This window comes from Gluconobacter sp. Dm-44 (assembly GCF_018256175.1).
Taxonomy (GTDB): domain Bacteria; phylum Pseudomonadota; class Alphaproteobacteria; order Acetobacterales; family Acetobacteraceae; genus Gluconobacter; species Gluconobacter cadivus.
On sequence record NZ_JAERLZ010000006.1, the window covers coordinates 1 to 57,671 of the forward strand.

General features: G+C 57.0%; 55 protein-coding genes (1 of these 55 running past the window's edge). 46 read left to right on the forward strand and 9 right to left on the reverse strand.

Features of this window, described 5'->3' with window-relative positions; genetic code table 11:
• The 4 genes from JK213_RS08570 to JK213_RS08585 all read left to right on the forward strand — a co-directional run.
• Positions 1-423, forward strand: a 423-nt coding sequence (locus tag JK213_RS08570; RefSeq protein ID WP_211571359.1) for a hypothetical protein, incomplete at its 5' end; no start/stop codon positions are given.
• Positions 407-730 (forward strand): flagellar motor switch protein FliN, encoded by a 324-nt coding sequence (gene fliN / locus JK213_RS08575; protein WP_194262279.1) that lies wholly within the window; start codon positions 407-409, stop codon positions 728-730. The genes JK213_RS08570 and fliN, both read left to right, overlap by 17 nt.
• An 81-nt stretch (positions 731-811) precedes the next feature.
• Positions 812-2,905, forward strand: coding sequence for a flagellar biosynthesis protein FlhA (gene flhA, locus JK213_RS08580; protein WP_228125484.1), 2,094 nt, complete (start codon positions 812-814; stop codon positions 2,903-2,905).
• Between the two features lie 1,053 nt (positions 2,906-3,958).
• Complete coding sequence (locus JK213_RS08585; protein WP_194262406.1) at positions 3,959-4,717, forward strand: NAD kinase; 759 nt, start codon at positions 3,959-3,961, stop codon at positions 4,715-4,717.
• 2 nt (positions 4,718-4,719) lie between these two features.
• Here JK213_RS08585 and JK213_RS08590 read toward each other — a convergent pair whose 3' ends face one another.
• Genes JK213_RS08590 through JK213_RS08600 form a run of 3 tightly spaced genes read right to left on the reverse strand, consistent with a single transcriptional unit; the run spans position 4,720 to position 7,133 of the window.
• Positions 4,720-5,652: a 2-hydroxyacid dehydrogenase gene (locus JK213_RS08590; RefSeq protein WP_194262281.1), complete on the reverse strand. Its 933-nt coding sequence runs from the start codon at positions 5,650-5,652 to the stop codon at positions 4,720-4,722.
• 30 nt (positions 5,653-5,682) lie between these two features.
• Positions 5,683-6,156: a low molecular weight protein-tyrosine-phosphatase gene (locus JK213_RS08595; RefSeq protein ID WP_194262282.1), complete on the reverse strand. Its 474-nt coding sequence runs from the start codon at positions 6,154-6,156 to the stop codon at positions 5,683-5,685.
• Positions 6,153-7,133: an AEC family transporter gene (locus JK213_RS08600; protein ID WP_194262283.1), complete on the reverse strand. Its 981-nt coding sequence runs from the start codon at positions 7,131-7,133 to the stop codon at positions 6,153-6,155. Before JK213_RS08600 ends, JK213_RS08595 begins: the two co-directional genes overlap by 4 nt.
• 162 nt (positions 7,134-7,295) lie before the next feature.
• On the opposite strand from JK213_RS08600, the gene JK213_RS08605 reads away from it, so the two are divergent.
• Positions 7,296-7,607 carry a hypothetical protein gene (locus JK213_RS08605; RefSeq protein ID WP_194262407.1) on the forward strand — a complete coding sequence of 104 codons (312 nt, stop codon included), beginning with the start codon at positions 7,296-7,298 and terminating at the stop codon, positions 7,605-7,607.
• Positions 7,608-7,628: 21 nt separating this feature from the next.
• Here the strand turns inward: JK213_RS08605 and acs are convergent, their stop codons facing one another.
• On the reverse strand, positions 7,629-9,536 hold the full coding sequence (gene acs / locus JK213_RS08610; RefSeq protein ID WP_194262284.1) for an acetate--CoA ligase: 1,908 nt from the start codon (positions 9,534-9,536) through the stop codon (positions 7,629-7,631).
• 895 nt (positions 9,537-10,431) lie between these two features.
• On the opposite strand from acs, the gene JK213_RS08615 reads away from it, so the two are divergent.
• The 5 genes from JK213_RS08615 (at position 10,432) to holA (ending at position 17,472) form a co-directional block, all read left to right on the forward strand.
• Positions 10,432-12,540 (forward strand): hypothetical protein, encoded by a 2,109-nt coding sequence (locus tag JK213_RS08615; RefSeq protein ID WP_228125465.1) that lies wholly within the window; start codon positions 10,432-10,434, stop codon positions 12,538-12,540.
• A gap of 132 nt (positions 12,541-12,672) precedes the next feature.
• The gene (locus tag JK213_RS08620) at positions 12,673-13,191 is read left to right on the forward strand and encodes a DUF3576 domain-containing protein (protein ID WP_228125466.1); all 519 of its coding nucleotides are present in this window, start codon (positions 12,673-12,675) and stop codon (positions 13,189-13,191) included.
• A 7-nt stretch (positions 13,192-13,198) separates the two neighbouring features.
• Complete coding sequence (gene leuS, locus JK213_RS08625) at positions 13,199-15,796, forward strand: leucine--tRNA ligase (RefSeq protein ID WP_194262286.1); 2,598 nt, start codon at positions 13,199-13,201, stop codon at positions 15,794-15,796.
• Complete coding sequence (locus tag JK213_RS08630) at positions 15,796-16,467, forward strand: hypothetical protein (RefSeq protein WP_194262287.1); 672 nt, start codon at positions 15,796-15,798, stop codon at positions 16,465-16,467. Before leuS ends, JK213_RS08630 begins: the two co-directional genes overlap by 1 nt.
• A 3-nt stretch (positions 16,468-16,470) precedes the next feature.
• Complete coding sequence (gene holA / locus JK213_RS08635) at positions 16,471-17,472, forward strand: DNA polymerase III subunit delta (protein WP_194262409.1); 1,002 nt, start codon at positions 16,471-16,473, stop codon at positions 17,470-17,472.
• A gap of 52 nt (positions 17,473-17,524) precedes the next feature.
• Here the strand turns inward: holA and JK213_RS08640 are convergent, their stop codons facing one another.
• Positions 17,525-19,963, reverse strand: a complete 2,439-nt coding sequence (locus JK213_RS08640) for a TonB-dependent receptor plug domain-containing protein (RefSeq protein ID WP_408869893.1) — start codon at positions 19,961-19,963, stop codon at positions 17,525-17,527.
• Between the two features lie 257 nt (positions 19,964-20,220).
• Here JK213_RS08640 and JK213_RS08645 point away from each other — a divergent pair, with 257 nt between their 5' ends.
• Positions 20,221-21,417 carry an SMP-30/gluconolactonase/LRE family protein gene (locus JK213_RS08645; protein ID WP_194262288.1) on the forward strand — a complete coding sequence of 399 codons (1,197 nt, stop codon included), beginning with the start codon at positions 20,221-20,223 and terminating at the stop codon, positions 21,415-21,417.
• Between the two features lie 71 nt (positions 21,418-21,488).
• Here JK213_RS08645 and JK213_RS08650 read toward each other — a convergent pair whose 3' ends face one another.
• The 4 genes from JK213_RS08650 to minC all read right to left on the reverse strand — a co-directional run bounded on the left by JK213_RS08650 (position 21,489) and on the right by minC (position 23,874).
• Positions 21,489-21,848: a YidB family protein gene (locus JK213_RS08650; protein WP_194262289.1), complete on the reverse strand. Its 360-nt coding sequence runs from the start codon at positions 21,846-21,848 to the stop codon at positions 21,489-21,491.
• A 49-nt stretch (positions 21,849-21,897) separates the two neighbouring features.
• The gene (gene minE / locus JK213_RS08655; protein WP_099286930.1) at positions 21,898-22,179 is read right to left on the reverse strand and encodes a cell division topological specificity factor MinE; all 282 of its coding nucleotides are present in this window, start codon (positions 22,177-22,179) and stop codon (positions 21,898-21,900) included.
• Between the two features lie 4 nt (positions 22,180-22,183).
• Positions 22,184-22,996: a septum site-determining protein MinD gene (gene minD / locus JK213_RS08660; protein ID WP_062027254.1), complete on the reverse strand. Its 813-nt coding sequence runs from the start codon at positions 22,994-22,996 to the stop codon at positions 22,184-22,186.
• A gap of 149 nt (positions 22,997-23,145) precedes the next feature.
• Positions 23,146-23,874, reverse strand: coding sequence for a septum site-determining protein MinC (gene minC / locus JK213_RS08665; protein ID WP_194262290.1), 729 nt, complete (start codon positions 23,872-23,874; stop codon positions 23,146-23,148).
• 77 nt (positions 23,875-23,951) lie between these two features.
• Here minC and JK213_RS08670 point away from each other — a divergent pair, with 77 nt between their 5' ends.
• The 35 genes from JK213_RS08670 to rplF form a co-directional block, all read left to right on the forward strand.
• Positions 23,952-24,620, forward strand: coding sequence for a glutathione S-transferase family protein (locus JK213_RS08670; RefSeq protein WP_194262291.1), 669 nt, complete (start codon positions 23,952-23,954; stop codon positions 24,618-24,620).
• A gap of 11 nt (positions 24,621-24,631) precedes the next feature.
• Complete coding sequence (locus tag JK213_RS08675; protein ID WP_194262411.1) at positions 24,632-25,810, forward strand: aminoacetone oxidase family FAD-binding enzyme; 1,179 nt, start codon at positions 24,632-24,634, stop codon at positions 25,808-25,810.
• A 123-nt stretch (positions 25,811-25,933) separates the two neighbouring features.
• Positions 25,934-26,179 (forward strand): hypothetical protein, encoded by a 246-nt coding sequence (locus JK213_RS08680; protein WP_099286928.1) that lies wholly within the window; start codon positions 25,934-25,936, stop codon positions 26,177-26,179.
• A 43-nt stretch (positions 26,180-26,222) separates the two neighbouring features.
• Positions 26,223-27,455: a DNA recombination protein RmuC gene (locus JK213_RS08685; protein ID WP_194262292.1), complete on the forward strand. Its 1,233-nt coding sequence runs from the start codon at positions 26,223-26,225 to the stop codon at positions 27,453-27,455.
• Between the two features lie 61 nt (positions 27,456-27,516).
• Positions 27,517-28,248 (forward strand): response regulator transcription factor, encoded by a 732-nt coding sequence (locus JK213_RS08690; protein ID WP_407925765.1) that lies wholly within the window; start codon positions 27,517-27,519, stop codon positions 28,246-28,248.
• A gap of 16 nt (positions 28,249-28,264) precedes the next feature.
• Positions 28,265-29,665: a HAMP domain-containing sensor histidine kinase gene (locus JK213_RS08695; RefSeq protein WP_194262412.1), complete on the forward strand. Its 1,401-nt coding sequence runs from the start codon at positions 28,265-28,267 to the stop codon at positions 29,663-29,665.
• 170 nt (positions 29,666-29,835) lie between these two features.
• Positions 29,836-33,003 (forward strand): efflux RND transporter permease subunit, encoded by a 3,168-nt coding sequence (locus JK213_RS08700; protein WP_194262413.1) that lies wholly within the window; start codon positions 29,836-29,838, stop codon positions 33,001-33,003.
• Entirely contained in the window at positions 33,000-34,292 is a 1,293-nt protein-coding gene (locus tag JK213_RS08705; RefSeq protein WP_194262294.1) for an efflux RND transporter periplasmic adaptor subunit, read from the forward strand. Before JK213_RS08700 ends, JK213_RS08705 begins: the two co-directional genes overlap by 4 nt.
• Positions 34,292-35,947, forward strand: a complete 1,656-nt coding sequence (locus tag JK213_RS08710) for an efflux transporter outer membrane subunit (RefSeq protein WP_228125467.1) — start codon at positions 34,292-34,294, stop codon at positions 35,945-35,947. Before JK213_RS08705 ends, JK213_RS08710 begins: the two co-directional genes overlap by 1 nt.
• Positions 35,948-36,046: 99 nt before the next feature.
• Positions 36,047-36,481, forward strand: a complete 435-nt coding sequence (gene rplK / locus JK213_RS08715) for a 50S ribosomal protein L11 (protein WP_099286923.1) — start codon at positions 36,047-36,049, stop codon at positions 36,479-36,481.
• A gap of 4 nt (positions 36,482-36,485) precedes the next feature.
• Positions 36,486-37,178: a 50S ribosomal protein L1 gene (rplA, locus tag JK213_RS08720; RefSeq protein ID WP_062110027.1), complete on the forward strand. Its 693-nt coding sequence runs from the start codon at positions 36,486-36,488 to the stop codon at positions 37,176-37,178.
• 306 nt (positions 37,179-37,484) lie between these two features.
• The gene (rplJ, locus tag JK213_RS08725; protein WP_099286922.1) at positions 37,485-38,009 is read left to right on the forward strand and encodes a 50S ribosomal protein L10; all 525 of its coding nucleotides are present in this window, start codon (positions 37,485-37,487) and stop codon (positions 38,007-38,009) included.
• A gap of 67 nt (positions 38,010-38,076) precedes the next feature.
• Complete coding sequence (gene rplL / locus JK213_RS08730; protein WP_099286921.1) at positions 38,077-38,451, forward strand: 50S ribosomal protein L7/L12; 375 nt, start codon at positions 38,077-38,079, stop codon at positions 38,449-38,451.
• A 240-nt stretch (positions 38,452-38,691) separates the two neighbouring features.
• Positions 38,692-42,864 carry a DNA-directed RNA polymerase subunit beta gene (gene rpoB / locus JK213_RS08735; RefSeq protein WP_194262415.1) on the forward strand — a complete coding sequence of 1,391 codons (4,173 nt, stop codon included), beginning with the start codon at positions 38,692-38,694 and terminating at the stop codon, positions 42,862-42,864.
• 80 nt (positions 42,865-42,944) lie between these two features.
• A complete protein-coding gene (gene rpoC, locus JK213_RS08740; protein ID WP_194262295.1) occupies positions 42,945-47,264 on the forward strand; it encodes a DNA-directed RNA polymerase subunit beta' in 4,320 nt (1,439 codons plus the stop codon).
• Between the two features lie 377 nt (positions 47,265-47,641).
• Entirely contained in the window at positions 47,642-48,013 is a 372-nt protein-coding gene (gene rpsL, locus JK213_RS08745) for a 30S ribosomal protein S12 (RefSeq protein WP_011251969.1), read from the forward strand.
• Positions 48,014-48,025: 12 nt separating this feature from the next.
• Positions 48,026-48,502, forward strand: coding sequence for a 30S ribosomal protein S7 (gene rpsG / locus JK213_RS08750; RefSeq protein WP_011251968.1), 477 nt, complete (start codon positions 48,026-48,028; stop codon positions 48,500-48,502).
• A gap of 115 nt (positions 48,503-48,617) precedes the next feature.
• Positions 48,618-49,808 (forward strand): elongation factor Tu, encoded by a 1,191-nt coding sequence (gene tuf / locus JK213_RS08755; RefSeq protein ID WP_099286920.1) that lies wholly within the window; start codon positions 48,618-48,620, stop codon positions 49,806-49,808.
• A gap of 120 nt (positions 49,809-49,928) precedes the next feature.
• Entirely contained in the window at positions 49,929-50,237 is a 309-nt protein-coding gene (gene rpsJ, locus JK213_RS08760; RefSeq protein WP_007282720.1) for a 30S ribosomal protein S10, read from the forward strand.
• A gap of 10 nt (positions 50,238-50,247) precedes the next feature.
• A complete protein-coding gene (rplC, locus tag JK213_RS08765; protein WP_041110841.1) occupies positions 50,248-50,931 on the forward strand; it encodes a 50S ribosomal protein L3 in 684 nt (227 codons plus the stop codon).
• 11 nt (positions 50,932-50,942) lie between these two features.
• Entirely contained in the window at positions 50,943-51,557 is a 615-nt protein-coding gene (rplD, locus tag JK213_RS08770) for a 50S ribosomal protein L4 (RefSeq protein WP_099286919.1), read from the forward strand.
• A gap of 41 nt (positions 51,558-51,598) precedes the next feature.
• Positions 51,599-51,895 (forward strand): 50S ribosomal protein L23, encoded by a 297-nt coding sequence (locus JK213_RS08775; RefSeq protein WP_194255033.1) that lies wholly within the window; start codon positions 51,599-51,601, stop codon positions 51,893-51,895.
• Between the two features lie 16 nt (positions 51,896-51,911).
• Positions 51,912-52,742: a 50S ribosomal protein L2 gene (gene rplB, locus JK213_RS08780; RefSeq protein ID WP_099286917.1), complete on the forward strand. Its 831-nt coding sequence runs from the start codon at positions 51,912-51,914 to the stop codon at positions 52,740-52,742.
• A gap of 16 nt (positions 52,743-52,758) precedes the next feature.
• Positions 52,759-53,037, forward strand: coding sequence for a 30S ribosomal protein S19 (rpsS, locus tag JK213_RS08785; protein WP_011251962.1), 279 nt, complete (start codon positions 52,759-52,761; stop codon positions 53,035-53,037).
• A 2-nt stretch (positions 53,038-53,039) separates the two neighbouring features.
• Positions 53,040-53,468 carry a 50S ribosomal protein L22 gene (rplV, locus tag JK213_RS08790; RefSeq protein ID WP_062029303.1) on the forward strand — a complete coding sequence of 143 codons (429 nt, stop codon included), beginning with the start codon at positions 53,040-53,042 and terminating at the stop codon, positions 53,466-53,468.
• 3 nt (positions 53,469-53,471) lie between these two features.
• The gene (rpsC, locus tag JK213_RS08795) at positions 53,472-54,149 is read left to right on the forward strand and encodes a 30S ribosomal protein S3 (RefSeq protein ID WP_194262296.1); all 678 of its coding nucleotides are present in this window, start codon (positions 53,472-53,474) and stop codon (positions 54,147-54,149) included.
• Between the two features lie 57 nt (positions 54,150-54,206).
• A complete protein-coding gene (rplP, locus tag JK213_RS08800) occupies positions 54,207-54,623 on the forward strand; it encodes a 50S ribosomal protein L16 (RefSeq protein WP_011251959.1) in 417 nt (138 codons plus the stop codon).
• A complete protein-coding gene (gene rpmC / locus JK213_RS08805; protein WP_062029304.1) occupies positions 54,623-54,856 on the forward strand; it encodes a 50S ribosomal protein L29 in 234 nt (77 codons plus the stop codon). The genes rplP and rpmC overlap by 1 nt, the downstream gene beginning before the upstream one ends.
• A gap of 13 nt (positions 54,857-54,869) precedes the next feature.
• Entirely contained in the window at positions 54,870-55,142 is a 273-nt protein-coding gene (gene rpsQ / locus JK213_RS08810; RefSeq protein ID WP_194262297.1) for a 30S ribosomal protein S17, read from the forward strand.
• Between the two features lie 12 nt (positions 55,143-55,154).
• Complete coding sequence (rplN, locus tag JK213_RS08815) at positions 55,155-55,523, forward strand: 50S ribosomal protein L14 (RefSeq protein WP_011251956.1); 369 nt, start codon at positions 55,155-55,157, stop codon at positions 55,521-55,523.
• Positions 55,523-55,843, forward strand: coding sequence for a 50S ribosomal protein L24 (rplX, locus tag JK213_RS08820; RefSeq protein WP_146859703.1), 321 nt, complete (start codon positions 55,523-55,525; stop codon positions 55,841-55,843). The genes rplN and rplX overlap by 1 nt, the downstream gene beginning before the upstream one ends.
• A gap of 11 nt (positions 55,844-55,854) precedes the next feature.
• The gene (gene rplE / locus JK213_RS08825) at positions 55,855-56,418 is read left to right on the forward strand and encodes a 50S ribosomal protein L5 (protein WP_099286916.1); all 564 of its coding nucleotides are present in this window, start codon (positions 55,855-55,857) and stop codon (positions 56,416-56,418) included.
• A gap of 132 nt (positions 56,419-56,550) precedes the next feature.
• Entirely contained in the window at positions 56,551-56,856 is a 306-nt protein-coding gene (gene rpsN, locus JK213_RS08830; RefSeq protein WP_011251953.1) for a 30S ribosomal protein S14, read from the forward strand.
• 12 nt (positions 56,857-56,868) lie between these two features.
• The gene (gene rpsH, locus JK213_RS08835; protein WP_011251952.1) at positions 56,869-57,267 is read left to right on the forward strand and encodes a 30S ribosomal protein S8; all 399 of its coding nucleotides are present in this window, start codon (positions 56,869-56,871) and stop codon (positions 57,265-57,267) included.
• Positions 57,268-57,277: 10 nt separating this feature from the next.
• On the forward strand, positions 57,278-57,671 hold the 5' portion of the coding sequence (gene rplF / locus JK213_RS08840; RefSeq protein WP_062029308.1) for a 50S ribosomal protein L6. Its footprint extends 143 nt past the window's final position; only the first 394 of its 537 coding nucleotides appear in the window; it begins with the start codon at positions 57,278-57,280; its stop codon lies off the right edge, out of view.

Consider the following 57,671-nt stretch of genomic DNA (forward strand, 5'->3'; position numbering starts at 1 on the left):
TTATTGAACGTTTTCCATTCTATGGAAAAAGAAATTTTAGAACAAAAAAAACAAATTTCTAAAGAAATATCATTCGTGATAATATCTTGTATTGCAAATTTATTTCCTAACTTATATGAAAAATATGGAGAAAAAGATTCTGAAATAATTTTCCAAAAAATATACCCATTTATAAATAAAAATTCTTATGTAAATTTAAGCTGTTCTAAACAATTTTTCTTTAAAATAGAAGAATTGGTACCAGAATCTTTCAAAGAAACAATAAACCTTAACATTGACGAGGCAATGAAAAATGGGGAATTCAGTATTGTTTGGGATACGGGATCATTATCTCGGAATTCCAGTAAATATATAGAAAAAATAATTTCTGAGATATTATGTTTTAATAAGGAGCGAAAGGAAGAAAATGCTAGAGAAAGATAAAGACGATTTCGATCTCGAGAAAGAAGATTTTTTATCTTCCGATAGTTTTGAGGTTAAATTCCCTAATGATTTAGAAGCGATTTACGACGTTCCGGTTGCCGTTAGTGTAGTCTTGGGTAGAGCTGCAATGCCTATAAATAAGCTACTCAGGCTAGGACGTGGGGCTGTTGTTGAGTTGGATCGCAAAATTGGCGATCCCATAGATATACTGGTTAATAATCGTTTGATAGCAAGAGGAGAGGTTGTCATGGTCGATGAAACGCGCCTGGGAGTTACAATGACTGAAATCGTAAAGTCTGAAAAATAGTATTTATATTATTGTATTGTTGGGAGACTAAGAAGAGAAATGAATGGTATTTATAATAGTTTTTCTTCTGCCATGGAAGGAATGCTGAAGTCATTTAATTTTTCTTCGAATGGTTCATCGATCAAGAGGTTTTCCCCTGGATCTGATGTGGGGCTTGCGCTCTTAGTGGCGGCATTGCTTTCAATACTTGTCTTGCCACTTCCTACATTCATTCTGGATATCGGACTATCTCTCTCCGTTACGTTATCTATATTAATTTTGATGGTAGCCTTGTTTCTGAATAGGCCTTTAGATTTTACATCTTTTCCAACTTTATTATTGCTAACAACATTGCTGCGCCTTTCTTTGGAAGTCGCAACAACGCGTTTAATATTGAGTCACGGTTATCTGGGGGCTTATGCTGCAGGTCATGTTGTTGCAGCGTTCGGTGGCTTTCTTATGGGGGGCGATGTAGTTATCGGGGCTATATTATTTTCCATACTTTTAGTTGTTAATTTTATGGTTATTACTAAAGGATCTGGAAGAATTGCTGAAGTTGCGGCTAGGTTTTCTTTGGATTCAATGCCCGGCAAACAAATGGCTATTGACGCAGAATTATCTTCTGGGACAATTAACGATGTTATTGCTAGAAAAAAACGAAAAGAACTTGAAGAAGAAAGTGGATTTTATGGTGCAATGGATGGAGCAGCAAAGTTCGTACGTGGAGATGCGATCGCTAGCTTAATAATAACAGCAATTAATATCATTGGCGGGTTAACAATAGGTATTGTTCGTCATGGGATGTCGATCTCAGATGCGGCGACAGCGTTTACAACACTAACGATAGGTGATGGGCTTGTCTCTCAGATACCAGCCCTTTTAGTCTCTACAGCTTCGGGTATTGTTGTTACAAAAGGAGGAACTGAAGGAGGGGCAGATGTTGCGTTAGTGAGGCAACTGGGAGGAAATCCTAAGCCACTTGCTTTAGCGGCCGGTTGTTCTTTGGTTTTAGGTATGATGCCCGGACTGCCAACTTTCCCGTTTTTTTTTCTAGCTGTTTTATCTGCTGCGGCAGCTTGTTTCAGGCATTATGCACCAATTTCTAATAAAGATGATGAAGGTGATTCAATCGCGGTCCCTGAAAATAATATTCCCACTGATGCGCCGATTTCGGATAGTCTTAAGGTTGACTTGTTGAGACTAGAATTAGGATTTAACTTGTTGGCCGTAGCAAATGGAGATGCTGCTCGTCTGACTGAAAAAATTAAAGTGCTACGCAGAACAATTGCTAGTGATATGGGGTTTGTACTGCCGCCGGTTCGTATTCAAGATAACTTAATTTTGCCGCCTGATTGTTATTCAATTTGTATCAAAGAAATTGAAGTGGGACGAGGGGAAGTTAGGCTTAACAAGCTTCTGGCCATGAATCCTCAGGGGGGGGAGCCTAATATTGAGGGCGAAAAAACTAGAGAACCTGCCTTTGGTCTCCCAGCATTATGGATAGATCAGAATTTGCGTGAAAATGCCATAGTACGTGGATATACCGTTGTAGATCCGGCTAGTGTTATTATTACTCATTTAACTGAGTTAGTTAAAGAAAATATGGCCGAGCTTTTGTCATACGCAGAAACACAGAAATTATTGGATGGTATGCCTAGAGACCAGCAGAAGTTGGTTGTAGATTTGATTCCGTCGCAGGTTTCTGTAGGAATTTTACAAAGAATACTACAGTCCCTTCTTGATGAGAAAGTTTCTATCAGAGATTTAACAGGGATTTTGGAGGCGGTCCAGGAGGGATATAGTTTAGGTTTCAAAACGGTTACCTCATTGGTTGCACATGTTCGCATTAGACTGGCTCGTCAAATTAGTTCTTCGATGATTAATGCTCAGGGGTGTATCCCAATTTTGACTCTTAGTCCCGAATGGGAGCTTTCTGCTTATGAAAGTTTGTCTAATTCGACTGAAGAAAAGCAAATTAATTTTTCTCCTTCTCAAATGCAAAAATTTGTTTCAGCTTTAAAGTATTCTATAGAATCTTCTTCTAGGGAAGGAGTTATTCCAGTTATATTGACTTCTCGTAATCTTCGTCTTCCGCTAAGAAGAATAGTAGAGCGCGTTCAACCTTCTATAAGTGTGTTATCTCAAGACGAGATTTTTCCAAGAATTAAAATAATCAATATTGGATTGATATCGTAATATTTTTTACTCTATTAAATTCGAGATTTTACTGATTGGAATTGGAGGATAATGGTGGTAGGAAGTGCAATAGTTGCGAAAAAGTCTGTTGAGAGCTTGTTGTAGCTGGACGCAACGCGGTGCCAAGTCCTTGATGTGTCTGAACATGATCTCTATACGGTCGAGCCGTTTTTAGTCGCGCTTGTCTTATTTGACGGCTCTGTTATGGGATTTTCGGTCCGGAATGCAGACTTGATCTCGCCCTCCTTTTTCCTTGCAAGGGTCCCTGAACCAGTCGACGTTATAGCTTATAGCTTATAGCTTATAGCTTATAGCTTATAGCTTATAGCTTATAGCTTATAGCTTATAGCTTATAGCCATTGGGCGTGCAGCGAATCATTCAGCCGAACAGTGGCTTCGATATAATCACTAATCTGGCCTGAGGTCATGAATAAGATCAAAGGACGGCCTTTTGCATCGGTAATGGTGTGAAAGTTGCTGTTCATGCTGTCTTTTGTGTTCCCAATCAGGCGGCCTCACCCTTCTCTTTACCCACAGGCTTGAAATCGTGCAGTGCGCTTTCAGATTGGTTGCGTCAATCATCATCGGTCTTTGACTGATTCAAAACCTGGGACGGCAGTCAGACGACCTCCTATCATCCGCAGAAGGATATTTGTATCATCTACCGCTTCTAGCGATTGTTAGGCGTCTTAGGTTGAACGTATCTCCGGCGAACATCACACACCAGAGTGGCCGTTCGGATTAACAAAGATGATCCCGCGTAACACTTACTAATCATCAACGTGCGGTCTGTCGCGACGCTTGAGGGAAAGGGCCGTAGATGGCCCTTCTGGTTCTCCCCTAGCCATTACAGGCCGTTTGTCTTCAGTCTTTTCACCGAGCCTAAATCAGTTTTCTAAAATCAATGCGGCCTTAGCCTGAGCGTTGAATGTTTTTCTCAAGGAAGTGTGCGGTCATCATATCTCTTCCTCTGCTAGAAAGCGGGAATCTGTTAAACTGCTTATTAATACGAAAGTGTTTTTTTGCGGCATTTGGATTGATATGACGTCAATTATGAAAATTCATTTTGTTGCGTCTCCTAGTGATTCTGCCCAGCTAGCTTTAGAGCGCCTTTCACAGAAGTATGGGAATGCCCCGCTTCAGAACGCAGATTTTGTCGTTTGTCTGGGGGGGGATGGATTTATGCTTGAAGCGCTTCACAAGGTTCTGGACAGCCGCACTGCCATTTACGGTATGAACTACGGCACGGTTGGTTTTTTGATGAATGCCGCTAATGAGGTGGATCTTTTGCGTCGTTTAGCAAATGCCCAGCCCTCGGTTCTTCATCCATTGCATATGACGGCGACGACTTCCACGGGGATCGTCAGGAGCGCATTGGCGTTCAATGACGTTTTTCTTTTCAGGCAAACGAGACAAACATCGCGTATAAAAATTGAAATTGACGGTCGGGTGCGTCTTGAAGAACTGATTTGCGATGGAATTATTGTTTCCACTCCGGCGGGGTCTACAGCTTATAATCTTTCAGCTCATGGACCTATTGTTCCTTTGAGCTCCAATATTCTTCCTTTAACGCCAATCTCCGCTTTTCGTCCTCGTCGCTGGAGAGGGGCACTTTTGCCCTCCAGTGCTGTGGTGAAGCTGACGCTTCTGGATACGGAGAAGAGAGCGACAGCAGCCGTGGCGGATTTTACGGAAATTCGTGATGTGGCAGAAGTTGTGGTTCGTGAAGACCGCACCCGCAGAGCCACGATCCTGTTCGATCCGGATCATGGCCTTTCGGAGCGGATTATCGCCGAACAGTTCGTGGCATAAGCTTATACGACGGGAGTGAGGAGTGTTCCGTCGGTGAAATAGGCAATTACATTATTCACAACCAGATTGCCCATGGCTGTTCTGGTTTCGATTGTTGCCGATGCCTGATGAGCTTGCAGAACGGTATTCGTGAGCGCAAAAAAAGCCGGGTTTATGTCAGGTTCATTCTGAAAAACGTCCAATCCTGCGCCAGCAATGCGCTTTTCTTTCAAGGCCTCCAGAAGGACGTTTTCGTCCACGACTGTACCTCGGGCAATATTGATCAGGAAACCGTCTTTTCCCAGCGCCGTCAGGATATCGTTATTGATCATGTTTGCGGAGCGTGCTCCTCCGGACACTGCGAGTATCAGGACATCGCACCATTCTGCCAAGCTTTTCAGGTCAGGCTCGAAGCGGTAGGGCGTGTCAGGCTTTGCATGAGAGTTGAAATAGGCAACCTCCATGTCAAAGGCTGAGATACGCTTGGCAATGGCCTGTCCTATGTGACCGAACCCTGCAATCCCGACCCGTTTTTTTGTCAGGCTGCGGCTTAGCGGGAGGGGAGAATGAGGCCAGCTTCCCGCCCGGACGAAGCGGTCATTATTCACGACATCCCGCATTACGGTCATCATCAGGACGACGGCCATATCGGCCACATCTTCTGTCAGGGTATTCTGGGTCGTCGCAACGCGGATATTCCGGCGTTTTGCTTCCTGCAGGTCAATGCGATCGGTGCCTACGCCATTCACCGAAATGACCTCCAGATTGGGCAGCGCGTTCATGATTTCGGCTGGAACTCCGGAGGCGCCTCCAGTCGTGATGCCGCGGATGCGCGGAGCGAAGCGCTGTAGATCTTCGGGTGTGGTGTAGGGATGGAGTTCAAAAGATTGCTCCAGCCGCTCTCTCATAAATGGAAGAATGGGATCAATCGTCAGAATGCCGGGCTTGGATGACATGAAGTTCTCCATTACTGATTTATGGGGGCGTCACTCTTTGGTGCGTCGTCCGAGAGTTGCGTTTGCGAGCGCGGCACAGGCAGCCTCAACGTCTTCCCATGTTCTGACGAAGCCTTCGTCAGGTCCATAATAGGGATCAATAACGTCCTGTCCCATGCGGGTCGGAATATGATCCAGCATGAGCGAAAGGTGCGATTTTGAAGCGCGGGGCTGCATTTTCTTAAGGGCTGTCAGATGGGAGCGATCCAGAGCGATGATATGATCAAAGCGGCTGAAATCATCTACCGTGACAAGGCGTGAGCGGAGTGTTGAAGCGTCCAGACCTTGTCGGGACGCGATGACGCATGCGCGCGGATCCGGTGCTTCGCCCAGATTCCACCGTCCGGTGGCGGCAGAATCAATATCCAGTTCCAGCCCTCGTTCGCGCGCTTCCCGGCGCATGGCCAGTTCGGCCAGAGGAGATCGACAGATATTGCCTGTGCAGACAAAAAGGAAACTACTCATGCGCCTGTTAGCCAAATGAAAAATGCCATGGTGAAGATGGAGGATAACGTTCCGAAGAACAGAACGGATGCAATTTCACGTTCCAGAACATGATATCGCATGGCGAGGATAACATTGATGGATGCGCTGGGAATGGCCATCGTCAGGACACTCTCCTGAAGCGCAGGTAAGGGCAGATGCCATGCGCGGGCCAAGGCATAGATGATACCGGGAATGACAACGTTCCGGACACTGACAATGACACCGACAAGAGGACTGAACTTCACTTGGCGGGTAAAAAGAACCACACCTGAGGCAAAGAGCGCCGCACCGCCTGTCGCCCGTCCAAGAAGCTGGAGAGAGCCTTTGAGGAACTGCGGCAGGAACGCACCTGCGCTGACCAGAACAAGCGCCATCATGGGCACCCAGACCACAGGTTCGCGGCAGGAATGGATTAGATGTCCAAACAATTCGCGGACGTCACTACGCGACTGGTTGTTATTTCCGACGCGGTGATTTGTGCCACGATCATGCCCCATCAGGATCAATGTGATCGGGAGCTGCACCAGATTCATCGCCAAAGATGCGATCGAAATCGGCACGGAACTCGCGGGCCCAAAAATCTGGCCCAGAACAGGAATACCAATGAAGGGAACGGACGGACCGGTGATGGTCATCGCGATCAGTGCTGCTTCTCCAAGGCGGCGTTTGAGCAGGCCGCGCAGGATGGCAAAGATCAACCCATAGCCACCAATCATGGCCAGCAGGATGAGCGCCGCGACTGGCCCTGCAGCCAGAACCTGACCGCGCGGCGTACTCAGGATGGAAACCAGCAACTCCAGAGGGAGCGCATACAGCATGACCAGACGTGTGAGAACACCTGCCTGCTGGGCGTCAAAATCTTTTCTGTATGCCGCGAAATAGCCAAAGCCCAATGTCACGAGAATCGGGAGAATGGACTGAACGATCGTCAGCAGCAGGGCAGGCGAATTCGTCATAAATGACCCATAAAAACAGAAATCCGGTCAGGAAAAGATCACCTTTCGTAACGGTCACCCTCACATTCGTCTATCCCCACAGCAGATGACAGTTGACCAAAGCCACGGAGAATGGCTTTGTGGAGTGATCTTGTCCTCTTTCTATCGGTGCCAGCTTACGTGATGCAATCCATACTCGATACGTTGTGGGGTCTGATCCTGGGCCTGCTGGGCGTTGTGGTGGCCGGCGTGGCGATCATCGAGGTCATGGCCCGTTCCGTGCTGAGCAGCCTAGGAATACAGGGACAGATCCAGACTGTTCTGCTGTTTCTGCTGCTGGGTGGGCTGATTCTCGGGGCGTTCAGAGTTTTCGGAAAACTGTTTGCCGTTCTGCTGGTCGCTGCGTTTTCCGTCTATTTCGTACATGTCGTCTTCGGCGTTCTGAGCGATGCGCTCATCCCGGTTCAGACATCGAGCGCGACGACCGATATCTGAACGCCGCCAATTGCGGACCAGTCAGTCCGCTGGCGTCTGGATGATGCGGATCAGCGTCTCCACGATTTCGGGATCGGCGAGGGTGGACAGATCGCCAAATCCTTCAGTCTCGCCACAGGCAATCTTGCGCAGCAGACGGCGAACGCTTTTTCCGGAACGGGTCTTGGGCAGATCCGGCACGACATGGATGCGCTCGGGCGCCGCATAGCGACCCACTTTCGAAGTAATCGCTTTTGCAGCCCGGACATGAAGATCGTCGGGAGCGTTGTCGCGCGGGACGACGTAAACGACAATTCCCTGTCCTTTGAGATCATGCGGGATCCCGATTGCTGCACTCTCCGCGATGGTCACTTCAGTCGCCAGTGCATCTTCGATTTCAGCAGAGCCGATCCGGTGTCCCGAGACATTGATGACGTCATCCACCCGCCCGGTAATCCAGTAATATCCATCTTCATCACGACGCGCGCCGTCACCCGTGAAATAATATCCGGCATAGGGCTGAAGATAGGTGCGCTCGAAAAGACCGTCATCGTTCCAGATGGAGAGCGCGCGGCCGGGCCACGATCCCTTGAGGCAAAGTACGCCTTCTGTGGCTCCTTCGCGAGGGACGCCCTGTTCGTTCAGAAGAACCGGATGCACGCCGGGGAGGGGGAGCGTTGCTGAGGCAGGCTTTTCACGAACGGCCCCCGGTACGGGAGAAATCATGATGCCGCCGCTTTCCGTCTGCCACCAGGTGTCAACGAAAGCGCAGCGCCCGCCCCCGACATGATCGTTGAACCAGGACCAGGCTTCCTGACTTATGGGCTCCCCCACAGTTCCCAGAACGCGCAGAGAAGACAGGTCATAACGCTGCACGACCTCATCGCCTTCCCGCATGAGCGCACGAATGGCGGTTGGAGACGTGTAGAAGGTCGTCACCTTGTGATCCTGGATCACATTCCACCAGCGCCCCGGCCCCGGATAGGACGGCATTCCCTCGAATAGCAGAACCGTACCGCCGTTCAGAAGAGGGCCATAAACTCCGTAAGTGTGCCCCGTGATCCAGCCAATATCGGCCGTGCACCAGAAGATGTCTCCGTCCTGATGATCAAACACCAGTTCATGGGTGTAGGACGCCCAGACCAGATATCCACCCGTTCCATGAACGATACCTTTGGGTTTGCCGGTACTGCCCGACGTGTAAAGCAGGAAAAGCGGAGCCGAGGCGGGCATGCTCTGAGGCGCGCAATCTGAGGCGGCCTTGTCCAGAAGGGGTGCAAGCCATCTGTCGCGCTCAGGCTTCATACCTATCTCGTCGTCCGTCACGCCCACGACCAGAACAGTGTTGACGGCAAGGGTGTCCGGCCGGAGGTCAAGCGCCGCATCCAGTGTGGCCTTGAACGGAATTCTTTTAGGGCCCCGCCGCCCAACATTGGCCGTGATCACCAGAACCGCCCCGCTGTCAGCCAGTCTGTCCGCGATCGCCTCTGGAGAAAACCCGCCGAAAAGAACCACATGGATCGCGCCGATCCGTGCACAGGCGAGCATGGCGATCAGGCCTTCGGGAACGGAAGGCAGGTGAATGGCAACCCGATCCCCCGCCTGAATGCCCTGCTGCCGCAGGACGTTCGCTATCCGGCAGACATGTTCATGAAGGGTTTTATACGTAAAGGTCAGGACGCGCCCGGCGTCCTCAGCCTGCCAGATCAGGGCTTTCTGATCGCCGCGGGTTTCGAGGTGGCGGTCCAGGCAATTGACGCTTGCATTGAGCGTTCCACCGGGAAACCAGCCCTGCTGTTCGCTCTGGGCGTGCGTCGGCACGGTGTTCCAAGACAGTCTTTCGCTTTCGCGCATCCAGTAAAGCTCAGGCCCGGCAGTCGCCCGTTCCACCAGAGCGTTATAATCCGTCGGTGTCAGGCGGAATGAATGAGAGTGAGGAGAGGAGGGCATAAACCTGAAACCTTACGCACAAAAAGCAGACGCCACAGAGCAGACTGCTGTTATATATTTGGCTTGCAGGTTCTGAAACAGAGAGAATTTCTGTCTTCTTGCAGAAAAGCTCCGCAAGGGATTGGTGGTGTCCGCGAGAGGATTCGAACCTCCGGCCCCAGGATTCTTACCACTTCGGTTTTCACCGCCATGCTGCGAAGCATGTTCGTGGTCTGGACTGTCTCTTCACCACAACTGCGAAAAACACAGTCAAGGTGTTGCCCGTACAGTCTCTACACCTTCGTTCCAGCGCACCGGAACGCTTGGCTCGGGATTGGCACGATCAAGACGATCAGAGCGTTCCCCGAATTTGAGCAAATCCACCATGCGGTTTCCCCTCATGGCGCCCAATTCAAACCTTAGGAATCCTGTGCTCTATCCTGCTGAGCTACGCGGACAAACCATCTCGCTGATATCGCGGTTATGCTGTCTCTGCAACCATGCCTGTATCATATTCTAAGGAGAGAGAAATCACGGATGCTCTGCATCAGGAGAAGCCGGAGAATCCGAACTGTCACATCCGCGATGCGCAGGTAAGGAGAAAGTGGCAGGGTTTGTTTAGGCTATTTAAACCTTTTGCGGGTATTCTTGGAGGCGGTGCTTCTGCTACGGCACTTGCAGTGCACTTCTTTCCTGCCAAGGGGGAGGAGGGCTGTTTTTCGGGTAGCACCAAATCCTGAGTAGGATAGAGCGTATTCGCCTCTGGCATCCTACATATATATCTCTTGAGTGGGGGTTTTGCGGGTTTGACAGAGTTGAGAATGGCCATGATCTGCGTTGCTTGCGACGATATATTGAAGCGGTTTGATGGTTCTGTGCTTTCGGCAATGGGGCGCTGACCGTGGGGATAATGAAGATGATGGACAGTTCAGCCCGTCATGTCCGCGAAGCTGACCCAACCCTCCTGCGTCTGAAACTGATCGGGCAGATGGAGGCGAAAACTCTTACGGGAGGGAGTGTTCTTCCTGTGGGGGGCAAGACGCGGGCGCTCTTGGCCATTCTTGCTCTTGCTGACCGAAAACCTGTCCTGCGATCCCGGCTGGCGGAACTTCTGTGGAGCCAGCGCCCTGAAGACATGGCCCGTGCTTCTCTCCGGCAGGAAATACATCGTCTTCTCGACGCGTTAAGTCCGCTGGGTGTGGAGGTCATCGACGTTCAGAGGCATTCTCTTGCCCTCAAGCCTGCGTTGACGTCTGTGGACGCTGAAAGGCTTCTAACAGCCAGTCTTCGAACGATCGACAGTGTAGCCCTGCCAAGCGAACCTCTGCTCGGCGAACTGGTAGGTGTGGATCCCGCGCTTGATGAGTGGATCGGCCAGCAAAGGGAGCGCCTTACGACTCATCTTCGGCAGCTTTATGAAAGTGCTGTCCGAGAATTGACGGATCCGGATCAGGTTGAAGAAATAGCCGAACGCCTTCTGAGGTTCGATAGCCTCAACGAAGTTGCCTGGCGCGCGAGAGTACAGACGGCTCTTCATCGTGGGGATCAGGCACGGGCAGCGGCACTTGCCGAGCAGATGATCTGTATTTTTGGAAGTGTCGAGGGGCATAATTTTGCTCCCGCAACACAGACGCTGCTCAATGGTATCGGGGCTGAAAACTCCAGTAGTGAACACCTGAAGATATCGTCCCAGCCGACGCTGCTCCCGTCCGGTTCGGATGCGCTTTTTTCTGTTGCCATGCAGCGGTCAGACCCGATGCTGACATTGCCGCCGCATTACGCTTCCTCCCATTTCCCCGAAGCAGAATTGCGTAAGATCTCGCTGGTTTTTCTGGCTCCCTCCTGTGCCGATGAGAGCCTTGTGCGGCATGGACAGACTTTTCGGGACCAACTGGAACTCATGTTTGTAAGCATGGGAACCTTCGATATTATTTCCCCTCCCGATACTCCTCCTTCTGATTCCATCAATGCCGCGATGGCGTACCAGGCGCTCGGTGCAGACTATATCATCTCCGGCAATCTGCGGGCCGGGGCAGATGGTGCTGACAGCCGCCTCATTCTTCGTGTGCTAGATGTGCGACGGGGTGGTGTCATCATCTGGGGAACGCATTATGACTTTCCGTCATCTGCGCCCGAAAAGGCCCAAAACAGCATCATGGCCCCCGCGCAGGCCATGCAGTGGAGTATTTTCGTTGCGGAAGCCCGACGTATTGCGGGGCGCCCGGACAACGAACTGTCTCCATTAGGAATGGCCCTAAGAGCTTTCACACTGCTTTTAAGGCACGATTTTTCGCTCTTCGACAGGATCGATTCTCTCCTGGAGCGTGCTGTAGATTGTGAAAAGGATGATGGGACGATCGCTCTTATTGACGCGATGTATTGCTATATCCGTTTTCAGAACGAATGGGGTCCGGAAGCTGATTCCATCTTTGCTCGTGGGCTGCGAAGTGTGCGTGCAGCTATTTTGCTGATGCCTGATTTACATGCGGTCGAAGTCCTGTTGGCCGCATATCTCATGTATGATCCTGCCAAGCACGGTATGGCTGTATCGATTGTTCAGGATGCAATCGGGAGCATTGTTCGCAATGACAGCAATCACCAGGACTCTCCAGATGCTCTGATGGCTGGCGTCGTTATGAATCTTTTGCGGGGAGAAACAAAATCCGCCACCCGTAGCGTGAAGATTCTTTTGGAAAACGGATGCCGTTCTCAGTTCCTTGAACTTTTGCGCCCTGTTTTCATGATGATCCTGTTATTGGGCGAAGAGTATCAGGACGTCATCTCCATGGGGCGACTGATGTCTGGCCTGTATCCATCCTATCCGAGCGCTCTGGTGTACTACCTTGTTGCGTTGCTTCAGGTAGGGGGGGCAGCGGAAGAGGTCCATCAGGTCTGTCGTCATCTTCTGCGTCTGGTGCCTGACCTGACGATTTCCAGAGTTGTCAGCCGCTTTGCATTTGCAAAACCTGCACAGCAGGCGAGGCTGACTGAGGTGCTGGGGCAGACAGGTATGGCCGCAGAATAGCAACATCTTCCTTCAGGCGCTTGGCCTTGCGACGTCGGCGCGATATGAACACTCAAGAAGTTGCCGGCTACAGGCCTCGCCAGTCTGTATCCTTGCTTGTGACCGGCCCTGGCGCGGCCCGCAGGACCACCCATGATGTCTCGCATCCAGTTGACCGTTCTTCGATCCTTCCCCCGACCAGCGGCCCGCTTCGCCCTTGGATGTCTGGCTCTTACCGCGCTTTCCGCATGCGGTGGTGGACGTGATCCCAGTACCCTGACTGCTCCGCGCAACCATCTTCTGGGCGTGGACCGTGGCGCTGAAGGCGGTGCCGACGAGCTTCGTGGCGGGGTCAATGCCTATCTGTGGCGCGGCGCGATTGATACGCTGTCGTTCATGCCGCTGGCGTCCGCCGATGCCGTGGGTGGCGTCATTCTGACGGACTGGTACCAGCCTTCCGCCACTCAGAATGAGCGCTTCAAAATTGCGGCTTATGTTCTGGACCGCCGCCTGCGTTCGGATGCTCTGCGGGTTTCCGTCTTCCGGCAGGTTCTTCAGGATGGGCAGTGGGAAGATACCCCTGTTTCTGCAACGACAACCTCCGATATTACCACCCGTATTCTGACGCGTGCGCGTCAGCTGCGCGCTGAAAATGGCGAGCGGGACAACTGAGCCAGACATGAACGATACCCCAGCCCCCGCATTCGATTTCCAGAACCGCGAACCCTTCTGGCAGAACGAATGGAAGCGCCGGAACACTTTTGCCGTTCCTGATGTTCCTCCGGCCGACCGCCCGAAATATTATGTGCTGGAGATGTTTCCGTATCCGTCCGGACAGCTTCATGTCGGACATGTGCGGAACTACACGCTCGGGGACGTGGTGGCGCGTTACAAGCGGGCCCGCGGATTTGCGGTTATGCATCCGATGGGCTGGGATGCATTTGGCCTTCCGGCGGAAAATGCGGCCCGTGAGCGGAATGTTCATCCCGGCAAATGGACGATGGACAACATCGCAGCCATGCGCGGCACACTCCAGCGTCTTGGTTTCTCGCTGGACTGGGATCGTGAGATCGCAACCTGCCTCCCCGAATATTACGGCAAACAGCAGAAACTGTTCGTCGATATGCTGGCGGCTGGGTTGGTTGAGCGCCGGGACTCTCTGGTCAATTGGGATCCGGTCGATGAGACGGTTCTTGCGAACGAGCAGGTCGTCGACGGACGTGGCTGGCGCTCGGGGGCTCTGATCGAGAAAAAGAAGCTTTCCCAGTGGTTCCTGAAGATTACGAAATTTGCCCAGCCGCTGCTGGATGATCTCAAGACGCTGGATCGCTGGCCCGAGCGCGTCCGCACGATGCAGGAGCGCTGGATCGGACGGTCCGAAGGCGCACGGGTGCGCTTTGCTCTCCATCAGGCTCCTGTGGGCTATGATGCGGATCTGGACAGTATCGAAGTCTTCACGACGCGCCCTGATACGCTGTTCGGTCTCAGCTTCGTCGGGATTTCGGCGGAGCATCCTCTGGCGCGCAAGGTTGCCGAGAGCAACCCGCAGGCCGCTGCGTTTATTGAAGAATGTCGTCGTCTCGGAACGTCGGAAGAAGTCATCGAAGCTGCGGAAAAACGCGGTTTTGATACCGGACTGCGCGTTGCCAATCCGCTCGATCCTGAAAAGACCGCTCCTGTCTGGATCGCCAATTTCGTGCTGATGGATTACGGTACCGGCGCTGTTTTCGGGTGTCCCTGTGGCGATCAGCGCGACCTTGATTTTGCCCGTAAATACGATCTGCCGGTTCCGCAGGTCCTGCTGCCTGCGGGACAGGATGCTGAAACTTTCGTTCTGGGCAAAAAGGCCGTTTCGGGCGATGCAACCCTGTTCAATTCAGGCTTTCTGGATGGACTGGATCCCGCGACTGCCCGCACGAAGGTGATCGAGCGGCTCGAAGGTCTGGGGGCAGGAAAAGGCGTCGTGAACTGGCGCCTGCGCGACTGGGGCATCTCTCGTCAGCGCTACTGGGGCTGCCCGATCCCCATCATTCACTGCGAGACCTGTGGTCCGGTTCCTGTTCCCGACGATCAGCTTCCCGTTATCCTGCCGGAAGACGTGACCTTTGACCGACCCGGGAATCCGCTCGACCATCACCCGACCTGGAAGCATGTAAACTGCCCGCATTGCGGAAAGGCAGCTGTCCGGGAAACCGATACCTTCGACACCTTTGTTGACAGTTCCTGGTATTTCGCCCGCTTCACCAGTCCTCATGCCGAGACCCCGACGGTCCCGGCGGCAGCGAATGGCTGGCTTCCCGTTGATCAGTATATCGGCGGTATCGAGCACGCGATCCTTCATCTGCTTTATGCACGCTTCTTCACCCGAGCCATGCATGAAACCGGCCATCTGGATGTGGACGAACCGTTTGCCGGTCTTTTCACTCAGGGCATGGTGACGCATGAGAGCTACCGTGACGAGAGCGGTTGGCTTTATCCCGAAGAAGTCGAGCGTCGTGGTGACACGGTTGTGCGTCGGGACACGGGAGCGCCGGTACAGATCGGCCGTTCCGAAAAAATGTCCAAATCCAAGCGCAACACGGTGTCGCCCGTCGACATCATTGAGCATTATGGTGCCGACACGGCCCGCTGGTTCGTCCTGTCCGATAGTCCGCCCGAAAGGGATATGGAATGGACGGCCTCCGGCGTGGCAGCTTCTGCCCGCTTCGGCCAGAGGCTGCATCGGTTGGTTGCATCGGTTGCAAGCCGTGATGCTGCCGAGAGCATCCACGGTCCCGTCGGGGAAGACCTGCGTCGTGTGACCCATCGGGCCATCGTCGCTGTGGGTGAGGCGCTCGAAGCCTTTACGCCGAATGTTGCCGTGGCGCGTCTGCATGAACTGACCTCGGCACTGGCCGAGGCCGAGCGTCTTGAAGGAGCCGGCATCGCGGCGGCCCGCCGTGAAGCGGCGCAGGTCCTGTGTCTGCTGACAGCACCGATGATGCCGCATCTTGCGGAAGACATGATGGCGATTCTGGAGCCGGGAAGTGCACTGGTCGTGGATCGTCCATGGCCGGAAGCCGAAGAACAGTGGCTTGCCGTCCAGAGTGTGACGATTGGCGTGCAGATCCTCGGTAAGCTGCGCGGGACCATTGAGGTTCCGCCGGACGCACCGAAAGACGATGTGCTTGCCGCCGCTAAAAACGAGCCGAACGTGGCGCGTCTGCTTGAAGGAAAGCGTCTGGTGAAGGAAATCCATGTTCCGAACCGGATCGTCAACTTCGTGGTTGCCGGGTGATGTCTGACCGTCGCAGCACTTTTCTGCTCACGGCTTGTCTTCTGCTGGGGGGGTGTGGTTTCTCACCCCTCTATGGAAAGCTGACGCCAAAAACCGATATGTCGGAAGAGTTGGCCCAGGTTTATGTGGACAATATTCCAGGGCGTTACGGCCAGTTGCTGCGTCTGGCTTTGCAGAAAAATCTGGCGGGCGCCGGGCCGGAAGATCCTCACAAATACATGCTGAAAGTCTATTCCAGCATGAATGAGGAAGCTGTCGACATCCATCAGGATAACACCTCGGGCCGGACACGCAGTACGGGTTCGGCGCATTGGGTGCTTATAACGGTGGAGCAGAACCCGCGTATGCTGGCGCAGGGTGATGCGACGACGCTGGATGGTTTTAATACGAGTTTCGAGCAGTATTTTGCTCAAACCTTGAATGATGAAACTCTTCAGGCGCGTGTTTCCGATACGCTGGCACAGACCGTGACGCAGCAGCTCGCGATCTGGTTCCGCAGTCATAACATGCCCGAGAAAGCGGCTCCCGATGAACTGCCGCGCTATCTGAACACAGACCGGATGCCTGACGACAACGGGAACGCAGCGACGGATCGGACGGGCGTTGACGGCTTCCCGGCATCTGCCACCGGCCGTCTGTCCCGTAGCACGACCAGCACATCCGCCCAGTAAGTGGTGAAAATCGACGCGCGGAATATTGGGCGAACACTGGATGATGCCGGCTCCTGGCGGGCGATCGTGCTTCATGGAGAGGATACCGGCCTTATCCGGGAACGGGCTGCGCAGGCGGTCCGGCGGGTTGCCGGCACGACGGACGATCCGTTTCAGGTGGCGCAGCTTGATCGGGAAACGCAGGACCGTCTTGAAGAAGAAGCCACCGCGCTCTCCCTGATCGGGGGCCGGCGTGTCGTCTGGGTGCGGGACGGGCAGGATAGCCTTGCTCCCCTATTCAAACGGGTACTGGACGCAGATACGGACGCTCTGGTCGTGCTCGAAGCTCCGGGGATTACAGCACGCTCGAAGCTGCGTGCTCTGGCGGAGGCCCACAAACAGGTTGCGTCCATCGCCTGCTACCCCGAAGAGGGGCGCGCTCTTTCCCAGACCGTGACGGAAGCACTGGCTCAGGCGGGCGTCACCATCGACCGTGATGCCCTTATCTGGCTTCTGGGTGTGTTAGGGGCTGATCGCAGCGGGGTGAGGGGGGAAGTTGAAAAACTTCTGCTGTATGCCGGGCCGAATGGCCGTCTTGATGTGCAGGCTGTTCAGGACTGCGTTGGCGATGCGGGTGGCAATTCTCTGGAAGATGCGGCGTTTTCGGCTCTGTGCGGAAATCGCATGATGGCCGATCAGGCGCTCGAACGGGCCCTGGCAGATGGGGCAAATCCCGTAGCAGTGGCGCGAACGGTTCTGGGTGTGCTGATGCGGCTTCAGAAAGTTGCTCAGGCTGTGCAGGACGGGCAGGGACGTGCCGAAGCCATGAAGTCCCTGAAGCCGCCTGTGTTCTTCAAACGCACCGCGGCTTTCGGTCAGGCGCTGGATCGCTGGTCTCTCCCGGCGCTGGCACTGGCAGCACGGGAAACACAGGCTTTCGAACTGGCCTGCAAGCAGAGCGCTTCGCCCGATATGGCGCTATGCAGACGCCATATCGCGTCGCTTTGTACAGTTCGAAAAGCCTGATTTAATAAGCTGCTTTGGGGCATGCGCTCTTCTTCGCATGCCCCGATACGACTTAGAAGCGCGCCGAAACGTCCAGATAATAATACCCGCCATTCATGCCGAGCTGCGATGTGCTCATGTAGTACTTGGGTACGCCCAGATAGCGGTTTCCTTCAGGAACGACAGACGGGAACTTGGCGAAGATATTGTTCCCCCCAATCGTGGCGCTCCATCTAGGACTGATATTGTAGGTGACGGAAGCATTCGTCGTCCATTTCGGCACATTCTGGAATTCCAGATAGTGGCTCGTGGAGTAGGCGTAGGGCCCCGTGTAATAGGTGAGCTGGGATGTCGTCTCGCCGTAACGTATTTCGTGGACGGAGACCGCCCATTTGTTGCGCGCGGAATGCCAGGTCCCGCCGAAGATGATCTTGCTGCGCGGATATGCGGTGGTGATGTAGGCGATATACTGCGCCGTCAGAAGCGGCGTGCCATTCGAGCTGCTGGCCTGATGGCGCAGGCGCGTGCGGTTGAGGTTGATCGCAACATCCCAGTCCGCATGGCCATAACGTCCGAAATCGGTCGGATAGGTTGCTGTCAGGTCAAGTCCCTGCGTCCGCGTATTGGCGACATTGGCAAACCAGTGCGTGGCAAGCTGGCTGCCGGTCCAAGTAGAAGCTTCCGGCGGGAGTTTGAAATTATCGGCGAGGAGAGCCTTGCGGGCCTGGTCGCCATAGATCGAACCGCCCGGCATGATCCGGTCCCGCAGGTCGATCTGATACACATCGACAGTCACATGCAGCTGCTTGATCGGCTCGACGATGATGCCGCCTTCAGCACTCGTGGAGGACTCCGATTTCAATGCTGATGCGCCGTTGGACAGCGCACCGGGGGAGTTCGCCGCGATGATGCCACTGGCAGCGGTCGGCGAGACGGACAGCGCGGAATAATGCTCCTGCGCCAGCGTCGGAGCATGGAAACCGTTGCTGAACGTACCGCGGATCGCAAAGCGCGGGCTGAAATCGTAACGGGTCGAGATCTTGCCGGTCTTGGTGTTGCCGACATCCGTATAATGTTCGACCCGTCCGGCAAGATCGACCTGCCAGTGCTTCATCAGGTTGGTGGAGATGTCGAGATAGCCTGCCGCAACGTCACGGGACCATTTTCCGGCATTGGCCGGGTTGGTGCCGGGAAAGCCGTCCGAGCTGGAATAGTTATAGCTGGCCGGAGAGCCGGTCCCGATTGCATAGGCTTCATAGCGATAGGACGCACCGCCTGCGACGTTGATGGCATATGGCCAGAACGACGTACGGAACTTGCGGCTGAGGTCGACGCTGTTTGTCCATTGCGTGTTGTTATAGGACTGCGCGGCAAATGAGGTCGGCGTCTCGCCCGTGGCTGTGTACAGTCCCACATTCGTGGTGCTGTCGGCGTTTACAGCATCATAATCCCGACCGAAAACCGACGACACGTCCCAGTGCCAGCCCGCCAGCGTGCCTTTCAGACCAGCCGTCAGTTCGTAATCGTCTTCTTCCAGAGCCTCGATGGGGGAATAGCCATACGGATAGATCGCCGCGTAGCCGGGATATTTGGCGAGCGAAGAGGGCAGGCGGTAGTTCTGATAGGATTCCGCATGACGATGCGCATAGGTCGCACCGGCATAGGCCTGGATATCATCGGTGATGTCATAGCCCGCATTGATAGCGACGCTTTCACGCGTCTGTTCGGGCTGTCCCAGAAGCTGGTTGACGTCGGTGTGGGTGCGGTTGTCGTTTCCGGAGCGGAAAGTGTGGTCCTGATGGACGAAATCGCCGCCGATATGAACAAAACCGCGATTGTTCAGGTTCAGGCCGCCATCAATGAACACGCCCTGCTGGAAACCATCGCCTTCGCTCGTGATCCCGGTGTTCGAACGCATGGTCAGACCATGGTTCTGCTTCTTGAGAATGATGTTGACCACACCCGCAATGGCGTCGGAGCCATACTGGGCGGACGCACCGTCGCGCAGGACTTCGATATGGTCGATCATGGCCATGGGGATCATGTCGATATCGACAGGCGTGGATCCCTGTGCCGGTCCGCCATCGGCGTAGATATTGGCTGTGGTGTGGCGCCGCTTGCCATCGACGAGCACGAGCGTCTCATTGGGGTTGAGGCCACGCAGCGAAATGCTGTCGGTCAGCGCACCCGCATCGAAGCCACCTGTCGGAACGGTCAGGGAAGGCAGCAGCAGCGCCAGGGAGTCACGCAGCGTGGGCTGACCCGTTCCTGTTAACTGGCGGTTCGTTACAATATCGACCGGAGCGATCGAATCCCGCGCCTTTTTGCCAAACTCGCGCGTTCCCGTCACGACGACCGCTTCTGTTCCTCCCGAAACTTCGGTTTCGTGCCGTGGCGTCTGGGCGGCTTTCGCCTTTCTGGCCGCAGGCGTTGTCCGCGCCTGTTTATGCGCGCCTGAAACGGAGTGAGCCGGAACTGGCTGCGGTGTTGCAGCACGGCTCTCGGCGGTCACAAGGAGGAATGTGGAGCCGAGAAGAGACGTGCCCAGAAGGGTCAGATGACGAAGGGAAAGCTGGGTCAGCACTTTTACCACGCAATAAGTTAGTATTTTATATGAGCCACAAAATTGGTTCGTATTTGCGGAAGGTCAACATAATTTTCCGGTTCCAGAAAAATTCCGATCACATTTTGCAGGGCCTGTGGCGTTCCTTACACGGATCGGGCGTTATGGAAACGGTTTGTTTTGAAAATGAATTTCGGAGAATGCACATGAAACGACGTCATTTCCTGCAGGCAGCGTCGGCAGCCCCGGCATCTCTTGCAGTCACGGCAGCCCTGCCAACCTCTCAGGCACGGGCCGCCGGAAACGAGGATAACGGAACCGGCCCCTATGGCGCGCTTGATGTCGTCGCTGAATTTGACGGCCCCGGTCCCTCCGGGATCGTCGTGCTTCCGAATGGCCGGACCTTTGTAGGTTTTCCGCGCCATGCGGTAGATCATAAAGGCGCAACGCTTGGCGAACTGGTGGACGGAAAGGTCGTGCCATACCCCAACGCCGAGATGAGTCTTCCGGGCAATGCTCCGGCAGAGTGCCTTGTTTCCGTTCACGGCATGACCACGGATCGTGAGGGCCGCCTCTGGGTGATTGATGACGGCAAACGCGCCGGGCATCCTCTTCAGCCCGGAGCCGCAAAGATCGTCTGTATCGACCCGACGACAAATCGTGTCGCTCACAAAATCATTCTTAAAGCGCCCGCCCTGTTGCCGGACAGTCACATGAACGACCTCCGGGTGTCACTGTCGCACGGTGCACAGGGGACGGTTTTTGTAACGGATTCGTCTTTCGGAACCAGCCCTGCTCTCGTGGTTGTCGATGTCGCCACTCAGCAGGCACGGCGGCTTTTGACCAAACATCCCGCCATTCTGCCGGAGGCTGGTTTTTTGGCCATCGTGGAGGGAGAACCCCGTCGTTACATTCCCGGACATCCCCAACTGGTCTCTGGTGGCGTAGATGGGATTGCCCTGACGAAAGACGAAAAAACTCTCTATTTCGCGCCGTTAACCAGCCGTCGGCTCTACAGCCTGCCTGTGGACCTGCTGGCAGATCCAACATCGGACGATACGGTTCTGGCGCCTGCCATCCGCGACGAAGGCGAAAAAGGGGTGGCGGACGGACTGGCGCTGGATGACCATGACCGGCTTTACACGACGAATTACGAGCATGACTGCATCCTGAGGCGCGATCAGGATGGCTCTTTCAAAATGATGCTCCGTGATCCACGCGCCCTGTCACCGGACGGAATTTTCGCAACGGCTGATCATGTTTACTGCACGTTCGGGCAGTGGAACCGTCTGGCGTCGTTCAATGACGGTAAGGACCGCAGGGTCACACCCTATCTGCTGATCCGCTTTCCGATCGAACAGAAGCAGCCTTATGATGCGGTACCAAACGGTCAGAAAACCTGAACCCAGACGCAAAACGCCCCGGTGGACAGTTCCACCGGGGCGTCTGAAGGCCTGTCTGTCTGAACCGGATGTCAGGCCGTCGTGGACGGTGCCTGACCTTCGGGTGTGTGCTGGTCGACAGCAGCCGGGAGAAGCTGTGCCAGTGCAGGCAGGATCGTTCCGGCAGGCAGGCCCGTCTTGGCGACGATCGTCTGGATCTGCTGGTCCGTCAGCAGGCTGCGCAGCTCGTCAGTGGTGATGGGCAGGTTCTCGCCATTGCCGATCCAGGAATGGATCTTGTCGGTCAGACCGGCGCTCTGGGCCTGGCTGATGAGCATGTTGAGGCCATCGCCCTTGAGGAATTCGCCGATGCTGCCGCCGAACTTGTCGCCAAGCTGCCCGCCGATCGCGCCCACAGCCTGGTTCATGAGGTTTCCGAGAAAGCCGCTCATCCGTGTTGTTCCGTTCTTTCAGACGCGGCGTTTCGGGCCGCAATTGGTGTTACGAAGTCCGTTTGCCGCTGAGTTCCTGCGGAACTTCGACGTCGATTTCGAGCATGGAGCAGCCGCTGCCACGATCAACCTTGATCTGGACCTTGTCCTGATCAACGGCGACATGGCGCGCGATGACTTCCATGATTTCCTTATGAAGCTGGCGGATCAGATCGGACTCACCGCTCTCACCGCCTGCGCTGCGTTCATGGGCGAGCAGGATCTGAAGCCGATCCTTGGCGACGCTGCTGGACTGCTGGCGGCGCGCGAAGATGTTTGCGAGAAAACTCATGAACTCATGCGTCCCTCTTGAAAAGCCAGTCAAGGAAACCGCGCTTTTCGACGGGTACCGAGACTTCGAGCTTCTCGCCGCTCAGGCGACGGGCTGCTTCGAAATAAGCGCGGGCAGGAAGGCTTGTAGGCGCTGCCAGAGTGACAGGCGCGCCGACATTGGAGGACTTCAGCACGTCCTCGCTCTCCGGGACGATGCCGAGCAGCGGAATGGAGAGGATTTCGAGGACGTCCTCGACGCTCAGCATTTCTTTTCGTGCCGCACGAGCCGGGTCATAGCGGGTCAGAAGCAGATGCTTGTCGACCTTCTCGCCCTGCTCGGCCTTCTTGGTCTTGCTGTCCAGCAGGCCGATGATCCGGTCGGAATCACGCACCGAGCTGACTTCGGGATTGGTTACGATCACGGCCATATCGGCATGATACATGGCAAGCTGCGCGCCACGTTCGATGCCGGCCGGGCTGTCGCAGATCACCCAGTCGAACTTCTCGCGAAGCTCATCCATCACGCGGGCGACGCCCTCGGAGGTCAGGGCGTCCTTGTCCCGGGTCTGGGAGGCCGGAAGGATCGACAGGGTTTCGCAGCGCTTGTCGCGGATCAGAGCCTGCGACAGGCGGGCATCGCCCTGCACGACATTGATGAGATCGAAAACCACCCGGCGTTCGGCCCCCATGACCAGGTCGAGGTTCCGAAGCCCGACATCGAAATCAACCACCACCACATTCTGTCCGCTCTGAGCGAGAGCGGCGCCGAGCGCGGCGGTCGATGTCGTCTTGCCGACGCCACCCTTGCCGGAAGTGACAACCAGAACCTTGGACATGAATACTCCAGAAAAACGTCTCTTCGGTCTGCGCCTGCCCATAACAGGCCAACGCGGGCCGATATCTCATTCTATGAATGTTTTATGCGTCGCGGCAACCTGCGAATAGGGGTACTTTCATGGCAGCCCGCATCACGTTATTGCCCGGATCACACGGGGAGCGGCAGAACACGGACCCGGTCTTCATCCAGAGCGGCCTGCGCGGCCTGCCCCAGAAGGGCGGGGTCGATGTCTTCGGTCACGGCATAATAGCCATCGAGCGCCAGAAGTTCGGCCTGCATGCGGCTGGCGAAAATACGGCTCTGGGACTGCCCGCCCACGCCCGCAATCGCTCGCCCACGCAAGGTTCCGTAAACATGGATTGAACCCGCAGCCACGATTTCGGCGCCAGAAGACACCGATCCTAGGATGATCACATCGCCCTGCATATGCTGGATGCTCTGACCTGAACGCACGGTCTGATCGATAATGAGCGTTCCACCGCCTGAAACCGGCCCAGCGGCGCTGGTGGACGGGTCTTCCGGAATTTCGACTTCTCCGGCGGGGCGGCCACCATCCAGCATTTCCGGCCAGTCCCAGTGTGCGACAGCCGGCCAGTGACGGCTTCCCCCTTCAAGACCGATAATCCGAACCCCCCGGCCCCGGATATCGTCCAGCAGCGTCGCAAGGCCCGGCGTGTTTTCATCAAGAAGACCCAGATCCAGAATGATCGGTTTTCCGGTGAACAGTCCGCCAGATCGAGCGACCTGATAGTCCAGACCGTCCAGCCAGAGCGGGAGGGGCGCCTCGGGCGACAGGACGAGCGCGAGGAAGGAACGGCCACGGGCACGGATGCGCATGGGGGCGGTTGAAGAGGGTACGGAAACGGGATCGGGCATCGTGAAAATCGTCGGACCTGTGTCGGGCAGTCGGTGAGGCTCTTGTGAGCGGGTATCGGCTGACTTAGAAAGTGGCAATGCGTATCCTGCATCACCTTCCACTTTCTCCGCAATGCCGTCTTGTGAGGCTTGCCCTCACCGAGAAGCGACTCCCGTTCGAACCCGTCATTGAACGGGTGTGGGAGCAGCGCGAGGAATTCCTGCATCTCAATCCCGCAGGCGAAGTGCCTGTGCTCGTTGAGGAAAATGGTCTGGCCGTGCCTGGCGGACGCGTCATTTGCGAATATCTGGAAGATGCCTATCCCGATACGCCGCTTCTGGGGCGGACCTTTGCCGACCGCGTCGAAACCCGGCGACTTGTGGACTGGTTCGAGACCCGTTTTGCGCAGGAAGTCACCCGGAACCTTCTGGGCGAGAAAGTGGACAAGCGCCAGTTCGGGCGTGGCCATCCGGACGGCAATGCGCTGCGGGCCGGGTACGCGAACATGCGTTTTCATCTCGATTATATCGGCTGGCTGGCGGAAACGCGCTCCTGGCTGGCGGGGCCTGCGCTGTCACTGGCGGATTTCGCGGCTGCGGCGCATCTGTCGGCGCTCGATTTCATCGGCGACGTGAACTGGTCCAAGGCACCCGCCGCGAAGGACTGGTATGCCCGGGTAAAGTCCCGGCCCTGTTTCCGGGGGCTGCTGTCTGACAAGGTCAGTGGCATCACGCCGCCCGCGCATTACGCCAATCTGGATTTCTGAGAGCTGCTATGATGAACCCCGATGTGATTGTGCTCGGAGCCGGGGCAGCGGGGCTGATGGCGGCGGCTGTTGCAGGGCAGAACGGTGCGCGGGTTCTGGTTCTGGATCACGGGCCGGAGCCAGGGCGCAAGATCCTGATCTCGGGCGGCGGGCGGTGCAATTTTACGCATCTCGAAACCGGCCCGAACTGTTTCATTTCCCAGAACCGTCATTTCGCCCGCTCCGCGCTGGCGCGCTATACGCCGCAGGATTTCCTCAAGCTCGTAAACCGCTATGGCATTGCCTGGCACGAGAAAGCGCGCGGGCAGCTTTTCTGTGACGGGTCGGCCGGGCAGATCGTGGACATGCTGGTTTCGGAGTGTCGGGCCGCTGGCTGCGAATTTCGGATGCAGACGCGGATTCTGGATGTTCGCCGGGCAGAGCACGGATTTATTATCGTCACGGATGGCGGCGAGATCCGCACGGGCTCCGTCATCCTTGCGACGGGTGGGCTGTCCATTCCCAAGCTCGGGGCTTCTGATCTGTCGTTGCGGCTGGCGCGGAAGTTCGGACTGCGCGTGGTGCCGACGGCCCCGGCGCTCGTGCCGCTGGTTCTGGAAGATGCCGACCCAGAGCTTGCAGGCGTTTCGCTGCCGATCGTGGCGCGGGTGGGCAAGAAAGGGCCGCGCTTTGAGGACGGGATGGTCTTCACCCATCGCGGCGTGTCAGGCCCGGCGATTTTGCAGATTTCGTCCTATCTGGAAAGCGGCGATGCGGCGCAGATTGATCTGCTGCCGGGGCAGAATGCGCTGAGCGTGCTGCTGAAAATTAAAAAAGACCGTCCGAAAGCGCTCCCGCCGAGCCTGCTGGAAGCGCTGCCCCAGAGGCTGGCGCGTGCTTTGGCCGCAGGAATGGGCGATACGATGCTGGCGAACCAGCCGGACCGTGCGATCAAGGCACTGGCTGAGCGGATTTCGAACTGGCAGCTTCGTCCCGCCGGGACGGAGGGCTACGCCAAGGCGGAAGTCATGCGTGGCGGGATCGACACGCGGGATCTGTCGTCCCAGACGCTGGAAGCCCGGGAAATCCCCGGACTTTACGCGATTGGAGAAGCCGTGGACGTGACGGGCTGGCTTGGTGGACATAACTTCCAATGGGCCTGGGCGAGCGGTGTTGCAGCTGGGCAGGCGGCAGCTGCCGGGCATCGCTGAGGGCGCATTGCCACAGGATTGCCATGCTGGCGTTCGATCAGGCGGAAACCGATGACGTGGCGATCCGTTTGCGCTTCTCTAAGGACCGGTTTTCACCCTAGCCGATGTAAGGACACATCCATTATGTCTCGTTCCGTTTTCCGTCATGTTCTGCGTACTGCCGCAGGTCTGTCTTTTTTGGGGCTGGGGGCGTGTGTCGGGACGGCGGCACCGGGGCCGATTGCGCCGGGAACGCCCATCGCCGGTTATGGCTATACCTGTAAGGCCGGGATCTATACCTGCAAAATGCCAACGCAGGTTCCGCTGGGTGCACCGTGTTCGTGCCCGGGTCTGGGAGCGGCATCGTACGGAAATATCCATCAGCCGTAAGCGCGGCATTGGCCGGTTTGCGTTGAACGGCTAGGACTGCGCCATGCAGGAGAATATTTCCGGAATGGCGCAGTTTTTCCCCTGGATCGTCGCGGCGGTCGCGCTGGTGGTTGCTTTGCTGGCGATCCTGCGGAGTGGCAATGGCAGCGGACGGTTCGAGCGCCTTCTTGAGCGTGAGGCGCAGGAGCGCTCACAGGACGTCGAATATCATCGGGCCCATCTGTCGGAAGTCGAACGCGTTCTGTCGGGGCGGCTGGATCAGTTCCGGCTGGAAACCAGCGAGCGCCTGAGTCTTCTGGCGCGTAATCTGGGGCAGGATCAGGCGGAAGGTCGCCTTCTGTTATCGGATGCGCTGCGTGAGATGGCGCAGAGCCAGAACGAACAGATCGAGCGGATCCGGGCGACCGTGAACGAACAGCTTCACGGTGCTGTTGAAAAGCAGATGCAGACCAGCTTCCAGCGCGTGGTGGAGCAATTCAGCGCCATGCAGAAGGCGCTGGGCGAGGTCACGAGTGTGACGGCGCAGATCGGCGATCTGAAGCGGCTGTTTTCCAATGTGAAGACACGTGGTGGCTGGGGTGAGGCGCAGTGCCGGTCCATTCTGGACGATATTCTCCCCGAAGGAAGTTACGACACCAATTTCCGCCTTGGAACGGCCGGTGAGAATGTTGAATTCGCGATCAAGATGCCGGTGCGCGGCACGGAAACGCCACCACGGCTGGCGATTGACAGCAAATTCCCGACCGAAGCCTATGAAAGACTGTTGAACGCCTCGGATGCCGGGGATGCGCTGGCGGAACGTCAGGCGCGGCGCGAACTGGAAAACGTGATCCGGTTTGAGGCAAAGAAAATCGCGTCGAAATATATCCTTCCGCCCTTGACGGTGGAATTTGCCGTGTTGTATTTGCCGACCGACGGGCTTTATGCCGAAATTGCCCGCATGCCCGGTGTCATTGATGAAATCGGGCGGCTGCATCGCGTGATGGTGATGGGGCCGTCGCTGCTGCCGGCGATGCTCCGGACGGTGCATCTAGGCTATGTCACACTCACACTTGAAGAACGGACAGAGGCGATTGCCGGGCTTCTGGGGGCGACGCGGCAGGAAATGCTGCGGATGGATCAGGTGTTGGAAAAGCTGCATCGTAATGCCGGGACGATGGGCAATACGATCGAAGAAGCCCGTCGGCGGACACGTGTGCTCGGGAGGCGGCTGCGGGCGCTGGACGGAACGACCGACGAGATGGAAGAGGCTCTGGAAGATCCGTCCTCCCCCTGAGATCCTGCCTTTAAGACCGATTTTAATTGGATGACATCGGGGCCTGCCCCATGTGAAGATCATGACCATGACGTCTGCACATGATTCCGGAGCGCCTGAGCGCCTTTCCGAACCTTCTCCCCGGCTTCTGCTGATCGAAGACGATGACAGCATTGCGGCCGAGGTCGTGGAGGAACTCACGACGCGCGGCTATGATGTCACGCGGGCCGCGACGGGTGTCGAGGGTCTGGATCAGGCTTGTACCGGGCAGTTCGATCTGATGATCGTGGACCGGATGTTGCCGGAACTCGACGGGCTGACGGTGATCGAGAGCGTGCGTGCACAGCGCATTACCATTCCGGTCCTGGTGCTTTCGGCGCTTTCCGCTGTGGACGACCGTGTTAGCGGCCTCAAGGCGGGGGGCGATGACTATCTGACCAAGCCCTTCGCGATGGAAGAGCTGGCTGCGCGTCTGGAGGCTCTGCTGAGGCGTCCGACGGACAGCCGTGTGACGGTGCTTCGCGTTGGTCCGCTTGAAATGGATCTGATCGAGCGCCGGGTGTTCCGGAACGGACAGGAAATCGAACTGCTTCCGCGGGAATTCCGCCTTCTGGAATACATGATGCGTCGCCCGGACACGGTGCTGACACGGACGATGCTACTGGAAGACGTATGGAATTACCGCTTTGTTCCGCAGACAAATCTGGTGGACGTCCATATCGGAAAGCTGCGTCGCAAGATTGATCTGCCTGGCGAGCCGCCGCTCATTCACAGTATTCGCGGTGCCGGGTTCAGTCTGCGTGTCACGGGCTGAACTGCGTTTTTCCGAACTGTTCCGGGCTGATCTTTTCCGCACTGCGACGTTCCGCCTGACGCTGGCTTTTGTCGTGGCCATCATCGCTGCAATGGCATTGCAGTTCGGGCTCGTCTACGAACAGATGAATGGATATGAGCAGCAGCGCTCGACGGATCTGCTGCAGCGCGAAGCGGACCAACTCATTCAGGAAAGTCCTGCCCAGCTTGAGTACGAGGTGCGGGAGCGCAGCAAGACGGACCTGCGTGTGATCCTCAACGGGGCTGCGCTCTTTGATATGAACCGCAACCGGATTGCGGGCGACATCAAGAAGTGGCCTGTCGGGCTGGAAGTTTCTCCCAGAACCCAGCGTCTTTGGGACGCGCCTCCTGGCGATACGCCCTATGAAATGCGCTATCTGGCCGTTGAGGTAGAAGGGGTGCAGGGAAACCGGGACCGTATTCTTGTTCTGGCGCGTTCTCTGCATATGGCCAACGAACTGCGCTACATCACCAAGCGTGCGGCGTTGATGTCCGTGGTGCCAATCGTTGTGTTCGCCCTGATGGCAGGAATTTTTCTGAGCCATCGGGCGCTGGGTCGCGTCAAGGATATGCATGAGGCGATCGACCGCATCATGGATGGAGACCTGCACGAACGTCTGCCGACCGGGCGCGAACGCGACGACATTGAGCGATTGGCCGTGTCGGTCAACCGGATGCTGGACCGTCTTGAGCATCTGCTCGACGAGATCCGGGACGTGGGCAACGATATTGCCCATGATCTGCGCACGCCGCTGGCGCGGGTGAAGGCCCGGTTGGAGCGAGTGTCGTCGATTACGAACGATCCCGGGGCACTTCAGAGTGCGATCGAGCGTGCCACGCTGGATCTGGAGCAATGCTTCTCCGTGATTACGGCTCTTCTTCGGATCGGCGAGATTGAGAATGGCCGCCGCCGGGCCGGGTTTGCGATGCTCGATCTGCGGGAACTGCTGGCCGGGGTGGTGGATCTGTACGAACCGATCGCCGAGACGGAAGGTATTCTGCTGGAGGTTGTAGACTCGGAGAAAGCGGTCCCGTTGTTCGGGGATATGGACCTGCTGAACGAGGTTCTGGCCAATCTTGTGGACAATGCGATCAAATTCACGCCCGCTCCCGGAACGGTCCGGCTGAGTGCGGGGCAGGGAGCAGACGGATCGAGCTGGCTGCGTGTCAGTGATACGGGAATCGGCATTGCTGAAGATGAGCGCAAGGCTGTCATGGGGCGTTTTTATCGCTCGGATAAAAGTCGCCATGTTCCCGGAAGTGGTTTGGGCCTGAGTCTTGTTTCGGCGATCCTGCGGTTGCATGGGGCATCAGTGGAGATCGTGTCTGAGAGGCCCGGTCACACGCTGCCTGGAGCGGTTTTTACCATTCATTTCGCGCCTGCGACGCCTGTCTGAAAAGACACGGAATATTGCACAACATGTCAATATTTGCCGTGTGTCTTGATATTTAAACAGAATTTTCCTTGTCGTCTGAGTCTCGATGGATATGACTCGGATCAATTTGCAAGGGGACGCCCGTTGAGAATGACCGGACCAGGAAGAGCCCCAAGGGGGTGTCTGATCGCATGAATGCTATTGTCGTTACCGCGCTGAAGCGGCCTTATACTTTCGTTGTCCTGTCGATCATGATCCTGATCTTCGGGGTTCGGGCTATCGTTTCGACGCCGACGGACGTGTTTCCTTCGATCAAGATCCCGATCGTGGCTGTCATCTGGTCCTATACGGGCCTGATGCCTGAGGACATGTCGGGGCGTATCGTCTATTATTACGAACGCTCCTTAACGGCGACCGTCAGTAATATCGAACATATCGAAAGCTCGTCCTATTATGGACGTGGCATCGTGAAGGTCTTCTTCCAGCCGGGAACCAATACGGCGGTTGCGCAGACGCAGATTACGTCGGTGTCCCAAACGGTCATCAAACAGTTGCCGAATGGTTCGACCCCACCGCTGATTCTGGCAATGGATGCGTCGTCCGTTCCGGTTCTGACGTTGCAGGTCAACAATCCGACCATGTCCGGGTCGGAAATCTACAACATGGCGTCCAACCTGATCCGGCCGGAACTGATTTCCGTGCCCGGGGCCGCGATCCCCAATCCCTATGGTGGTCTGGCTCCGGACATCATGGTGGATATCGACCCGATCAAGTTGCTGGCGCATCGCTTGTCCCCGGAAGACGTGGCGACGGCGTTGAACCTGCAGAATATCGTTCTTCCGGCGGGCGATCAGCGGATTGGCCAGCTTGACTGGATGGTGAAAACGAACTCGACGCCCCTTGATCTGGAGGTCTTTAACAAGATGCCGATCAAGCAGGTCGGCAATTCCGTGATCTATCTGCGCGACGTTGCGTGGGTGCATCGGGGAGGGCCGCCGCAGATCAATGCGGTCCTTGTGAAAGGCCAGCAGGCGGTGCTGATCGTCGTTCTCAAGAGCGGTGACGCCTCCACGCTTTCCGTTGTGAGTGGCATCAAGAAACTCCTGCCACAGGTCGAGGCAACGCTGCCGGCCGGAACGACAGTGAATGTCCTGACCGATGCTTCGAGCTTCGTGAAGGAATCGGTTGTGGACGTGGTACGTGAAATGATCACGGCCGCAATCCTGACCAGCCTGACGGTTCTGCTGTTTCTCGGCTCGTGGCGCTCAACCATCATCGTGGCGACGTCTATCCCGCTGGCAATGCTGTGTTCGATTATCGGGCTGAGCATAGCGGGGCAGTCCATCAACGTTATGACGCTGGGCGGTCTGGCCCTGGCGGTTGGTATTCTCGTCGATGACGCGACAGTCATGATCGAAAACATCGACGCGCATCTTGAAACCGGGAAAGATCTTGAGGACGCCATCATTGATGCCGCCAACCAGATCGTCATCCCGACTTTCGTATCCACGACCTGTATCTGCATCGTGTGGCTGCCGCTGTTCGAACTAACCGGAATTTCAGGCTGGCTGTTCATGCCGATGGCTGAAGCCATCATTTTTGCCATGATCGCCTCCTTCATCCTGTCGCGGACGCTGGTGCCAACGATGGCGAACTGGATGCTGGCGGCTCAGGTGCGGATGCATCGTGACCCCGAGTGGCACAACCGCAAGCCCGGCTTTTTCGGGCGGTTCCAGCGGGGGTTCGAGGCGCGGTTCACGAGCTTCCGCGAACATTACAAGGTCATTCTTGAAAATCTGATTGCGATCCGGGGACGCTTCGTCCTGCTGTTCCTGCTGGCGGCCGTGTCGTCCATGGCGCTGATTCTCTTCATCGGTCAGGATTTCTTCCCCGAGATCAAGTCCGGAACGATGCAGATGCACATGCGTGCGCCGGTCGGTACCCGACTTGAAGAAACGGGTAAGATCGCAGGGCTGGCTGAGCGTCGCATCCGGAGTCTGTTGCCGGGGCAGGTGGTCAATGTCGTCAATAACTGTGGCCTGCCGTTCAGTCAGTTGAATCAGGCCATGATCCCGTCTCCGACCGTGGGATCACAGGACTGCGACATCACTATCCAGCTTCGTAATTCCGAAAGCCCGATCCCCGAATACCGTCGTAAGCTCCGTAAAGGTCTGACGAACGATTTCCCAGGCACGGTGTTCACGTTCCAGCCGGGCGACCTGACGGCCAAGATTCTGAATTTCGGTCTGCCGTCTCCGATTGACGTGCAGATCGTGGGTCGTGATCTGAGCGGGAACTTCAAGTTCGCGACACAGATTGCCCAGAAACTGCGGCATATTCCTGGAATTGCCGATGTTTCCATTCAGGAACCGATGACGCAGCCGACCATTCTGGTGAACAACCGCCGCAGCTTCGCGCTGGGGACGGGAATTACGGAGCGGGACGTTGCACTGAATGCTCTTGTGACGCTGTCCGGTAGTGGACAGGTTGGCCAGACCTATTATCTGAACGCGCAGGGAACGTCGCAGCTCATCGATGTGCAGACGCCGGCGAATTATCTCCAGACCATGAACGATCTGGAAATCCTCCCGATCGACAAGGGCGACGGCAACCCGACCAACCAGACGCCGCAGCTTCTGGGAGGGCTGAGTGCTCTGGTCCAGACCGGGACGCCTTCAGAAGTCGCGCATTACAACATCATGCCCGTGTTCGACATCTATGCCGCGCCGGAAGACATGGATTTGGGAACGGTTTCAAGAGCCGTGAACCGGGTCGTGAATGAAGAGCGCAAGCTCCTGCCTCATGGCTCGACCATGGTGGTCCGTGGACAGGCCGTGACGATGAACGATGCGTATGTCCAGCTTGTGGGGGGGCTCGCCCTGTCGATCGTGCTGGTTTACCTGATCATTGTCGTGAATTTTCAGTCCTGGCTTGATCCGTTCGTCATCATCTCTGCGCTTCCCGGCGCTCTGGGTGGCATTGCATGGAGCCTGTTCCTGACACACACACCGATGTCGGTTCCGGCATTGACGGGAGCGATCATGTGCATGGGAACGGCCACGGCCAATGCCATTCTCGTGGTTGCCTTTGCCCGTGAGCGGATGGAGGAGCACGGCGATGCTGTTCTTGCTGCTCTTGAGGCGGGATATGAGCGTATCCGGCCTGTCCTGATGACGGCGATGGCCATGATCATCGGTATGATCCCGATGTCCATCAGCAATTCCGATAATGCCCCGCTGGGCAAGGCAGTGATTGGTGGCCTGCTGGTCGCGACCGTTGCCACCCTGCTTTTTGTTCCCTGTGTTTTTGCCCTTATGCACTACAAGCGGCCTGCTGGGCCTGAAGGAGACCGCGCGTGAGCCATTCTACGGATCAGGGGCACGTGCCTCCGACAAACCATCCGGTCCGCACGGGTTCAGGCGCGCGCGGCAAACTCATCCTGCTGGTGGTGATCCTGCTGGCGATTGCTCTGGCGGCTTGGGGGATCGTGCAGCGGGGAACGCATTATCATGCCCTGCGCGGCGCGACCGAAGAAGCCGCCATCCCGCCCGTTACGCTGATTACGCCGCAGCCGGGACCGAAGACGCGGCAGGTCGATCTGCCAGCCAATCTTGCCGCATGGTACGAGGCGCCGATTTACGCGCAGGTCTCGGGCTATGTGAAGATGTGGTACAAGGACTATGGCGCGCATGTGAAGCGCGGGGATGTTCTGGCGGAAATCAGCACACCTAGCATCGATGCCCAGTTCGAGGCTGCCAAAGCGCATTACAACGTCATTCTGGCGCGCTATAATCTGGCCGTCATTACCACACAGCGCTGGACGGCGCTGAAAGGAACGCAGGCTGTTTCGCGTCAGGAAGTGGACGTGCAGGCTGCCAATGCTGCTGCCCAGAAAGCCGAGCTTGAAGCCGCACGTCATGACGTGGACCGTTTTCAGGCACTTGAGGACTTCAAAAAGATCGTCGCACCCTTTGACGGCATCGTTACGTCCCGTCTGGTGAATGTGGGCGATTATGTGAATGCGGGCGGTGGTAACGTCAATTCCCGCGGTGCGGCATCCGAACTGTTCTCTGTCGCCGACGTGCACCGGATGCGTGTGTTCGTATCTGTGCCGCAGGATTTTGCGAGTGTGATTTCGCCAAAGATCGAAGCTGAACTGACGGTGCCGCAGTATCCGGGCAGCCGTTTTAAGGCGACGTTCCTCGCAACTGCCAATGCCTTCAATGCCGCGACCCGCACAGTGACGACCGAGCTGACGCTGGATAACGATGATAATTTGCTGTGGCCGAATTCCTATGCGACAGCGCATATCTCGGCTCCCGGAAACCCGAATATCCTGATTCTGCCGGAAGGCTCGATCATCTATCGGGCTGAAGGGACGCAGGTGGCAAAAGTCATCAACAACCATGCGCATCTGGTGAACGTCACCGTGGGCATCAATTTCGGGACGACAGTTCAGGTGCTCAGCGGCATTACAAAAGACGACCGCGTGGTTGCCAACCCTACGGCTGATCTGCTGGAAGGGGACGAAGTCAGGATCGTCCCGACCACACCGGGATACAACACGCCAGGCAAGGCGGTGCAGGATGCGGATCAGCAGCCTGTCCGCCAGCATGACGCAAACCCCGAAGAGGCCGGATCGCGCTGATGAAACCGGAAAGTTCCCAGTCATCCCCCACCCAGACGAACGTGACAGGCCGTAATCGTTCGATCTGGCGGATCACGACAGCGCTGGCCGGCGTTCTATCGATCGGGCTTGCGTCCTGTGATCTGTCCCCCGACTATCATCCCCAGAAATTCCTTTATCCTGAAGGATGGGAAGGGAAGGGGCTGATGGTCAACGCGCAGCCTGCGGATGGTGTCGTCCGGAGTGACTGGTGGACCATGTTCAACGATCCCATTCTCAATGGGCTTGAACAGCGTATGCTGGCCGTCAACCCAGACCTTCAGGCTCAGGCGGAAGCCTTCACGCAGGCCCGGGACGTGGCGCGCGAAACTGAAAGCCGTTTGTATCCGCAGCTCACGGGCGGCTCTCACATGAGCTACAACAAGGGCTCTGTGGGTCGGCTGTATAACAACCCTGCCACCAGCAGCAGCCTCGTTTATGAATCCAATCAGGCTTACAGCGGCGCTGCGACGTGGGAGCCGGATTTCTGGAATTCCATTCGCAACACGACGCGAATGCAGAAAAACCTCGCTCAGGCTTCAGCCGGACAATATGCGCTGGCACGACTGAGTCTCGAAGCAGAACTGGCATCAGATTACGTCGCCCTGCGCGGCCTCGATGCCCAGAACGCGGTTTATGATGACTCGATCCGCTACTTCCGTGCGGCCGTCGAGATCACAGAACTGCGTCAGGCCGGATCGATCGGCGCGGGTCTGGATGTCTCGCGTGCAGAAACCCAGCTCTATTCAGCGCAGGCCGCAAAAAGCAATCTGATTGCCCGACGCAATGTCATGGAACACGCAATCGCCGTTCTGTTGAACACGGCCCCGGCAGGATTTCACATCGCGCCCGTCAAGGACGTGAAGATGCATTTCGGGGCTGTGAAGATCAACGCGGGGCTGCCCGCATCCCTGCTGGAACGTCGCCCTGACATCGCGATTGCCGAACGCCAGATGGCGGCGTCCGCCCGGGCGATCGGTGTCTCGCGTGCTGCCTTTTATCCGCACATTACTTTCAGCGCGGAGGGCGGATTCGAGGATGGTGGCTTCGATCTGGCCAGTATTTCCCGCGCCTTCTGGAAAATTGCCGTGCAGGCGGTCGAACCGGCCTTTACGGGTGGCCTGAGACGCGCAGCGTTGCAGCGCTCGTGGTCGCAGTACCGCGGAATGGTGGACAATTACCGTTCCGTTGTTCTGGCCGCATTTCAGGACGTCGAGGACGGTCTGACGCAGACCCGGCAGTTCAAGACTGCTCAAGACCAGCAGCAGAAAGCCGTGGAGGCTGCGCTGCGGACGCAGAACATGACGATGGCGCTCTATACGGGCGGGCTGTCCAACTATCTCGACGCACTTGTGGCGCAGCAGGATGCGCTTCAGGCGCGTCTGGCGGAAGTCGAGGTGCAGACGGCGCAGGTGCAGTCTTCCGTGCGTCTGGTGCGGGCTCTGGGCGGTGGCTGGAGTGCCAGCGATCTGCCGGGTATCAAACAGATCGATCCGTTCGGTCCGCTTCAGTATAAGGATCTGCGGACTCCGAAGCCGGTCAGCGGCATCGACAACCATGCGTCTCCTCTGGACAATGATCTGCGGGGTGATCAGTCGTCGGTCAGTCTTTCACAAGGCTTGACGGGACAGCCCTAACTGGTCTAGGGGTCCGCCTCACTTCGAACGCGGGAGGAGGCGGCATGGCCGACTCCGTTGAACCGCGGTTCGGGAACGACAAACAGGGGAGTCCCGGATATGGCCAAAAAAATCGTTGGCTACATCAAGCTTCAGATCCCGGCTGGTAAAGCCAATCCTTCTCCGCCGGTTGGTCCGGCTCTGGGTCAGCGCGGCCTGAACATCATGCAGTTCTGCAAGGAGTTCAACGCCAAGACCCAGCAGCTCGAGCCCGGCATGCCGATCCCGGTAGTCATCACCGCCTATGCGGATCGCACGTTCTCCTTCGTGACGAAGACGCCGCCGAACACGTACTTCCTCCTGAAGGCCGCCAAGATTTCCAAGGGCAGCCAGACGGTCGGCAAGTCCGCTGCAGTGGGTTCCGTGACGACAACTCAGCTCCGCGAAATCGCAGCAGAGAAGTTCAAGGACATGAATGCCAACGACATTGATGGCGCCGTGCGCATGCTCGCCGGTTCCGCCAAGTCGATGGGCCTGAACGTGGTGGAGGGCTGATCTCATGGCCAAGAACAAGCGTCTGAACGCCGCGCAGGCAACTGTCGAGCGTAACAAGCCGTACGGCCTGACCGAGGCTGTGGCTTTGGTGAAGAGCAATGCCAAGGCAAAGTTCGACGAGACGATCGAAATCTCGCTGAACCTCGGCATCGACCCGCGTCACGCCGACCAGATGGTCCGTGGTCTGATCTCCCTGCCGAACGGCACGGGCAAGACCCTGCGCGTTGGCGTGTTCGCCCGTGGCCCGAAGGCTGAAGAAGCTCTCGCCGCTGGTGCGGAAGTCGTTGGTGCGGAAGATCTGGCTGAAAAAATCCAGGCTGGCGAAATCAACTTCGATCGCTGCATTGCAACGCCGGACATGATGGCTCTCGTGGGGCGTCTGGGTAAGATCCTCGGACCGCGTGGTCTGATGCCGAACCCGCGTCTCGGTACGGTGACCATGGACGTTAAGGGTGCCATCACGGCAGCCAAGTCCGGTCAGGTTGAATACCGCGCCGAGAAGGCCGGTATCATCCATGCAGGTGTTGGCAAGGCGTCTTTCGACGAAGCCAAGCTGGTTGAGAACATCAACGCTCTGGTCGATGCCGTTCAGAAGGCTCGTCCGACGGGTGCCAAGGGCACATATCTGAAGAAGGCAGCTCTGTCTTCCACGATGGGTCCGGGCGTTCGCGTTGACGTTTCGAGCTTCGAAGCCTGATTGACAGGAGGTCTTCCTTCTGGGAAAGACCTCCACGAAATGACGTCACGCTTTCGGGTGTGATGGCTGAGGGGCGGCCTGTTCGCGGGTCGTTTCCAAACCTGTCCAAGACCGCACGTGGGCCTTCTGGTCCTTAAGGATTTTTCGAAATCGCGGGCGTCAGACGGGGCGACAGTATTTCAGTGGCTCTGCTGCGATGTGCTGGGTTCGCTCACTTCTGTGGACAGGCGAGCGGAGAAGGTTTGAAAGAACCAACTCCATGGGTAACCTGGTCCGGCGCAAGTCGGACTGACGAGGAGACAGGTTTTGGACCGTACGGAAAAACGGGCCTTTGTTGAGTTCCTCGCCGATGTGTTTGGCAGCACGTCCATGGTTGTCGTCACCCAGAACAAGGGTCTGACGGTTGCCGATGTGACGGAACTGCGTCGACGCATTCGTGCGGCAGGAGCGACATACAAGGTTGCGAAGAACCGGCTGGCCAGCCGCGCTCTGGATGGGACCCAATTCGACGGCATCGCGCCGCTGCTCAAGGGGCCGACCGCGCTTGCGTGGTCCGAGGACCCGGCATCGGTGGCGAAGGTGATCGTCGAGTTCGCCAAGACGAATGACAAACTGGTGGTGCTTGGTGGCGCCCTGGGTTCCCAGACGCTTGGCGTCGACGGAGTCAAGGCCCTCGCCGAGCTGCCGTCGCTGGACGAGCTGCGTGCGAAGCTGGTGGGTATGATCAATACCCCCGCAACGCGTATCGCAGGCGTTGTCCAGGCGCCGGCTGGCCAGCTTGCTCGTGTTCTTGGTGCCTATGCCAAGGCCGGCGAAGCAGAAGCCGCCTGAGAATGATGGTCTGCGCTGCGGCGTAGGCCTGAACCTGATCAACAGTACATCTATTTAGGATAAGACCATGGCCGATCTGGCAAAGATTGTTGAAGAGCTGTCCGCTCTGACCGTTCTGGAAGCTGCAGAACTCTCCAAGCTGCTCGAAGAAAAGTGGGGCGTTTCCGCTGCTGCTCCGGTTGCAGTTGCTGCTGCTGCTGGCGGCGCTGCTGCTGCACCTGCTGAAGAGCAGACCGAATTCACGGTTGTCCTGGCTGACGCCGGCGACAAGAAGATCAACGTGATTAAGGAAGTCCGTGGCATCACGGGCCTCGGTCTGAAGGAAGCCAAGGACCTGGTCGAAGGCGCACCGAAGACCGTCAAGGAAGGCGCGTCCAAGGACGAAGCTGCCAAGATCAAGAAGGCTCTTGAAGACGCCGGTGCCAAGGTCGAAGTCAAGTAATCTACTGATTTCGGGTTGCGGCGTTCGCGTCGCAGCCACTGCCTGGCAGACAGATGGGGCGGGGATCGCATGCGGTTCCCGCCCGATTTGCCGTTGGAGCGGAAGAGGCGTATAGTACGCGGCTCGCCACGTACTGAAAATTTCATAATGGCCGGTCGTTCCGGTCGTCCGCAATGCAGGAGCCAGTTCTCCAGCGCAGTTTACGGGCGACTCGAAGGTCTGGTGCAGAGGGCAGAAGAGATGAACGCGATCACCAAATCGTTCACGGGACGCAAAAGGATCCGCAAAAGTTTCGGGCGTATTCCCGAAATTGCGCCGATGCCCAATTTGATCGACGTGCAGCGCGCCTCCTATGAGGCATTCCTGCAAATGAACGTAAGCCCTGACAGCCGGCAGGATGCCGGCCTTCAGGAAGTCTTCCGTTCGGTGTTTCCGATCAACGATTTCGCGGGTCGCGGCCGTCTGGACTTCATGTCCTACGAATTCGAAGATCCGAAATATGATGTTGAAGAGTGCATCCAGCGTGGCCTGACCTATGCAGCGCCGCTGAAGGTCATTCTCCGTCTGACGACGTGGGATATCGACGAGGACACCGGTTCGCGCTCGATCCACGATATGAAGGAACAGCCGGTTTACATGGGCGACATGCCGCTCATGACCGATAACGGCACCTTCATCATCAATGGTACCGAGCGTGTCATTGTCTCCCAGATGCATCGTAGCCCGGGCGTGTTCTTCGATCACGACAAAGGTAAGACGCATTCTTCGGGCAAGTATCTCTTCGCTGCCCGTGTCATTCCGTATCGTGGTTCCTGGCTCGACTTTGAATTCGATGCCAAGGATCTGATCTATGTCCGTATCGACCGTAAGCGCAAACTGCCGGTCACGACGCTTCTTTATGCGCTTGAAGGTGCAAATTACCTCGCGCAGCGTGAGCAGAAGATCGTCGAAGGCGGTGATGTCGAAGGTCTCGATATCCGTGGAATGGATCAGGATGAAATCCTGTCTTATTTCTATCAGACCGTCCCGTTCACCCGTCTGGGTGGCGAGTGGGCTCGCCCGTTTGACCCCGATGCCTTCCGCGGCCTGAAGCTGCTCAGTCCGCTGGTCGATGCCGATACGGGTGAGGTGGTTGCTGAAGCCGATGCGAAGCTGACCGCACGCATGGTCCGCAAGATTGCCGAGAAGACCCGTGTTGTGCAGGTTGGTCGTCTCGATATTCTTGGCCGTTTCCTTGCCTATGATCTCGTGAACGAGAATACAGGTGAGATTTACGGTGAAGCGGGTGAGGAACTGACCGAAGATCGTCTGGCAGCGCTTGAAGAAATGGGCATCACGGAGCTTCCGCTTCTGTCCATTGATGGTTCGCACGGTCCTTGGATTCGCAACACGCTGTCTGCTGACAAGAACAGCTGTCGTGATGAAGCCCTGATCGATATCTATCGTATCATGCGCCCCGGTGAGCCGCCGACCAAGGAAACGGCTGAAGCCATGTTCCGTGGGTTGTTCTTCGATCAGGGCCGCTACGATCTCTCCGCGGTCGGTCGTGTGAAGATGAACATGCGTCTTGATGTCGATGCGCCCGATACCCTGCGTGTCCTGCGCAAGGAAGATATTCTGCGCACGATCAAGATCATGTGCGAGCTGAAGGATGGCCGCGGCCAGATCGACGATATCGATAACCTCGGTAACCGTCGTGTCCGCTCTGTTGGCGAACTGATGGAAAACCAGTATCGCGTCGGTCTGCTCCGCATGGAGCGTGCCATTCGCGAACGTATGGGATCTGTCGATATTGATACGGTCATGCCGCATGACCTTATCAACGCGAAGCCTGCTGCTGCTGCCGTGCGTGAGTTCTTCGGCTCTTCCCAGCTCAGCCAGTTCATGGATCAGACGAACCCGCTTTCCGAAGTGACGCACAAGCGTCGTCTTTCGGCGCTTGGCCCGGGCGGTCTGACCCGTGAGCGCGCAGGCTTCGAAGTCCGTGACGTTCACCCGACGCATTACGGCCGTATCTGCCCGATCGAGACGCCGGAAGGCCCGAACATCGGTCTGATCAACTCCCTGTCGACCTATGCCAAGGTGAACAAGTACGGCTTCATCGAGACGCCGTATCGTCTGGTAGAAGAAGGCGTTCTTCAGGATGGCTGGAAATATCTTTCCGCCATGGAAGAAGAGAAGCTCGTTGTCGCCCAGGCCGATGCCAAGCAGGACGATCAGGGCCGTCTGACGGACGAACTGGTTTCTGTTCGCCGCTCGGGTGACTTCCGCGTCGTTCCGCCGGAGCAGGTTACAGCGTGTGACGTTTCGCCGAAGCAGCTTGTGTCTGTTGCTGCAGCGCTCATTCCGTTCCTTGAGAACGATGACGCCAACCGTGCACTGATGGGCGCGAACATGCAGCGTCAGGCTGTGCCGCTGGTGAAGGCTGACGCCCCCCTAGTCGGTACGGGTATGGAAGCTGCGGTTGCACACGATTCTGGTGCGACCATCGTTGCCAAGCGTCGCGGTGTGATCGACCAGATCGATGGTGCCCGTATCGTTGTTCGTGCCACGGACGAAGCAGGTGCCACGCAGGGTGTCGATATCTATCGTCTGCGCAAGTACATGCGTTCCAACCAGTCCACCTGCATCAACCAGCGCCCGCTGGTGAAGGTTGGTGATACGGTTCATGCTGGCGACATCATTGCTGATGGTCCGTCCACCGAGCTTGGTGAACTGGCGCTGGGTCGTAACGTGCTCGTCGCGTTCATGCCCTGGAATGGTTACAACTTCGAAGATTCCATTCTGATCTCCGAGCGTATCGCCCGTGATGACGTCTTCACTTCGATCCATATCGAAGAATTCGAAGTCATGGCCCGTGATACGAAGCTGGGTCAGGAAGAAATCACGCGCGACATTCCGAATGTCGGCGAGGAAGCTCTGCGCAACCTCGACGAGGCCGGTATTGTGTATGTCGGCGCGGAAGTGAATCCGGGTGACATTCTCGTTGGAAAGGTGACGCCGAAGGGTGAAAGCCCGATGACGCCGGAAGAAAAGCTTCTGCGCGCCATCTTCGGTGAAAAGGCTTCCGATGTTCGTGACACGTCCCTGAAGCTGCCGCCCGGTACGACCGGCACGATCGTTGACGTTCGTGTCTTCTCCCGCCGTGGCGTGGACAAGGACGAGCGCGCCATGGCGATCGAGCGTGCCGAGATCGAGCGTCTCACGAAGGATCGTGATGACGAACGCGGCATTCAGGAGCGCAGCTTCTATAACCGTCTCCGTGAGCGTCTGGTGGGCCAGACGGCTGGTGCCGGCTTCAAGGGCCTCCGTTCGGGCACGCCGATCACGGAAGAGGTTCTGGACGAGCATCATCGCGCGACCTGGGCCAGCATTACGGTTACGTCCGACGACGTCATGGCGGAGCTTGAAAAGCTTCGTGGTGAGTTCAAGGAAGCGACCCGCCGGATCGATGCGCGTTTCGACAGCAAGGTCGAGAAGCTGCAGCGCGGTGACGAGCTGCCGCCTGGTGTGATGAAAATGGTCAAGGTCTTCGTTGCCGTGAAGCGCAAGCTTCAGCCGGGTGACAAGATGGCCGGTCGTCACGGTAACAAGGGTGTCGTTTCCCGCGTTGTTCCCGTCGAAGACATGCCGTTCCTTGAAAACGGTCAGGCCGTTGATATTGTTCTGAACCCGCTGGGTGTGCCGTCGCGCATGAACATCGGTCAGATCCTTGAAACCCATCTGGGCTGGGCCTGTGCCAATATCGGCGCAAGCATCGGCGACATGGTTGACGAGTATCAGCGTACTGGTGAGCGCAAGCAGGAGCTGCTCGACCGTCTGCGTGAGGTCTATGGCGATGTGGTCTATAATGACGACATCACGACCTTGCCGAACGAACAGCTGATCGAACTTGCGAACAACCTTCGCAAGGGTCTTCCGATCGCCACGCCGGTGTTTGATGGCGCTTCCATTCCCGACATCGAAGAGATGCTCGAGAAGGCAGGTGTCAACAAGTCCGGACAGTCGCAGCTGATTGATGGTCGTACGGGTGAGCTGTTCGAACGTCAGACGACGGTCGGCTACATCTACATGCTGAAGCTGCATCACCTTGTCGACGACAAGATCCATGCCCGTTCGATCGGTCCTTACTCGCTTGTTACGCAGCAGCCGCTGGGTGGTAAGGCGCAGTTCGGTGGTCAGCGCTTTGGTGAAATGGAAGTGTGGGCCCTTGAAGCATATGGTGCAGCCTACACGCTGCAGGAAATGCTGACGGTGAAGTCGGATGACGTATCCGGCCGTACCAAGGTCTACGAGGCAATCGTTCGCGAACAGGACGATTTCGAAGCCGGTATTCCGGAGAGCTTCAACGTTCTGATCAAGGAACTGAAGTCTCTCGGCCTGAATGTCGAACTCGAGCAGAGCGGGCTTTAATTGCCCGCTCCCTCCTTCTCGCTACGGTTCATTTTTAAAGTGTCCGCGGTACGCCGCGGGACACATTGGGGTTTCGGCGCATGAACGAACTCATGAAGATTCTGGGTCAGACCGGCCAATCGGTGACCTTCGACCAGATCAAGATCCAGCTCGCATCCAGCGAGCAGGTGCGCTCTTGGTCTTACGGCGAAATCAAGAAGCCGGAGACCATTAACTACCGGACGTTCAAGCCCGAGCGTGACGGCCTGTTCTGTGCGCGTATCTTTGGCCCGATCAAGGATTACGAGTGCCTTTGCGGCAAGTACAAGCGGATGAAGTTCCGCGGTATTGTCTGCGAAAAATGCGGCGTTGAAGTTACGCTGGCCAAGGTGCGTCGCGAGCGCATGGGCCATATCGAGCTGGCATCGCCTGTCGCACATATCTGGTTCCTGAAGTCGCTGCCGAGCCGTATCGCGACCATGCTGGATCTGCCGCTCAAGGACGTCGAGCCGGTTCTGTATTTCGAGAAGTTCCTAATTCTCGATAAGGGCGTCTGTGAATCCGATCAGATCGACTCTTATAAGAACGGCAAGAAGCGCGACCAGTATCTGCTGGACGAAATCCGCTGCGAAGACCTGCTGGATGAATATCCCGATGCAGGCATTGACGTCGGAATCGGTGCGGAAGCCATCAAGCGCGCGCTCTCCAGCTACGACTGGGGTATTCCGAACGATCAGGAACGCGACCTGAGTCTTGCGGCAAAGGAGAAGGGCCTTCCGGATCCGTTCGACTATGATGCTGAAGTCATGGAAGGCGATTCCGAAAAGACCATGATGCGCAAAAAGTTGCGCAAGGCCACTTCGGAAGCTGCCCGTAAAAAGCTCGTCAAGCGCCTGAAGCTGGTCGAAGCCTTCGTGGAAAGCGGTTCGCGTCCGGACTGGATGATCATGGACATCGTGCCGGTCATTCCGCCGGAACTGCGTCCGCTGGTGCCGCTCGATGGTGGCCGTTTCGCAACGTCCGATCTGAACGATCTGTACCGTCGCGTCATCAACCGTAACAACCGTCTGAAGCGGCTGATCGAACTGCGTGCGCCGGACATCATTGTCCGTAATGAAAAGCGCATGCTGCAGGAAGCTGTCGACGCCCTGTTCGATAACGGACGGCGTGGCCGCGCCATCACGGGTGCCAACAAGCGTCCGCTGAAGTCGCTGTCCGACATGCTGAAGGGCAAGCAGGGACGTTTCCGTCAGAACCTGCTCGGAAAGCGCGTCGATTATTCCGGTCGTTCGGTTATCGTGGTCGGCCCGGAACTGAAGCTGCATCAGTGTGGTCTTCCGAAGAAGATGGCGCTCGAACTCTTCAAGCCGTTCATCTATTCGAAGCTTGAGAAGTATGGTCACGCCACCACCATTAAGGCTGCAAAGCGCATGGTGGAAAAAGAGCGCCCGGAAGTCTGGGATATCCTCGAAGAAGTGATCCGCGAGCATCCGGTCATGCTGAACCGTGCGCCGACGCTTCATCGTCTGGGTATTCAGGCGTTCGAGCCGACGCTGATCGAAGGCAAGGCCATCCAGCTTCATCCGCTGGTCTGCACTGCGTTCAACGCCGACTTCGACGGCGATCAGATGGCCGTTCATGTGCCGCTGTCGCTTGAAGCTCAGCTTGAAGCTCGCGTCCTGATGATGTCCACGAACAACATCCTTAGCCCCGCGAACGGCAAGCCGATCATCGTGCCGTCTCAGGATATCGTTCTGGGCCTGTATTACCTGAGCCTTGAGGTTCCGGAATACCGCGAGACGCCGGATGATGCCGTCATCAAGGATGGTAAGGTCGTCACGGCTGCTCCGCCGGCTTATTCGGATGTTGCCGAAATCGAAAGCGCCATGCTTTCCGGCTCGCTCAAGCTGCATGACAAGATCCGTCTGCGTCTGGCGACGATTGACGCTGACGGCAAGTCCGTTCGTCAGACGATCGTCACGACGCCGGGTCGCGCCCTGATCGCGCAGATCCTGCCGAAGCATCAGGCCATCCCGTTCAGCCTGATCAACAAGCAGCTGACGAAGAAGAACGTGTCCGACGTGATCGACACGGTCTATCGTCACTGTGGTCAGAAGGAAGCGGTGATTTTCTGCGACCGTCTGATGGGGCTTGGTTTCCGTCACGCTGCTCGCGCCGGTATTTCCTTCGGCAAGGATGACATGATCATTCCGGATGCCAAGGCAACGCTGGTCGGCAAGACGTCGGAAGAAGTCAAGGAGTTCGAACAGCAGTATCAGGACGGTCTGATCACGGCTGGCGAGCGCTACAACAAGGTGGTCGATGCCTGGTCACGCTGCACGGACGAAGTCCAGGCTGCGATGCTCAAGGAGATCTCCAAGCAGGTCATTGGCAAGCCGACGAACTCGGTCTGGATGATGAGCCACTCCGGTGCCCGTGGGTCGCCGGCCCAGATGAAGCAGCTCGCCGGTATGCGCGGCCTGATGGTGAAGCCTTCGGGCGAGATTATCGAGCAGCCGATTATCGCGAACTTTAAAGAAGGTCTCTCGGTTCTCGATTACTTCACGTCCAGCCACGGTGCCCGTAAGGGTCTTGCGGATACGGCGCTGAAGACGGCGAACTCGGGTTACCTGACCCGTCGTCTGGTTGACGTGGCACAGGACTGCATCATCGTCGAGCCGGATTGCGGTACGGAACGCGGTCTGACGGTTCGCGCTGTCATGGATAGCGGCGAGGTTGTTTCCTCACTGTCCGAGCGTATTCTGGGCCGTACCCTGTCCAAGGATGTGCTGCACCCGGTCACGCAGGATGTCATCCTGCCGCGTAACACGCTGATTGAGGAAGCTGAAGCTGAACTCATCGAGAAGGCGGGCGTGGAGAGCGTTGATATCCGCTCCGTTCTGACCTGCGACAGCCGCGTCGGAATCTGTGGCCACTGCTACGGTCGCGATCTGGCGCGCGGTACGCCGGTCAATATCGGTGAAGCTGTCGGCGTTATCGCTGCACAGTCCATCGGTGAGCCGGGCACCCAGCTGACGATGCGTACCTTCCATATTGGTGGTGCAGCAACGCGTGGCGCTGAGCAGTCGATGGTTGAAGCCTCCCGCGATGGTATCGTGACGATCAAGAACCGGAACGTCGTCGAGAACTCGCAGAAGGTTCTGGTTGTGATGTCGCGTAACTGCGAAATCCTGCTGACCGACGAGAACGGTGTGGAGCGTGCCCGCTATCGTGTGCCTTACGGTGCGCGTCTGATGGTCTCGGAAGGCGAAGCGGTGACGCGGACCCAGAAGATGGCCGAGTGGGACCCGTACACCCTGCCGATCATCACCGAGCAGGCTGGTACGGTCGAGTATCTCGACCTGATCGACAGCATCACGCTTGTCGAGCGTATGGATGAAGTCACGGGTCTCAGTTCGAAGGTCGTCGTTGACTACAAGCAGGCAGCAAAGGGTGTGGACCTGCGTCCGCGTCTGCAGCTCAAGGATGCTTCTGGAAACGTCGTCAAGCTCGCCAACGGCAACGATGCCCGCTACTTCCTCTCGCCGGACAGTATTCTGTCGGTGGAGAACGGAGCAGAGGTCAATGCTGGTGACGTGTTGGCCCGTATTCCTCGCGAGGGGTCCAAGACGCGTGACATTACAGGTGGTCTGCCGCGTGTGGCCGAACTGTTCGAAGCGCGTCGTCCGAAGGATCATGCGATCATCGCCGAAGGCGAGGGACGTATTGAATTCGGCAAGGACTACAAGTCCAAGCGTTGTGTCATCGTCAAGAACGACGACACAGGTGAGGAGACGCAGTACCTGATCCCGAAGGGCAAGCACGTTTCCGTTCAGGAAGGCGACTTCGTCCAGAAGGGCGATCCGCTGGTCGACGGTCCGCGCGTGCCGCATGACATTCTCAAGGTCATGGGTGTCGAGGCCCTGTCCGACTATCTCGTCAACGAGATCCAGGACGTCTATCGACTGCAGGGCGTGAAGATCAATGACAAACATATCGAAGTCATTGTTCGCCAGATGCTGCAGAAGGTAGAAATCCTCGAGCCGGGTGATTCGACCTATCTGATCGGCGAGACGGTGGATCGTATCGAGTACGAAGGTGAAAACCAGCGTCTGCTTGAGAACGGGGATACACCTGCGAAGGCCATGCCGGTTCTGCAGGGCATCACAAAGGCCTCGCTGCAGACTCAGTCCTTCATCTCTGCGGCCTCCTTCCAGGAGACGACACGCGTCCTCACGGATGCTGCAACGTCGGGCAAGGTCGACACCCTCAACGGTCTCAAGGAGAACGTGATTGTCGGACGTCTGATCCCGGCAGGAACGGGCAGTGTGATGAACCGTCTGCGGGGTATCGCGGCCACTCAGGACCGTCAGCGTGTTGGTGGAACGTCGCAGGCAGCTGTCGAAGACGCAGCGGAATGAAAACGGGATCCCCGCTTTTAAAGAAGGCGGGGATCATCGCGTCCCGATTCTGGAAACTTTCAGTGCAGAATCGGGCCATTTCAGCTGAACCACTTGACTTGGCGTCGAACCCTTCGTAGGTTCCGCGCCCTCGGCACATGCCTTCTCGGAAGGCTGAAAAAGCCGACGAAGTTTAAAGAATCGCATGCGGTGCCGCTAATTTCCCTTCGGGAAAAATGCCAAGGCCGCACGCTGGAGAGAGAAGGGAACAGTTCAGGCTGTTTCCTTTTCACGATGTGGAAATGGCAGGCGGTCCTACCGCATGTCGGTTGGAACAAATGTCACGACAGGAACAGCAATGTTGCTGTCTGAAATAGGACAAGGATTGGGAAGGGCGCATGCCGACCATCAACCAGTTGATCGCGAACGGCCGTGAGCCGGCCGCAAAGCGGAACAAGGTCCCCGCACTGCAGGGCTGCCCGCAGAAGCGCGGCGTTTGCACGCGTGTGTATACCGTAACGCCGAAGAAGCCGAACTCCGCTCTGCGTAAGGTCGCCAAGGTGCGTCTGACCAACGGGTATGAGGTCGTGAGCTACATTCCGGGTGAAGGTCATAACCTTCAGGAACACAGCGTTGTTCTGATCCGTGGTGGCCGCGTGAAGGATCTTCCTGGCGTCCGTTATCACATCCTGCGTGGTGTGCTTGATACACAGGGTCTCGCCAAGCGTCGTCAGCGTCGTTCGCTGTATGGCGCGAAGCGTCCGAAGTAAGAGGTATTTGGAATGAGTCGCCGTCACCGCGCTGTAAAGCGCGAGATCCTTCCCGATCCGAAGTTCGGAGACGTCGTCATTACGCGCTTCATGAATGCGCTGATGTACGATGGTAAGAAATCCACTGCCGAGGGCATCGTTTACGGTGCGCTCGAAGTCATGCGCCGTCGCGGCGGCACGACTGCAGATCCGGTGGCCATGTTCCACTCGGCTCTGGACAACGTGAAGCCTGCGGTTGAAGTCCGTTCGCGTCGCGTCGGTGGCGCAACCTATCAGGTTCCGGTTGAAGTCCGCGCCGAGCGTCGTCAGGCCCTCGCGATCCGCTGGCTGATCGACGCCTCCCGCAAGCGTGGCGAGAACACGATGCAGGAGCGTCTGTCCAACGAACTGATGGATGCGGTCAACAATCGTGGCTCCGCTGTCAAGAAGCGCGAAGACACGCACCGTATGGCTGAAGCCAACAAGGCATTCAGCCACTATCGCTGGTAATCAGAACCGGTTAAAGGGCTTCCGGCAGTGTCACGATCTCGGGATCGTACACTGACCGGTTTGAACTTTCAGTCTTACTCCCGTTCCAGGTGGAGCGGGGTTTTGGAGAAAGACGATGGCAAAGGCTAAATTTGAGCGGACGAAGCCGCACTGCAACATCGGCACCATCGGTCACGTCGATCACGGCAAGACCTCGCTGACTGCTGCAATCACCAAGGTGCTGGCAAAGTCCGGTGGCGCAACGTTCAGCGCCTACGACCAGATCGACAAGGCTCCTGAAGAGCGCGCTCGTGGCATCACCATTTCCACGGCTCACGTTGAGTATGAGACGGCCAACCGTCACTATGCTCACGTCGACTGCCCGGGCCATGCTGACTACGTGAAGAACATGATCACGGGTGCAGCTCAGATGGACGGCGCAATTCTCGTCGTTTCCGCTGCTGACGGTCCGATGCCCCAGACGCGTGAGCACATCCTGCTCGCTCGTCAGGTCGGTGTTCCGGCTCTGGTCGTGTTCCTGAACAAGGTTGACCAGGTTGATGACCCGGAGCTGCTCGAGCTCGTGGAAATGGAAGTTCGTGAACTTCTGTCTTCCTACCAGTTCCCGGGCGACGATATCCCCATCGTCAAGGGCTCCGCTCTTGTGACGCTGGAAGATGGCGACGCAGCAATCGGTGAAGACCGCGTTCTCGAACTGATGACGCAGGTTGACGCTTACATCCCGCAGCCGGAGCGTCCGGTTGACCGTCCGTTCCTGATGCCGATCGAAGACGTGTTCTCGATCTCGGGTCGTGGTACGGTTGTCACGGGTCGTGTTGAGCGCGGCGTTGTCAACGTGGGTGACGAAGTCGAAATCGTCGGCCTGAAGGACACCATCAAGACGACTGTTACGGGCGTTGAGATGTTCCGCAAGCTGCTCGATCGCGGTGAAGCTGGTGACAACATCGGTGCACTGGTTCGTGGCACGAAGCGTGAAGACGTCGAGCGTGGCCAGGTTCTGGCAAAGCCCGGCTCCATCACGCCGCACAAGAACTTCAAGGCTGAGGCTTATATCCTCACGAAGGAAGAGGGCGGTCGTCACACGCCGTTCTTCACGAACTATCGCCCGCAGTTCTATTTCCGTACGACCGACGTCACGGGCGTCGTGACGTTGCCGGAAGGCACGGAAATGGTCATGCCGGGTGATAACGTTGCCATGGACGTGGAGCTGATCGCTCCGATCGCCATGGACGAAGGCCTGCGCTTCGCGATCCGCGAAGGTGGCCGTACCGTGGGTGCAGGTGTGGTTTCTTCCATCACCGCCTAAAGTCCTGCGTTTAGCTGTTGGCTTTGACAGCCCCGGTCAGATTTTTTCTGACCGGGGTTCCCTTTCAGGGGCAATGGCAGTAGGACGACACCCGAATTTTTGAGTTGGACGAACAAGAACATGGACAACCAGAACATCCGCATTCGCCTTAAGGCGTACGATCATCGCGTGCTGGACAACAGCACCAAAGAGATCGTAAACACGGCGAAGCGTACGGGTGCGCGGGTTCGGGGTCCGATCCCGCTGCCGACGCATATCGAACGGTTCACGGTGAACCGCTCGCCACACGTGGATAAGAAAAGCCGCGAACAGTTCGAAATTCGGACTCACCGCCGGCTGCTCGACATTGTCGAGCCGACCCCGCAGACCGTGGACGCCCTCATGAAGCTCGACCTCGCCGCTGGCGTGGACGTCGAGATCAAACTCTAAGGTCCAGACGATGCGAACCGGATTGATTGCAAAGAAGCTGGGAATGACCCGGCTGTTTAAGGAAGATGGCACGCATGTGCCTGTGACGGTCCTTCACCTTGACAATGTCGAGGTTGTGGATGCCCGCACGAACGAGCGCGATGGCTATACCGCCATTCAACTCGGACTTGGTAATGCCAAGGTGAAAAATGTCACCAAGGCGAACCGTGGCCATTTCGCCCGGACCAAGGTCGAGCCAAAGAAGCATCTGGCAGAGTTCCGCGTCTCTGAAGACGCCCTGCTGGAGGCTGGAACCAAGCTGTCCGCTGCTCACTTCGTTGTGGGACAGAAAGTTGACGTCACGGGCCAGAGCAAGGGCAAGGGTTTTGCGGGTGTTATGAAGCGTCATAACTTCGCAGGTCTCGAAGCATCCCACGGCGTCTCCATCAGCCACCGTTCCCATGGTTCTACAGGCCAGCGCCAGGATCCTGGCAAGGTCTTCAAGGGAAAGAAGATGGCAGGTCACATGGGTGACGAGCGTGTTACCACGCTGAACCTTGAGATCGCTGCCGTGGATGAAGAGCGCAACCTGATCATGGTCAGGGGTGCAATTCCTGGTGCGAAAAACGGCCTTGTGCTGATTCGCGATGCAATCAAGAAGGCTCGCCATGCTGATGCGCCGTACCCGGCAGCAACAGTGGCAGCCGCCGGTTGAGGACGAGGGGCATGGAATACGATATCAAGACCCTCGATAATGGTAGCGCAGGCTCTGTCGCGCTTCCGGAAGAGATTTTCGCGGTCACTCCGCGCTCTGACATCATGGCACGCGTCGTGCACTGGCAGCTGGCAAAGCGCCGCGCCGGTACGCACCGTACCAAGGGCATGGGTGAGATTTCTGGCACGACCAAGAAGCCTTTCCGTCAGAAGGGCACGGGTTCTGCCCGTCAGGGCTCCCTGCGTGCGCCGCAGTTCCGTACGGGTGGCGTTGTTCATGGTCCGGTCGTTCGCGATCACGGCTATGACCTTCCCAAGAAGGTCCGTCGTCTCGGCCTGATCTGCGCCCTGTCGCAGAAGGCTGCCGAGGGCAAGCTGATCGTTCTCGATGCAGCCAACGGTGTCACCAAGACCCGTGAAGCCGCAGCGAAGATCAAGGCTCTGGGCTGGACGTCCGCGCTGATCGTTGATGGTGCTGTTGACGAGCAGTTCGCTCGCGCAATCGCCAATCTGCCGAAGATCGACGTTCTGCCGACCATTGGTGCAAACGTCTATGACATCCTCAACCACGACGTGCTGGTCATCACCCGCGCCGGTCTTGAGGGTCTTAAGGAGCGTCTGGCATGACCACCAATACCGTCATGAACGCACACAAGACTGCACAGAACATGTCTCAGGAAACCCTGTATGACGTGATCCGTGCACCGCTGATCACCGAAAAGGCGACGCTTCTTTCCGAGCGTAACCAGGTGGTGTTCAAGGTCGCTCCCGGTGCGACGAAGCCTCAGATCAAGGTCGCGGTTGAGAAGCTCTTCAACGTGAAGGTGACCGGCGTGAGCACGCTGGTCCAGAAGGGCAAGGTCAAGCGCGTCAAGGGTCGTCCCGGCCGTCGCTCGGACATCAAGAAGGCGTATGTACAGCTTGCTGAAGGTCAGTCTATTGACCTTACAGCCAAGCTGGGCTGACGCGGGGTAGGATACCATGGCACTCAAGCACTTTAATCCCACGACGCCGAGCACACGCGGCACCGTGCTGATTGATCGTAGCGAGCTCTTCAAGGGCAAGCCGATCAAGCAGCTCACGGAAGGCAAGAACAAGTCCGGCGGCCGTAACAATCACGGTCGTACCACAGTTCGTTTCCGTGGCGGCGGGCACAAGCAGTCTTATCGTTATGTCGACTTCAAGCGTCGCAAGTTCGATGTGGCCGCAACGGTCGAGCGTCTCGAATACGATCCGAACCGCACGGCATTCATTGCGCTGATCAAGTATGAAGACGGCGAACTCGCCTACATCCTTGCTCCGCAGCGCGTGAAAGTTGGCGATCGCGTCATCTCCGGCGCCCACACGGACGTCAAGCCTGGCAACGCCATGCCGCTGGGTGCAATGCCGGTCGGAACGATCGTGCATAACATCGAGCTGAAGCAAGGCGCTGGCGGCAAGCTGGCCCGTTCCGCTGGCACCTATGCCCAGCTGGTTGGTAAAGACGCCGGTTACGCGCAGATCAAGCTGCAGTCCGGTGAACTGCGTCTTGTTCGTGGTGAATGCATGGCAACCGTTGGTGCTGTGTCTAACCCGGACAACATGAACCAGCACATGGGCAAAGCTGGTCGTTCCCGCTGGCTCGGACGTCGTCCGCACAACCGTGGCGTTGTCATGAACCCGGTCGACCATCCGCATGGTGGTGGTGAAGGCCGGACCTCTGGTGGCCGTCATCCGGTTACACCGTGGGGTGTTCCGACCAAGGGTTACAAGACGCGTGTTAACAAAAAGACGGATAGCCTGATCATCCGTCGCCGTAAGTCCGGCAAGTAAGAGGGGGCAAACAGAGATGGCACGTTCCGTCTGGAAGGGCCCGTTCGTTGACGGGTATCTGTTCGGCAAGGCCGAAGCGTCGCGCGCTTCGGGTCGTAATGAAGTGATCAAGATCTGGTCGCGTCGTTCGACGATCCTTCCGCAGTTCGTTGGACTTACGTTCGGCGTCTATAATGGTCACAAGTTCCTGCCAGTGCAGGTCACGGAGAACATGGTCGGTCACAAGTTCGGTGAGTTCTCGCCGACACGGACCTACACCGGTCATGGCTCTGACAAGAAGTCGAAGCGGGGCTGAAAATGAGCAAGCCAAAGCATATCCGCACGCTTGCTGACACGGAAGCGCAGGCTATTGCCCGCAACATCCGCGTCAGCCCGCAAAAGCTGAACCTGGTTGCGGCAATGATCCGCAACCAGCCGGCTGACAAGGCTATCGCCGCTCTTGCCTTCTCGCGTCGTCGTATCGCGCAGCAGGTCAAGAAGACTCTTGAGAGCGCCGTGGCCAACGCTGAGAACAACCATCAGCTCGACGTCGATCAGCTGGTGGTCAAGACTGCAGAAGTCGGCAAGTCCATTGTCATGAAGCGTTTCCACGCTCGTGGTCGTGGCCGTTCTTCTCAGATCCAGAAGTTCTTCAGCCACCTGAAGATTGTTGTTGCCGAGCGTGCGGAAGCACCGGAAGAGACGAAGCCGTCTCGCGGAACCAACAAAGAGCAGAAGGCAGCCTGATCCATGGGACACAAGGTCAATCCGATCGGGCTTCGGCTCGGCGTCAACCGTACCTGGGACAGCCGCTGGTACGCTGGTCAAGACTACGCGCGTCTGCTGCATGAAGATCTTAAGCTTCGTGCATTCCTGCGTCGCAAGCTGTCCGGCGCAGGCGTGTCCCGCGTTGTTATCGAGCGTCCGGCAAAGAAGCCCCGCGTGACGATCTACGCTGCCCGTCCGGGCGTCGTGATCGGCAAGAAGGGCCAGGACATCGACGCGCTCCGCAAGGAACTGAGCCGTATGGCGAAGACCGATGTGGCGCTGAACATCGTCGAGATCCGCAAGCCGGAAATCGATGCCACTCTCGTTGCCGAGAACATTGCTCAGCAGCTGGAGCGTCGCGTTGCATTCCGTCGTGCCATGAAGCGCGCAATCCAGTCCGCAATACGTTTGGGTGCCCAGGGCATCCGGATCACCTGCGGTGGTCGTCTGGGTGGTGCTGAAATCGCTCGTGCCGAAAAGTATCGTGAGGGACGCGTTCCCCTGCATACCCTTCGCGCCGATATCGATTACGGTACGGCAACTGCCAAGACAACGTATGGTACCTGCGGTGTGAAGGTATGGATCTTCAAGGGTGAGATCCTGGCTCATGACCCGCTGGCACAGGATCGTCGTGCTGCGGAGCAGGCTCCCCAGCGCTAAGACTGTGAGCGAAAGCTCGCAGTTCCTTTGCTGGTGCTGATTTGAGGATTTAACAACATGCTTTCCCCGAAGCGGACAAAGTTTCGTAAGGCCCACAAGGGCCGCATTCACGGTCTGGCGAAAAGCGGAACCCAGCTGAACTTCGGTGCCTTCGGCCTGAAGGCGCTGGAGCCGGAGCGGATTACCGCTCGCCAGATCGAAGCCTCCCGTCGTGCGATCACGCGTGCCATGAAGCGTGCCGGTCGCGTGTGGATTCGTATCTTTCCGGACACTCCGGTCTCGACAAAGCCCGCAGAAGTGCGTATGGGCTCCGGTAAGGGTAACCCCGAGTACTGGGCCGCACGTGTCAAGCCGGGTCGTATCCTGTTCGAGATCGAAGGCGTTCCGCCTGAGGTTGCCAAGCTGGCCCTGAGTCTGGGGGCTGCAAAGCTTCCGATCAAGACCAAGTTCGTTCAGCGTATCGGAGACGCGTAATGGCCGACACGTACAAGCCTGCCGATCTGCGCGCGAAGAGCGAAGATGAGCTGAATGCTCTTCTGCTCGACCTCAAGCGTGAACAGATCAATCATCGTTTTTCGGCTGCCACGGGGCAGTCGGAGAACACAAGCCGCGTCAAGGTCGTGCGCCGTGCGGTAGCACGTATCAAGACACTGGCTCACACATCGAAGAACCGTGCGGGCGCCAAAACGTCCGCCGCTAAGTCCTGAGAGGAGACGGACGATGCCAAGGCGCGTCCTGACGGGTCGGGTCACGAGCGACAAGATGGACAAGACGGTTACCGTTCTTGTCGATCGTCGCATCATGCACCCGCTCTACAAAAAGTTTATTCGCCGCTCCAAGAAGTACGCGGCTCATGACGAAGAAAACGTCTGCCAGACGGGCGATCTGGTTCGCATTGAAGAATGCGCACCGATCTCCAAGCGCAAGACGTGGTCTGTCGTGTCGCGCAACGGTGAGGAGCTGGCTGCAGCGTCCTCTTCCGTCAGCGCATAAGGGGGTAGGCACATGATTCATCCCGAGACCAACCTTGACGTCGCCGATAACTCCGGCGCGCGTCGGGTGCAGTGCATCAAGGTGCTGGGCGGCTCCAAGCGGAAGACTGCCTCGGTCGGCGACGTCATTGTCGTGTCCGTCAAGGAAGCAATTCCCCGCGGCAAGGTGAAGAAGGGTGACGTCCATCAGGCCGTTATCGTTCGCACCTCCTACCCGGTTCGTCGTGCAGATGGCTCCGCCATCCGTTTCGACAAGAATGCCGCTGTTCTTCTGAACAAGCAGCAGGAGCCGATTGGTACGCGTATCTTTGGCCCGGTGGTTCGTGAACTGCGTGCGCGCAAGTTCATGAAGATCATCTCGCTGGCTCCGGAGGTGCTGTAATGGCTGCTCGTATCAAGAAGGGTGACCAGGTTCTGGTCCTCTCCGGCAAGTCCCGTGGCGTTCGCGGCGAAGTTCTCGCTGTGATGCCGAAGGCCGAAAAGGCTGTTGTGCGCGGCGTGGCTATTGCCAAGCGTCACACGAAGCCTAACCGTGCAGGGGGAGAAGGTGGAATCATCGAGCGCGAAATGCCGATCCATCTCTCCAACCTGAAGCTGGTTGATCCGAAGAGCGGCAAGCCGACGCGTGTTGGCTTCCGCATTCTGGAAGACGGTCGCAAGGTTCGTGTTGCCAAGGCAACCGGCGAAGTGATCGAAGGCTGAGGAAGGCAACAATGAGCGAACAGAAGAACGCTTTGCCGCGTCTGCACCAGCGTTACGAAGATGTGCTGAAGAAGCAGCTTCGTGAGCAGTTTGGTTATGCCAACGAACTCCAGGTTCCTAAGCTCGAGAAGATCGTGCTGAACATGGGTGTTGGTGAAGCCGCCGGTGACCAGAAGAAGCTTGATGCCGCTTTTGCGGAAATGACCGTGATTTCGGGTCAGAAGCCTGTCAAGACCCTTGCTCGCAAGGCTATTGCCGGTTTCAAGATCCGCGAAGGTCTGCCCATTGGCTGTAAGGTCACGCTCCGTCGTGCCCGCATGTACGAGTTTCTTGACCGTCTGGTAACGATCGCCATGCCGCGCATCCGCGATTTCCGCGGCCTGCCGGCAAATAAGGGCTTTGATGGACACGGCAACTTTGCCATGGGCATCAAGGAACAGATCGTGTTTCCTGAGATCGAGTATGACAAGATCGATGCCGTCCGCGGTATGGACATCATCTTCGTGACCAGCGCCAAGTCTGATGCTGAAGCAAAGGCCCTGCTGAAGGCCTTTGATCTGCCGTTTAACGGCTGATCCATAATTTTTCAGACCGATCACGGTTAAAATCAGGATTCGGCCTTCCATTGGAAGGCCGCTTTCCTTTATAGACACGCTGATTGGAAAACCGTCGGGATAGGCCTGACAGGTTCCGGGAGAAAATTCGAGATGGCGAAGGTCTCAGCGGTAAACCGTAATAACCATCGCGCTGCCCTGGTGAAGCGCGACAAGGAAAAGCGGACCGCTCTCAAGAACATCATCAAGGATCGTACACTGTCGGTTGAAGACCGCTTTGATGCGACCCTTAAGCTGGCCCAGATGCCGCGCAATGGATCCGCGACCCGCGTCCGTCTGCGTTGCAAGCTTTCTGGTCGCCCCCGTGCCAACTATCGCAAGTTCGAACTGAGCCGTATTGCTCTGCGTGATCTTGCCTCCGCCGGCCAGATTCCTGGCATGGTCAAGTCGAGCTGGTAAAGGGTAGATCGAATGTCTTTGTCTGATCCACTGGGCGATATGCTGACCCGGATCCGCAATGCGCAGCGTGCCCGTCATGCTGTCTGCGTTGCGCCTGCATCCAAGCTGCGCGCAAGCGTTCTGGAAGCCCTGAAGCGTGAAGGCTACATCCGTGGCTTCGCTGCTGAAGAGCTCCGCAAGGGTGTTGCACAGCTCCGTATTGAGCTGAAGTATGTAGAAGGCCAGCCGGTCATCAAGGAAATCCATCGCGTTTCCAAGCCCGGCCGTCGCGTCTACTCGAAGATCAAGGAACTTCCGCGCGTTTATGCCGGCCTTGGTGTGTCGATCCTGTCCACCCCGCGTGGCGTCCTGTCGGACGTCGAGGCTCGCGCTGCCAACGTTGGCGGCGAGGTCCTCTGCCGCGTCTTCTAAGGAGGGTCGCATGTCTCGCGTAGGTAAATATCCCGTCGAAGTTCCGGCTGGCGTGCAGGTTTCCGTTGCTGATGGCATCTTCAAAGCCAAGGGCAAGCTGGGTGAACTGACCGTTCCGGTTTCCCGTCATGTGGAAGTCAAGATCGAAGGTAGCAATGTTTCCGTTGCTCCTCTTGGTCGTCGTTCGCGTGAAAACTGGACCATGTGGGGAACCACCCGTGCTCTGATCGCCAATACGGTCAAGGGTGTGTCGGACGGCTTCACCAAGGGGCTTGAAATTCAGGGTACGGGTTTCCGTGCTGCTGTTCAGGGCTCGAACCTGGTGATGAACCTCGGCTTCTCGCACGATGTTGTCTATCCGATTCCGGAAGGCATCAAGATCACCACGCCGCGTCCGACCGCGA

Bases quoted from the DNA above. Each gene is read 5' to 3' on its own strand.
- rplV (WP_062029303.1), top strand. From the start codon at position 53,040: ATGAGCAAGCCAAAGCATATCCGCACGCTTGCTGACACGGAAGCGCAG.
- JK213_RS08605 (WP_194262407.1), top strand. From the start codon at position 7,296: ATGCAATCCATACTCGATACGTTGTGGGGTCTGATCCTGGGCCTGCTG.
- fliN (WP_194262279.1), top strand. From the start codon at position 407: ATGCTAGAGAAAGATAAAGACGATTTCGATCTCGAGAAAGAAGATTTT.
- JK213_RS08645 (WP_194262288.1), top strand. From the start codon at position 20,221: ATGAAACGACGTCATTTCCTGCAGGCAGCGTCGGCAGCCCCGGCATCT.
- rplN (WP_011251956.1), top strand. From the start codon at position 55,155: ATGATTCATCCCGAGACCAACCTTGACGTCGCCGATAACTCCGGCGCG.
- acs (WP_194262284.1), bottom strand. From the start codon at position 9,536: ATGCCCTCCTCTCCTCACTCTCATTCATTCCGCCTGACACCGACGGAT.
- JK213_RS08590 (WP_194262281.1), bottom strand. From the start codon at position 5,652: ATGTCATCCAAGCCCGGCATTCTGACGATTGATCCCATTCTTCCATTT.
- JK213_RS08630 (WP_194262287.1), top strand. From the start codon at position 15,796: ATGTCTGACCGTCGCAGCACTTTTCTGCTCACGGCTTGTCTTCTGCTG.
- flhA (WP_228125484.1), top strand. From the start codon at position 812: ATGCTGAAGTCATTTAATTTTTCTTCGAATGGTTCATCGATCAAGAGG.
- tuf (WP_099286920.1), top strand. From the start codon at position 48,618: ATGGCAAAGGCTAAATTTGAGCGGACGAAGCCGCACTGCAACATCGGC.
- rpsC (WP_194262296.1), top strand. From the start codon at position 53,472: ATGGGACACAAGGTCAATCCGATCGGGCTTCGGCTCGGCGTCAACCGT.
- minE (WP_099286930.1), bottom strand. From the start codon at position 22,179: ATGAGTTTTCTCGCAAACATCTTCGCGCGCCGCCAGCAGTCCAGCAGC.
- minD (WP_062027254.1), bottom strand. From the start codon at position 22,996: ATGTCCAAGGTTCTGGTTGTCACTTCCGGCAAGGGTGGCGTCGGCAAG.
- rplL (WP_099286921.1), top strand. From the start codon at position 38,077: ATGGCCGATCTGGCAAAGATTGTTGAAGAGCTGTCCGCTCTGACCGTT.
- JK213_RS08680 (WP_099286928.1), top strand. From the start codon at position 25,934: ATGTCTCGTTCCGTTTTCCGTCATGTTCTGCGTACTGCCGCAGGTCTG.
- JK213_RS08670 (WP_194262291.1), top strand. From the start codon at position 23,952: ATGCGTATCCTGCATCACCTTCCACTTTCTCCGCAATGCCGTCTTGTG.
- rpsH (WP_011251952.1), top strand. From the start codon at position 56,869: ATGTCTTTGTCTGATCCACTGGGCGATATGCTGACCCGGATCCGCAAT.
- rpoB (WP_194262415.1), top strand. From the start codon at position 38,692: ATGAACGCGATCACCAAATCGTTCACGGGACGCAAAAGGATCCGCAAA.
- rplB (WP_099286917.1), top strand. From the start codon at position 51,912: ATGGCACTCAAGCACTTTAATCCCACGACGCCGAGCACACGCGGCACC.
- rpmC (WP_062029304.1), top strand. From the start codon at position 54,623: ATGGCCGACACGTACAAGCCTGCCGATCTGCGCGCGAAGAGCGAAGAT.
- rpsS (WP_011251962.1), top strand. From the start codon at position 52,759: ATGGCACGTTCCGTCTGGAAGGGCCCGTTCGTTGACGGGTATCTGTTC.
- rpsJ (WP_007282720.1), top strand. From the start codon at position 49,929: ATGGACAACCAGAACATCCGCATTCGCCTTAAGGCGTACGATCATCGC.
- rplC (WP_041110841.1), top strand. From the start codon at position 50,248: ATGCGAACCGGATTGATTGCAAAGAAGCTGGGAATGACCCGGCTGTTT.
- JK213_RS08710 (WP_228125467.1), top strand. From the start codon at position 34,292: ATGAAACCGGAAAGTTCCCAGTCATCCCCCACCCAGACGAACGTGACA.
- rpoC (WP_194262295.1), top strand. From the start codon at position 42,945: ATGAACGAACTCATGAAGATTCTGGGTCAGACCGGCCAATCGGTGACC.
- JK213_RS08600 (WP_194262283.1), bottom strand. From the start codon at position 7,133: ATGACGAATTCGCCTGCCCTGCTGCTGACGATCGTTCAGTCCATTCTC.
- JK213_RS08585 (WP_194262406.1), top strand. From the start codon at position 3,959: ATGAAAATTCATTTTGTTGCGTCTCCTAGTGATTCTGCCCAGCTAGCT.
- rplE (WP_099286916.1), top strand. From the start codon at position 55,855: ATGAGCGAACAGAAGAACGCTTTGCCGCGTCTGCACCAGCGTTACGAA.
- rplX (WP_146859703.1), top strand. From the start codon at position 55,523: ATGGCTGCTCGTATCAAGAAGGGTGACCAGGTTCTGGTCCTCTCCGGC.
- JK213_RS08650 (WP_194262289.1), bottom strand. From the start codon at position 21,848: ATGAGCGGCTTTCTCGGAAACCTCATGAACCAGGCTGTGGGCGCGATC.
- rpsL (WP_011251969.1), top strand. From the start codon at position 47,642: ATGCCGACCATCAACCAGTTGATCGCGAACGGCCGTGAGCCGGCCGCA.
- rpsG (WP_011251968.1), top strand. From the start codon at position 48,026: ATGAGTCGCCGTCACCGCGCTGTAAAGCGCGAGATCCTTCCCGATCCG.
- rplK (WP_099286923.1), top strand. From the start codon at position 36,047: ATGGCCAAAAAAATCGTTGGCTACATCAAGCTTCAGATCCCGGCTGGT.
- JK213_RS08690 (WP_407925765.1), top strand. From the start codon at position 27,517: ATGACCATGACGTCTGCACATGATTCCGGAGCGCCTGAGCGCCTTTCC.
- leuS (WP_194262286.1), top strand. From the start codon at position 13,199: ATGAACGATACCCCAGCCCCCGCATTCGATTTCCAGAACCGCGAACCC.
- rplP (WP_011251959.1), top strand. From the start codon at position 54,207: ATGCTTTCCCCGAAGCGGACAAAGTTTCGTAAGGCCCACAAGGGCCGC.
- JK213_RS08700 (WP_194262413.1), top strand. From the start codon at position 29,836: ATGAATGCTATTGTCGTTACCGCGCTGAAGCGGCCTTATACTTTCGTT.
- minC (WP_194262290.1), bottom strand. From the start codon at position 23,874: ATGCCCGATCCCGTTTCCGTACCCTCTTCAACCGCCCCCATGCGCATC.
- JK213_RS08595 (WP_194262282.1), bottom strand. From the start codon at position 6,156: ATGAGTAGTTTCCTTTTTGTCTGCACAGGCAATATCTGTCGATCTCCT.
- JK213_RS08685 (WP_194262292.1), top strand. From the start codon at position 26,223: ATGCAGGAGAATATTTCCGGAATGGCGCAGTTTTTCCCCTGGATCGTC.
- JK213_RS08775 (WP_194255033.1), top strand. From the start codon at position 51,599: ATGTCTCAGGAAACCCTGTATGACGTGATCCGTGCACCGCTGATCACC.
- JK213_RS08620 (WP_228125466.1), top strand. From the start codon at position 12,673: ATGATGTCTCGCATCCAGTTGACCGTTCTTCGATCCTTCCCCCGACCA.
- rpsN (WP_011251953.1), top strand. From the start codon at position 56,551: ATGGCGAAGGTCTCAGCGGTAAACCGTAATAACCATCGCGCTGCCCTG.
- rplD (WP_099286919.1), top strand. From the start codon at position 50,943: ATGGAATACGATATCAAGACCCTCGATAATGGTAGCGCAGGCTCTGTC.
- JK213_RS08675 (WP_194262411.1), top strand. From the start codon at position 24,632: ATGAACCCCGATGTGATTGTGCTCGGAGCCGGGGCAGCGGGGCTGATG.
- rpsQ (WP_194262297.1), top strand. From the start codon at position 54,870: ATGCCAAGGCGCGTCCTGACGGGTCGGGTCACGAGCGACAAGATGGAC.
- rplA (WP_062110027.1), top strand. From the start codon at position 36,486: ATGGCCAAGAACAAGCGTCTGAACGCCGCGCAGGCAACTGTCGAGCGT.
- JK213_RS08615 (WP_228125465.1), top strand. From the start codon at position 10,432: ATGATGGACAGTTCAGCCCGTCATGTCCGCGAAGCTGACCCAACCCTC.